Origin of the sequence: Nesterenkonia sp. AN1 (assembly GCF_000582475.1) — a bacterium.
Taxonomy (GTDB): Bacteria; Actinomycetota; Actinomycetes; order Actinomycetales; family Micrococcaceae; genus Nesterenkonia; species Nesterenkonia aurantiaca.
Genome location: NZ_JEMO01000005.1, coordinates 1 through 56,462, shown reverse-complemented (window position 1 = coordinate 56,462; position 56,462 = coordinate 1). Strand labels below are relative to the sequence as shown.

The 56,462-nt window shown below is 68.8% G+C and carries 51 protein-coding genes and 7 pseudogenes (1 of these 58 running past the window's edge); 34 read left to right on the top strand and 24 right to left on the bottom strand.

The features are described 5' to 3' along the window. The 4 genes in view from BG28_RS03570 to BG28_RS03555 are tightly spaced (at most 9 nt apart) and all read left to right on the top strand, a layout consistent with a single transcriptional unit that may run on beyond the window. A protein-coding gene (locus BG28_RS03570) for an ABC transporter substrate-binding protein (RefSeq protein ID WP_036474321.1) crosses the window boundary here: on the top strand, nt 1-139 show its end. The gene continues 929 nt to the left of window position 1, outside the view; the window shows 139 of its 1,068 coding nt (coding positions 930-1,068); the start codon falls outside the window, past its left edge; it ends in the stop codon at nt 137-139. Nucleotides 140-148: 9 nt separating this feature from the next. Then, nucleotides 149-1,027: an ABC transporter ATP-binding protein gene (locus BG28_RS03565; RefSeq protein WP_235180949.1), complete on the top strand. Its 879-nt coding sequence runs from the start codon at nt 149-151 to the stop codon at nt 1,025-1,027. After that, complete coding sequence (locus BG28_RS03560) at nt 1,024-1,809, top strand: ABC transporter permease (RefSeq protein ID WP_036474317.1); 786 nt, start codon at nt 1,024-1,026, stop codon at nt 1,807-1,809. Before BG28_RS03565 ends, BG28_RS03560 begins: the two co-directional genes overlap by 4 nt. Next, a complete protein-coding gene (locus BG28_RS03555; protein ID WP_235180948.1) occupies nt 1,809-2,645 on the top strand; it encodes an ABC transporter permease in 837 nt (278 codons plus the stop codon). The genes BG28_RS03560 and BG28_RS03555 overlap by 1 nt, the downstream gene beginning before the upstream one ends. A gap of 55 nt (nt 2,646-2,700) precedes the next feature. On the opposite strand, the gene BG28_RS03550 is transcribed toward BG28_RS03555, so the two are convergent. Next, complete coding sequence (locus BG28_RS03550) at nt 2,701-3,591, bottom strand: SGNH/GDSL hydrolase family protein (RefSeq protein ID WP_036474394.1); 891 nt, start codon at nt 3,589-3,591, stop codon at nt 2,701-2,703. Nucleotides 3,592-3,686: 95 nt separating this feature from the next. Between BG28_RS03550 and BG28_RS03545 the strand changes: the two genes are divergently transcribed. Further along, on the top strand, nt 3,687-4,346 hold the full coding sequence (locus BG28_RS03545) for an alpha/beta hydrolase (RefSeq protein WP_036474315.1): 660 nt from the start codon (nt 3,687-3,689) through the stop codon (nt 4,344-4,346). Here BG28_RS03545 and BG28_RS03540 read toward each other — a convergent pair. The 5 genes from BG28_RS03540 to BG28_RS03520 form a co-directional block, all read right to left on the bottom strand. Then, nucleotides 4,333-5,472, bottom strand: coding sequence for a glycosyltransferase family 4 protein (locus BG28_RS03540; RefSeq protein ID WP_036474314.1), 1,140 nt, complete (start codon nt 5,470-5,472; stop codon nt 4,333-4,335). The genes BG28_RS03545 and BG28_RS03540 overlap by 14 nt on opposite strands. Continuing rightward, nucleotides 5,469-6,356, bottom strand: coding sequence for a glycosyltransferase family 2 protein (locus BG28_RS03535; protein ID WP_036474393.1), 888 nt, complete (start codon nt 6,354-6,356; stop codon nt 5,469-5,471). Before BG28_RS03535 ends, BG28_RS03540 begins: the two co-directional genes overlap by 4 nt. 104 nt (nt 6,357-6,460) lie before the next feature. After that, on the bottom strand, nt 6,461-7,513 hold the full coding sequence (locus BG28_RS03530; protein ID WP_036474312.1) for a hypothetical protein: 1,053 nt from the start codon (nt 7,511-7,513) through the stop codon (nt 6,461-6,463). Further along, complete coding sequence (locus BG28_RS03525) at nt 7,510-8,595, bottom strand: glycosyltransferase (protein WP_036474311.1); 1,086 nt, start codon at nt 8,593-8,595, stop codon at nt 7,510-7,512. Before BG28_RS03525 ends, BG28_RS03530 begins: the two co-directional genes overlap by 4 nt. Before the next feature lie 156 nt (nt 8,596-8,751). Beyond that, nucleotides 8,752-8,997, bottom strand: coding sequence for an RNA-binding S4 domain-containing protein (locus BG28_RS03520; RefSeq protein WP_036474309.1), 246 nt, complete (start codon nt 8,995-8,997; stop codon nt 8,752-8,754). 63 nt (nt 8,998-9,060) lie between these two features. Between BG28_RS03520 and BG28_RS03515 the strand changes: the two genes are divergently transcribed. From BG28_RS03515 to BG28_RS03495, 5 genes and pseudogenes are all read left to right on the top strand, one after another. Beyond that, nucleotides 9,061-10,062 carry a DMT family transporter gene (locus BG28_RS03515; RefSeq protein WP_036474307.1) on the top strand — a complete coding sequence of 334 codons (1,002 nt, stop codon included), beginning with the start codon at nt 9,061-9,063 and terminating at the stop codon, nt 10,060-10,062. Between the two features lie 184 nt (nt 10,063-10,246). Further along, the gene (locus BG28_RS03510; protein WP_036474305.1) at nt 10,247-11,629 is read left to right on the top strand and encodes a glycine--tRNA ligase; all 1,383 of its coding nucleotides are present in this window, start codon (nt 10,247-10,249) and stop codon (nt 11,627-11,629) included. Between the two features lie 102 nt (nt 11,630-11,731). After that, on the top strand, nt 11,732-12,697 hold the full coding sequence (locus BG28_RS03505) for a GNAT family N-acetyltransferase (RefSeq protein ID WP_051500930.1): 966 nt from the start codon (nt 11,732-11,734) through the stop codon (nt 12,695-12,697). An 11-nt stretch (nt 12,698-12,708) separates the two neighbouring features. Continuing rightward, nucleotides 12,709-13,933 (top strand): annotated as a pseudogene (gene dusB, locus BG28_RS03500) (tRNA dihydrouridine synthase DusB). A gap of 10 nt (nt 13,934-13,943) precedes the next feature. Beyond that, nucleotides 13,944-15,266, top strand: coding sequence for a deoxyguanosinetriphosphate triphosphohydrolase (locus BG28_RS03495; protein ID WP_036474303.1), 1,323 nt, complete (start codon nt 13,944-13,946; stop codon nt 15,264-15,266). A gap of 141 nt (nt 15,267-15,407) precedes the next feature. Here the strand turns inward: BG28_RS03495 and BG28_RS03490 are convergent, their stop codons facing one another. After that, nucleotides 15,408-15,905, bottom strand: a complete 498-nt coding sequence (locus BG28_RS03490; protein WP_036474301.1) for an aminoacyl-tRNA deacylase — start codon at nt 15,903-15,905, stop codon at nt 15,408-15,410. Between the two features lie 146 nt (nt 15,906-16,051). Between BG28_RS03490 and dnaG the strand changes: the two genes are divergently transcribed. The 5 genes from dnaG to BG28_RS03465 all read left to right on the top strand — a co-directional run bounded on the left by dnaG (nt 16,052) and on the right by BG28_RS03465 (nt 25,073). Further along, nucleotides 16,052-18,001 (top strand): DNA primase, encoded by a 1,950-nt coding sequence (gene dnaG, locus BG28_RS03485; RefSeq protein WP_036474300.1) that lies wholly within the window; start codon nt 16,052-16,054, stop codon nt 17,999-18,001. 208 nt (nt 18,002-18,209) lie between these two features. After that, the gene (locus tag BG28_RS03480; RefSeq protein WP_036474298.1) at nt 18,210-20,915 is read left to right on the top strand and encodes a phosphoenolpyruvate carboxylase; all 2,706 of its coding nucleotides are present in this window, start codon (nt 18,210-18,212) and stop codon (nt 20,913-20,915) included. A 45-nt stretch (nt 20,916-20,960) separates the two neighbouring features. After that, nucleotides 20,961-23,135: a prolyl oligopeptidase family protein gene (locus tag BG28_RS03475; RefSeq protein ID WP_051500929.1), complete on the top strand. Its 2,175-nt coding sequence runs from the start codon at nt 20,961-20,963 to the stop codon at nt 23,133-23,135. 122 nt (nt 23,136-23,257) lie between these two features. Further along, entirely contained in the window at nt 23,258-24,247 is a 990-nt protein-coding gene (locus BG28_RS03470) for a daunorubicin resistance protein DrrA family ABC transporter ATP-binding protein (protein ID WP_036474296.1), read from the top strand. Beyond that, nucleotides 24,207-25,073 (top strand): ABC transporter permease, encoded by an 867-nt coding sequence (locus BG28_RS03465; RefSeq protein WP_152539191.1) that lies wholly within the window; start codon nt 24,207-24,209, stop codon nt 25,071-25,073. The genes BG28_RS03470 and BG28_RS03465 overlap by 41 nt, the downstream gene beginning before the upstream one ends. Before the next feature lie 34 nt (nt 25,074-25,107). On the opposite strand, the gene BG28_RS14800 is transcribed toward BG28_RS03465, so the two are convergent. After that, nucleotides 25,108-25,650, bottom strand: coding sequence for a DUF4870 domain-containing protein (locus tag BG28_RS14800; RefSeq protein ID WP_084479397.1), 543 nt, complete (start codon nt 25,648-25,650; stop codon nt 25,108-25,110). Between the two features lie 116 nt (nt 25,651-25,766). Here BG28_RS14800 and BG28_RS03455 point away from each other — a divergent pair, with 116 nt between their 5' ends. From BG28_RS03455 to BG28_RS14795, 4 genes are all read left to right on the top strand, one after another. Continuing rightward, entirely contained in the window at nt 25,767-26,609 is an 843-nt protein-coding gene (locus BG28_RS03455; RefSeq protein WP_036474386.1) for an NAD-dependent protein deacylase, read from the top strand. Further along, complete coding sequence (locus BG28_RS03450) at nt 26,606-27,532, top strand: undecaprenyl-diphosphate phosphatase (RefSeq protein WP_084479396.1); 927 nt, start codon at nt 26,606-26,608, stop codon at nt 27,530-27,532. Before BG28_RS03455 ends, BG28_RS03450 begins: the two co-directional genes overlap by 4 nt. A gap of 41 nt (nt 27,533-27,573) precedes the next feature. Further along, complete coding sequence (locus BG28_RS14190; protein WP_051500927.1) at nt 27,574-28,005, top strand: DivIVA domain-containing protein; 432 nt, start codon at nt 27,574-27,576, stop codon at nt 28,003-28,005. Between the two features lie 118 nt (nt 28,006-28,123). Next, complete coding sequence (locus BG28_RS14795) at nt 28,124-28,294, top strand: DUF3117 domain-containing protein (protein ID WP_084479395.1); 171 nt, start codon at nt 28,124-28,126, stop codon at nt 28,292-28,294. A 75-nt stretch (nt 28,295-28,369) separates the two neighbouring features. Here BG28_RS14795 and BG28_RS03440 read toward each other — a convergent pair whose 3' ends face one another. Next, on the bottom strand, nt 28,370-29,020 hold the full coding sequence (locus tag BG28_RS03440; RefSeq protein WP_036474293.1) for an O-methyltransferase: 651 nt from the start codon (nt 29,018-29,020) through the stop codon (nt 28,370-28,372). Between the two features lie 157 nt (nt 29,021-29,177). On the opposite strand from BG28_RS03440, the gene BG28_RS03435 reads away from it, so the two are divergent. Both BG28_RS03435 and BG28_RS03430 read left to right on the top strand, forming a co-directional pair. Beyond that, nucleotides 29,178-30,068, top strand: a complete 891-nt coding sequence (locus tag BG28_RS03435) for a hypothetical protein (RefSeq protein WP_036474291.1) — start codon at nt 29,178-29,180, stop codon at nt 30,066-30,068. A gap of 26 nt (nt 30,069-30,094) precedes the next feature. After that, nucleotides 30,095-30,655, top strand: coding sequence for a twin-arginine translocase TatA/TatE family subunit (locus BG28_RS03430; protein WP_036474289.1), 561 nt, complete (start codon nt 30,095-30,097; stop codon nt 30,653-30,655). Between the two features lie 47 nt (nt 30,656-30,702). Here the strand turns inward: BG28_RS03430 and BG28_RS03425 are convergent, their stop codons facing one another. The 4 genes from BG28_RS03425 to BG28_RS03410 all read right to left on the bottom strand — a co-directional run bounded on the left by BG28_RS03425 (nt 30,703) and on the right by BG28_RS03410 (nt 35,528). Next, complete coding sequence (locus BG28_RS03425; RefSeq protein ID WP_036474286.1) at nt 30,703-32,685, bottom strand: TRAP transporter permease; 1,983 nt, start codon at nt 32,683-32,685, stop codon at nt 30,703-30,705. Next, nucleotides 32,682-33,218 carry a DUF1850 domain-containing protein gene (locus BG28_RS14185; RefSeq protein ID WP_051500926.1) on the bottom strand — a complete coding sequence of 179 codons (537 nt, stop codon included), beginning with the start codon at nt 33,216-33,218 and terminating at the stop codon, nt 32,682-32,684. The genes BG28_RS03425 and BG28_RS14185 overlap by 4 nt, the downstream gene beginning before the upstream one ends. After that, nucleotides 33,202-34,230, bottom strand: coding sequence for a TAXI family TRAP transporter solute-binding subunit (locus tag BG28_RS03415; RefSeq protein ID WP_036474284.1), 1,029 nt, complete (start codon nt 34,228-34,230; stop codon nt 33,202-33,204). Before BG28_RS03415 ends, BG28_RS14185 begins: the two co-directional genes overlap by 17 nt. A 167-nt stretch (nt 34,231-34,397) precedes the next feature. Continuing rightward, nucleotides 34,398-35,528 carry an Mrp/NBP35 family ATP-binding protein gene (locus BG28_RS03410; protein WP_084479394.1) on the bottom strand — a complete coding sequence of 377 codons (1,131 nt, stop codon included), beginning with the start codon at nt 35,526-35,528 and terminating at the stop codon, nt 34,398-34,400. 86 nt (nt 35,529-35,614) lie between these two features. Here BG28_RS03410 and BG28_RS03405 point away from each other — a divergent pair, with 86 nt between their 5' ends. After that, nucleotides 35,615-36,595: a general stress protein gene (locus BG28_RS03405; RefSeq protein WP_161634790.1), complete on the top strand. Its 981-nt coding sequence runs from the start codon at nt 35,615-35,617 to the stop codon at nt 36,593-36,595. Nucleotides 36,596-36,770: 175 nt separating this feature from the next. On the opposite strand, the gene BG28_RS03400 is transcribed toward BG28_RS03405, so the two are convergent. Continuing rightward, nucleotides 36,771-37,046 (bottom strand): GlsB/YeaQ/YmgE family stress response membrane protein, encoded by a 276-nt coding sequence (locus BG28_RS03400; RefSeq protein ID WP_036474282.1) that lies wholly within the window; start codon nt 37,044-37,046, stop codon nt 36,771-36,773. A gap of 160 nt (nt 37,047-37,206) precedes the next feature. Further along, nucleotides 37,207-38,799: an aminopeptidase P family protein gene (locus BG28_RS03395; RefSeq protein WP_084479393.1), complete on the bottom strand. Its 1,593-nt coding sequence runs from the start codon at nt 38,797-38,799 to the stop codon at nt 37,207-37,209. Nucleotides 38,800-38,882: 83 nt separating this feature from the next. On the opposite strand from BG28_RS03395, the gene BG28_RS03390 reads away from it, so the two are divergent. After that, a complete protein-coding gene (locus BG28_RS03390; RefSeq protein ID WP_036474280.1) occupies nt 38,883-39,740 on the top strand; it encodes a PHP domain-containing protein in 858 nt (285 codons plus the stop codon). Nucleotides 39,741-39,744: 4 nt separating this feature from the next. Here the strand turns inward: BG28_RS03390 and BG28_RS15775 are convergent, their stop codons facing one another. Continuing rightward, nucleotides 39,745-40,263 carry an amylo-alpha-1,6-glucosidase gene (locus BG28_RS15775; RefSeq protein ID WP_369797179.1) on the bottom strand — a complete coding sequence of 173 codons (519 nt, stop codon included), beginning with the start codon at nt 40,261-40,263 and terminating at the stop codon, nt 39,745-39,747. Nucleotides 40,264-41,066: 803 nt separating this feature from the next. Beyond that, nucleotides 41,067-41,642, bottom strand: a pseudogene (locus BG28_RS16675) (glycogen debranching N-terminal domain-containing protein); the annotation flags it as partial. A gap of 137 nt (nt 41,643-41,779) precedes the next feature. Here BG28_RS16675 and BG28_RS03380 point away from each other — a divergent pair. The 7 genes and pseudogenes from BG28_RS03380 to BG28_RS16065 all read left to right on the top strand — a co-directional run. Next, nucleotides 41,780-42,820 (top strand): LacI family DNA-binding transcriptional regulator, encoded by a 1,041-nt coding sequence (locus BG28_RS03380; RefSeq protein ID WP_036474278.1) that lies wholly within the window; start codon nt 41,780-41,782, stop codon nt 42,818-42,820. Continuing rightward, entirely contained in the window at nt 42,817-44,076 is a 1,260-nt protein-coding gene (locus BG28_RS03375) for an extracellular solute-binding protein (protein ID WP_051500922.1), read from the top strand. Before BG28_RS03380 ends, BG28_RS03375 begins: the two co-directional genes overlap by 4 nt. Beyond that, nucleotides 44,073-45,158 (top strand): carbohydrate ABC transporter permease, encoded by a 1,086-nt coding sequence (locus BG28_RS03370; RefSeq protein WP_036474276.1) that lies wholly within the window; start codon nt 44,073-44,075, stop codon nt 45,156-45,158. Before BG28_RS03375 ends, BG28_RS03370 begins: the two co-directional genes overlap by 4 nt. Nucleotides 45,159-45,192: 34 nt before the next feature. Next, complete coding sequence (locus BG28_RS03365; protein ID WP_036474274.1) at nt 45,193-46,086, top strand: carbohydrate ABC transporter permease; 894 nt, start codon at nt 45,193-45,195, stop codon at nt 46,084-46,086. A gap of 72 nt (nt 46,087-46,158) precedes the next feature. Next, on the top strand, nt 46,159-46,809 hold the full coding sequence (locus BG28_RS03360; RefSeq protein WP_051500921.1) for a TetR/AcrR family transcriptional regulator: 651 nt from the start codon (nt 46,159-46,161) through the stop codon (nt 46,807-46,809). A gap of 107 nt (nt 46,810-46,916) precedes the next feature. Next, nucleotides 46,917-47,150, top strand: coding sequence for a DUF3107 domain-containing protein (locus BG28_RS03355; protein WP_036474272.1), 234 nt, complete (start codon nt 46,917-46,919; stop codon nt 47,148-47,150). Next, nucleotides 47,150-48,244: pseudogene (locus tag BG28_RS16065) on the top strand (DEAD/DEAH box helicase); the annotation flags it as partial. The gene BG28_RS03355 and the pseudogene BG28_RS16065, both read left to right, overlap by 1 nt. Before the next feature lie 303 nt (nt 48,245-48,547). Here BG28_RS16065 and hemE read toward each other — a convergent pair. Further along, nucleotides 48,548-49,633: pseudogene (gene hemE / locus BG28_RS16060) on the bottom strand (uroporphyrinogen decarboxylase); the annotation flags it as partial. An 83-nt stretch (nt 49,634-49,716) separates the two neighbouring features. Between hemE and BG28_RS03345 the strand changes: the two are divergent. From BG28_RS03345 to BG28_RS16050, 4 genes and pseudogenes are all read left to right on the top strand, one after another. Next, the gene (locus BG28_RS03345) at nt 49,717-51,180 is read left to right on the top strand and encodes a glutamyl-tRNA reductase (protein WP_036474270.1); all 1,464 of its coding nucleotides are present in this window, start codon (nt 49,717-49,719) and stop codon (nt 51,178-51,180) included. 39 nt (nt 51,181-51,219) lie between these two features. Further along, a pseudogene (locus BG28_RS16670) lies at nt 51,220-51,435 on the top strand (hypothetical protein); the annotation flags it as partial. Next, nucleotides 51,342-51,542: pseudogene (locus BG28_RS16665) on the top strand (hypothetical protein); the annotation flags it as partial. The pseudogenes BG28_RS16670 and BG28_RS16665, both read left to right, overlap by 94 nt. A gap of 6 nt (nt 51,543-51,548) precedes the next feature. After that, nucleotides 51,549-51,905 carry a zinc-binding dehydrogenase gene (locus tag BG28_RS16050; protein ID WP_051500920.1) on the top strand — a complete coding sequence of 119 codons (357 nt, stop codon included), beginning with the start codon at nt 51,549-51,551 and terminating at the stop codon, nt 51,903-51,905. Between the two features lie 117 nt (nt 51,906-52,022). Here the strand turns inward: BG28_RS16050 and BG28_RS03335 are convergent, their stop codons facing one another. The 6 genes and pseudogenes from BG28_RS03335 to BG28_RS15770 form a co-directional block, all read right to left on the bottom strand. Next, complete coding sequence (locus BG28_RS03335) at nt 52,023-52,928, bottom strand: ABC transporter substrate-binding protein (protein WP_036474269.1); 906 nt, start codon at nt 52,926-52,928, stop codon at nt 52,023-52,025. A gap of 94 nt (nt 52,929-53,022) precedes the next feature. Then, entirely contained in the window at nt 53,023-53,751 is a 729-nt protein-coding gene (locus tag BG28_RS03330; protein WP_084479390.1) for an ABC transporter permease, read from the bottom strand. Beyond that, a complete protein-coding gene (locus tag BG28_RS03325) occupies nt 53,748-54,350 on the bottom strand; it encodes an ABC transporter permease (protein WP_369797178.1) in 603 nt (200 codons plus the stop codon). The genes BG28_RS03330 and BG28_RS03325 overlap by 4 nt, the downstream gene beginning before the upstream one ends. Before the next feature lie 70 nt (nt 54,351-54,420). Continuing rightward, nucleotides 54,421-55,320: an ABC transporter ATP-binding protein gene (locus BG28_RS03320; protein WP_036474268.1), complete on the bottom strand. Its 900-nt coding sequence runs from the start codon at nt 55,318-55,320 to the stop codon at nt 54,421-54,423. Then, on the bottom strand, nt 55,317-56,222 hold the full coding sequence (locus tag BG28_RS03315; RefSeq protein WP_051500919.1) for a site-specific DNA-methyltransferase: 906 nt from the start codon (nt 56,220-56,222) through the stop codon (nt 55,317-55,319). Before BG28_RS03315 ends, BG28_RS03320 begins: the two co-directional genes overlap by 4 nt. Before the next feature lie 11 nt (nt 56,223-56,233). Beyond that, nucleotides 56,234-56,462, bottom strand: a pseudogene (locus tag BG28_RS15770) (ATP-dependent helicase); the annotation flags it as partial.

The window sequence follows — 56,462 nt, the reverse complement described above, 5'->3', positions numbered from 1 at the left end:
GGATCTGCAGGGCGAAAGCGTGGACAGCTTGGAGCGTGCCGGCGTCGAGGTCACCGCCGAGGAGCTCTTCGACCTCTCGCTGCTCGAGGAGCTGCTCGAGGAGAAGCCCGAGCTCGGCGAGATCCCCGACGGAGCGTGAGCTGAGGCCATGATGACCGCATCGCAGCGGCAGGAATCCTTGGCCGGTGGCGCCAGGAGCGCCGAACAGCCCGGTGCCGGACCGGGGAGCTCCCCGTCCGGCACCGGGCTCCGGATCGAGGGACTGACCAAATCATTCAAGCTCGGCGGCGGCGAGACGCTCACCGCGCTTCAGGACGTGTCCCTGCACACCGACCGGGGCAGCTTCCTCTCACTGCTGGGACCCTCGGGCTGCGGGAAGTCCACCGTGCTCCGGGTCCTGGCCGGGCTGGAGGACCCGACCTCGGGGACCGCGCTGGTCGACGGCAAGACCCCGGCCCAGCTGCGCAGCGACAGCGAACTGGGCATCGCCTTCCAGGATGCGGCGCTGCTGCCCTGGCGCAGCGTGGCGTCGAACATCCGGCTGCCCTTCGAGGTCTCCGGGCAGAAGCCCGACGACGCGCTGGTCTCCGAGCTGATCAACCTGGTCGGGCTCAACGGCTTTGAGAAGGCCAAGCCGGGCCAGCTCTCCGGGGGCATGAGGCAGCGTGTCTCCATCGCCCGGGCCCTGGTGGTCCAGCCCTCGGTGCTGCTGCTCGACGAGCCCTTCGGCGCGCTGGATGACATGACCCGGCAGCGGCTGAACGACGAGCTGCTGCGGATCTGGACCGAGAAGCCGGCCACCACCCTGATGGTCACCCACGGCATCGCCGAGGCGATCTATCTCTCCGACAAGGTGGCCGTGATGAGCGCCCGCCCCGGTCGGATCGCCGAGGTGATCGACGTGGACCTGCCGCGACCGCGCACCCCCTCGATGATGCGCACGCCTGAGTTCCACGCCCTGCATGACCAGGCCTCTGAGCTGCTCTTCGGATCTGCGGAGAACTCGGGCGGAGGCCGGTCAGGATGAACACCGAGATCGACCGACGCCGGGCCGCGCTCTACAGCCTCGCCGGACTGGGCGCGGTGATCCTGCTGTGGTGGGCCGCGGCGCTGACCGTGCTCTCCGAGGCCCGGGTCCCGTCCCCGGCGGGGGTGATCCAGGCGCTGATCCGCGACGGATTCGGGTTCTACTGGGGACACTTCTCGGTGACCATCCAGGAGGCCGCCATCGGCTTCTTCTGGGGCAACCTGATCGCGATCCTGCTCGCCTCGGTGGTGCTGGTGCTGCCCTGGACCGAACGGCTGATCACCCAGATCGCGGTGATCAGCTACTGCATCCCGATCGTCGCGGTCGCCCCGGTGCTCTACATCGTGATCGGCGCCCCGGCCACCGGGGAGCCCTCCGGCACCGCGGTGGCGCTGGCGGTGCTCGCGGTCTTCTTCACCACCGTGGTGGGCACGCTGCTGGGGCTGAAGTCTGCAGACCCGGCCAGCCTCGACGTGGTCACCGTCTACGGCGGGTCCCGGCTCACCCAACTGCGCAAGGTACGGCTCATCGCGGCGCTTCCGGCGATCCTGAACGCGCTGCAGATCGCAGCCCCGGCCGCGCTGCTCGGCGCGATCCTGGGCGAATACGTCGGCGGCGTCCGGCAGGGCGTCGGTCTGGCGCTGATCATCGCCCAGCAGAACCTGGACGTGGAACGCGCCTGGGCCATCGGCCTGCTCTGCGCGGCGGTGGCGGGCGGCGCCTACGCGCTCTTCGGTCTGATCGGAAAGGTGGCAGCACCATGGTCGAAGGGAACAGTGTGATGAGCGCAGCCCCAGTGGTGGAGGCCTCCCGCGGGGTCCGCGCAGGATCCCTCACCCGCACCGCGCTGAGCACGCTCGGCAACACCGCGATCATGCTCACCGTGATCCTGGTGCTCTGGGTCGGTCTGCTCCGGGTCTTCGAGGTCTCCGACTTCGTCGGCAAGGGTCCGCTGGACGTCTACGAGCACCTGTTCCTCGAGGACGACGCCGCCGCGATCCGCGCCGAGATGTGGGGCCTCGCCGCGGTCACCGTGCGCGACGCCGCCATCGGCTTCACCGCCGGGATGATCGCCGCCGTGGTGATCGCGGTGGGGATCGTGATGAGCCGGGTGGTGGAATCGGCGGTGATGCCGTTGGCGATGATCGTGCGCTCGGTGCCGCTGGTCGCACTGGCGCCGCTGATCATCCTGGCGCTGGGCCGCGGCACCGCCGTGGTCGCCGCCATGGGCGGGATCGTGGTGCTCTTCCCGGCGCTGGTCACCATCGTGTTCGGGCTGCGCTCGGTCACACCCCAGATCCGCGACGTGGTCACCGTCTACGGCGGGTCCACCTGGGACATCCTGCTCAGGGTCGCGGCACCCTCGGCGCTGCCGGCGTTCTTCTCCGCGGTGCGGATCTCGGTGCCCGGGGCCTTCACCGGGGCGCTGTTGGCCCAATGGCTGGCCACCGGCGAGGGGATCGGGTATGCCGTGGTCTCCGCGGTCAGCCGCTCGCAGAACACCCGGGTGTGGGCGCTGGTCGTGGTGATCACGCTGGTTTCCCTGGTGCTCTACATGGTGGCGCAGCTGGTGGAGAACCTGGTGCTGCAGCACTACGACATGGCCAAGGACGCCTGAGCTGTGCTGCGCGCCCGCCAAGGGCGCGGCCCGCGGCCCGCGGCCCGAGCCCGGCTCAGGCGTCTGCGGCGCCGCCGCCCGGGGGCATGGAGCCTCCGAAGAGCGGCTCGAAGGTCGGTCGCTTCGCGTGGATCCCATCTCCGGAGGACCGTCCGCGCAGCCGCCGGACCGCCCAGGGGAAGAGGTGGTGTCGCGCCCAGACGGCGTCGCCCACCCGCGCGGCACGCCAGCTCTGCACCGGGACAGGTCGCGGCTCAGAGGGCTCGAGATCGTGCTCGACGTTCATCGTGTCCAGCACCATGCGGGCGATGGTGTGGTGGCCCAGCGCGGAGAAGTGCAGCCGGTCCTCATCCCACATCTCGGGGCGGGTCAGCTCGCGCAGGGACCACATGTCGGCGACCAGGGCATCGTGGCGGGCCGCGATGGTGCGCACGTTCTCGTTGAAGATCGCCACCTTCCCGCGGATCGAGCCGACCACCGGGGTCTCGCGCACATCGGGGCCGTTGAACAGCACGATGGTCGCCCCGGTGGTGCTCAGGATCTGCACCATGGTGTCCAGGATCCGGGCGGTCTCGTCCGGGTCACCTCCCGGGCGGATCACGTCATTGCCGCCGGCGCACAGGGTGATCAGATCTGGTCGCAGCTCCAGCGCGGGGGCGAGCTGCTCATCGCGGATCTGGCCGATCAGCTTTCCGCGCACCGCCAGATTGGCGTAGGAGAATTTAGGCGATCCCTCCACAGCGGCGGCGCCGAGGGCGAGCTCCTCGGCCACTCGGTCTGCCCAGCCGCGGTGGTAGCCCGGTCGGGTCTGATCCGGATCCCCGATCCCCTCGGTGAAGGAGTCACCCAGGGCCACATAGCGGGTCCAGGGGTGCCGCGGAGTCGCTGGAATCCCGGCGTCGGCGGGCAGGTCAGGTGTTTCGAGGGTCTCATCGGTTTCGCTCACAGGTGCATTCTCTCCGATGACCCCCGCCCGACGCATCCACCCGTGGGCTGATTAGAGTAGGTCTGTCATTCTTCTCGTCCCGCAAAGGTCTCTTCATGTCTGAATCCCCGCACGTCGCCTGGTCCCGCGAACCCGAAGACCGTGCCGACACCCCGCTGGTGGTGCTGCTGCACGGCTACGGCTCCCATGAACAGGACCTGATGGGCCTGGTTCCCGGCCTGCCCGCCGGCTTCACCTACGCCTCGGTGCGCGCGCCGGTGAAGATGGAGGTCGGCGGTTACACCTGGTTCGAGCTGGACGTGGAGCGGCTGGTCTACTCGTCCTCGGCGGCCCGGGAGGCGGTGGAGGACCTCTGGGAGTGGATCGCCTCGGTCAAGGACCAGCACAGCTCGGTGACCCTGCTCGGATTCTCCATGGGGATGGCGGTGGCCACCTCGTTGCTGCGAAGCCGCCCGGAGGAGTTCGCCGCCGTCGTCGGGCTCTCCGGCTTCGCCGTGGACCCCACCCGGGGAGAGGGGATCGAGGACTATTTCGACGACGAGGCGCTGGCCGCCGCGAAGGTCCCGTTCTTCTGGGGCCGCGACCAGGAGGACCCGATCATTCCGGCGGAGCATGTGGAGTACACGCACGGCTGGGCCACCAAGACGGTGAAGCTGACCAAGGTGCTCTACGCCGGGGCCGGGCATGGCGTGGTGCCCCAGGAGATCAGCCACGTGGGGGAGTTCCTGACCCACACGGTGCTCACCTCCCGCTGAGCGCCCTGGCGTAGACCTCGGCGTGGGCGGCGGCGATGGCTCGCCGCTGCTCGCGCCGCCAGTGCAGCCGCGCCGCCGGAGCCAGCCAGGGCTTGGCAGTCTCGGAGTCTGCGGTGCTGGACTCCGCTGCGGCGTGCACCGCCCGGTGCAGACTCGGCGCGTCGAGGCCGCCGCTCTGCCAGCGGTAGAGGAAGTCGGCTCCCTGGCTGTGGTAGCAGCCGACGTCCGGGGCGATCACCGTGGTGCCCAGATCGTGGGCGGCTTCCATCCATCCGGAATGCGTGCCGAACCTGTAGGGCAGCAGCGAGGCGTGCAGCCCGGAGAGGTAGTCGAAGAGCTCGGCGTCGGTGTAGAAGTCATGGACCTTCATCTCCACCAGCTCCGGGTCCTGACGCTGCAGCCAGCCGACCAGCTCGGCGTCGTGCCGCGCTCCCGACGCCTCGAAGACATCCCGGTGCAGATCCACCTGGAGCACCGCGCGCGGAATCTCGCGCAGCGCCTGGATCGCCGCCGCGAGCACCTCCACGCCGACCATGTTGGCCCGCAGGCTCTTCAGGTGGATGCCGAGTCGGAACTCATCGGTCCGCCGCCGTGGCTTCTCTGTATAACCGCTGATCAGGTCCAGGTCGACCACATGTGGGTGCGGGATCACCTGCGCCTTCACGCCCCAGCGTCGCCAGATCTCCGCGGCGGCCTGCTCACTGAGCGTGATCACCTCCCGGGCGCGGGCGAAGAGCACCTCGAGCTGGGAATCATGCAGCGTCGGATCCTCCTGGTGCGGGTTCCACAGATCATGCGCCGTATAGACCAGCGGCCTGCCCCGGGCGTCGAGCGCATCGAAGACCTCATGCAGCTGTTCCGGGGTCTGCGCGTCGAAGCCGAAGTGGATGTGCATCAGATCGAACTCGTGCGCCTTGATCCAGGCTGCGTCCAGCATCGCCGGGGGCCACCATGGAGCACCCGTGGGCGGGTCGTCCCTCGGCGAAGGCGGGTCCGGCAGCCGGTGCACCGGGGCTGGCGGCGCGTGTGCAGCCCCGAGGGCGGCCTCGAGCTCTGGTTCCGGCGGGTGTCCCAGGTGACGGATGTAGACGTGGGATGCCGGCACCGAGGCCACCCGGATGCTCACGTCGGGCTTCCAGCCGCGTTCTGCGCTGATCGCCGGGCATCTCCGGTCGCGACCCAGTCCGCACCCTCACGCCGGACCAGGCCCAGGCGTTCGAACTCCTGCAGCCAGCCCTCCATCGGCCAGTGCCCCCAACGGTCCGCGAAGAGCGCACCGTTGCGCAGAATGTCGTTGAGGTGCTCCACCGGCGGTCGTGAGACCGGGTGGTGCTGATGGAAGGCGCGGGCGCCGCCCACCCAGGTCAGCTCGATCCCGTGGGACCTGGCGCGCCAAGAGAAGTCGGTGTCCTCGGCCCCGTAGCCGGTATAGGCCTCATCGAAGCCGCCGATCTTCTCCCACACCTCCCGACGCACCGCGAAGGACAGCGACCAGAACAGCGCGTGCTCGCCGTGGGTGCGGATCTCCCCGGGCTCCGGCGCCGGCCGGGCCGGGTGCGGGGCAGCCCATTCGGCGAGCTCCTGCGCCGAGGCCGCGTCGAGCGTCTCCCCAGGAAGCTCGGGCAGATACGCCACCGGCCCGCAGAGCAGATCCTCCGGCCTCAGACGCGAGGCGTCGAGATAGGCGCTGATCAACCCGGGGTCCGGGATGCAGTCCACGTCCAGGAAGATCAGCAGGTCCTCGGGGCCGGCGAGACTCTCCAGGGCGCGGGAGGCACCGGCGTTGCGGGCTGCGGCCAGTGGCAGCCGCCCGGCGCTTCGTGGGATCTCCAGCACCTCGATGGGCAGCGCAGCATCGGTGCTCATGGGCTGGTCCGGCGCCAGCCGCCGGAGAATCTCGGGGTCTGCCATGGCCACCACCACATGCGTGATCGGGGCCTGATCGCTGAGTGCGAGCGCGGCGCGCTGACGACGCAGATGGACGCCACGCTCGTGCACAGCTGTGATCACGACGGCGCGCGGACCGGTCTGGCCTGGCGGGCTGGTCTGCTCGGACGGGCTGGTCTGGCTTGTCTGGCGGGAGGGGTGGGAAGAGGTGGACGTGCTTGATCGGATCATCGGGTCGCCCCGGTGAGGCGGGTCGGGTCCGGCGTCTGCAGGGTCGGCATGGAGGCCAGCAGCTCGGCGAACCGCTCCGCCGCCGCGCCGTCGCACCAGCTGGCCCAGTCCGCGCCGTCGAGGCTCAAGGCCCGCGCCACGGCCTGGTCCCAGCCGGCGTCGTCGGGGGTGCGCAGCGCCGGCCACGGGCCCCGTTCAAGAGCGGCGAGCATATGGGTCTGTTCCTGGTGCGGGCGGTCCAGCGCGGTGACCAGCGCGGGGGTCCGGCTGGCGGCGACCTCGGCGATGGAGTTCTGGCCGGCGGCGGCGAGCACCAGGTCGGCGCGGGTCAACAGCGGCCAGGGGTCCTCCCTCCAGGAGGACTCGCCGCCCAGGATGCTCAGCCGCGCCTGCGGCAGGGTCCGGCGCAGCTGCCCGATGGCAGCCTCGCTGACGGCACCGCCTCCGCCTCCGCTGAGCACCAGGATCTCGAGCTGCCGATCCGCAGGCTCGCTCTCGGCTGTGCCGGGCTGGTTCGATCTCGGGGGTTCCGGGGAGAAGCGGGAGAGCCCGCCCAGCGCACGGACCTCCGGTGCCCCGGCGAAGATCTCGGCGGCCTGCGCGGGCCACATCCCCACCACTGCGGCGGAGATCTCGTAGCCGAGCCGGTGCGTGGGGTCCGTGCGGTCTCCGGGCAGCGCCACGGTGATCACCGGGATCCCATGGAGCCGGGCCAGCAGCGCGATCTCCACCGAGACATCCGCCACGAGCAGCTTGGGGACAGCCCGATCGATCCAGCTTGAGAGTTCTGCGCTGCGCCGGCGCAGCCCGGGGTGGTGCACCGGCGCCCAGTGCAGCGCGTCGGACGCGGTGGGGTCGCGGAACCCGCCGCGCTCGGCGGTGTCATCGCGTTCCAGCTGGACCCAGCCGGCTCCGGCCGGCCAGTCCGCGGGTTGGGGCAGCGAGGAGAGCCCGGTGATCTGCACCCCCCGCAGTGCGGCGGCCTGGGCCACCGCAGTGGCCCGGTGCAGGTGTCCGCGGCCCTGGTGGTGGATGTACCAGCCGATCATCGGGCGGGGCCGGTGGACTGGGTGGCGGGTTCCATGGCCATCTGGGCGTAGAGCCGCTCGTAGTCGTCGACCATGCGTTCCAGCGAGAGATCGCCCTCGGCGCGCTGGCGCACCGGGGTGCGATCACAGCGAGCGGCCCGAGCGATCGCCTCGGCGAGGGCGGCTACGGAGCCGTCTGCGGCGAGAGCGCCGGAGGATTCGGTGACGATCTCGACCAGTCCGCCGCGCGGGAATGCCGCCACAGGTGTCCCGCAGGACATCGCCTCGGCGGCGACAAGGCCATAGGGCTCGTCCCACTGGGAGCTCACCACGGCCACCGCGGAGGAGCCGACGAGCTCGACCAGTTCGGTGTGGCGCAGATGCCCCACGTATACCGCGTCATCGCCGAGCCGGGGCTGTACCTGCTCCTCGAAGTAGCTGCGGTCCAGGATGGGTCCCGCGAGGGCGATGCTGCGACCTGCGGCGCGCGCGGCGTCGATGGCCAGGTGCGGGGCCTTCTCGGGCACCATGCGTCCGGTCCAGACACAGTCGTTGCCGCCGGGCCCCGGATGCCATACGTCGGTATCGACCCCGTTGGGGATCACGCTGGCCGTGACGGAGCCCGCCCAGGCCTTGGCAGTGGCCGAGCTCACCGCGGTGAACACCGAGGAGGGTGCGGCGTAGCTCATCGCCGATTCCAGCCAGGGGGTCGGGGGAGTATGCAGGGTGGTGAGCACCGGCGTCGGCACCAGCGCCGAGAGGGCCACCGGGAGGTGGTGCAGCGAATTGTTGTGGATCACGTCGAAGTCCCTGGACTCGGCCAGGCGCAGCATCAGACCCAGGTAGGCGTGATGCTGCTGCATCCAGGCCACCGGCATCGCGCCGACGTCAGAGCGGGCGGCGGCGGTGAGCTCCAGACGCTCGGGCAGGAGCATCTGAGCGCCCAGTTCCGGGTCGCTGCCGCCTGCGGCGAACAGGGTCACCGAATGACCCCTGCTGATGAGCTTCTTGGCCACCGTGTGGGTAAAAGCCTCGAGCCCCCCGGCGAAGGGTTCCCGGATGGGAAACTGGCTCGAAGCGATGATGCAAATGCGCAACCGCACCCCTAGTTCACAGGGCGAGACGCAGCCCCCCGGCGCCGGTCATCGAGACCGGCAGGCACCTCGCAGAAGAAAGTCTTGAGAGGCCCGGCGCACCCGCGTGGGCCAGGCTCCTAGAGGCACTGTACACGCGGTGTCAGGGAGACGGATTCAGGTCCGTCAGTCCCCCACGGGCATGAGGCGTGCACCCGGCAGGCCGAAGGGCTCGCCGTTGAACTCCACGAGCTGTCCACGCTTGATCTGGGCACCGCGGCGGGTCTCCACCTCGCCGTCGACCCGGACGCCGGAGGAGTCGATCACCTCGCGGGCGATCGCTCCGTTCTCGACCACGCCGGCGAGCTTCAACAGCTGACCCAGACGGATGGACTCATCGCGGATCGGGACCTCAGACACTTCATGGCTCATGGGCTGATTCTGTCATGCCGCTCCGGTCAAACGTGGGGCAAGGCTCTGGCTAAAGTGAGGCCCATGAGTTCTGCCTACACCGCAGCGGCCCCCCGCTCCCCGCTGGTCTGGGTCTTTCTGCTGCTGCTGATGCTCGCCTCGGGTGCGGCGATCCCCGCCCAGGGCCGGGTCAATGCTGCGCTGACCACAGAGATCGGCGACCCGGTCCTCGCCGCGACCATCAGCTTCAGTGTGGGCAGCGTCATCTTGCTGCTGGTGACCTTCGGCACCGGCCGCGGAAGGCGGGCACTCGGTCGGGTCGCCCCGGCGGTGCGCGAGGGGCGGATCCGCTGGTGGTACTTCCTGGCCGGCTGCGTGGGCGCCTATTTCGTGCTCACCCAGACGCTGAGCATCGGGCTCATCGGGGTCGCGGTGTTCACCGTGGCGGTGGTCACCGGGCAGACCCTGGGCGGGCTGCTCTGGGACCGGATCGGGCTGGGACCCGCCGGACGGATGCGGCTGAACCCGTTCCGGGTCGGCGGTGCTGCGCTGACCGTGCTGGCGGTGCTCTGGGCGGTCTCCCCACAGCTGGTGGCCTCCGGGCAGGGACCCGCCTGGCTCGCCCTGGTGCTGCTGCCGCTCTCCGGTGGCTTCCTGCAGGCGGCACAGCAGGCGATCAACGGCCGGCATTCGGCGGCCTACCAGTCCCCGGCCCCGGGGACGCTGTTCAACTTCCTCGCGGGCACGCTGTTCCTGCTGCTGGTCTGGGCGGGCAAGGCGGTGGTCAGCGGGGTGGATCCGGCGCTGTCGCTGACCTGGTGGCACTACCTGGGCGGACCGCTGGGGATCATCTTCATCGCCCTGGGTGCGCTGCTGGTCACCCGGGTCGGGGTGCTGATCGCGGCGATGGGCATGATCGCCGGGCAGCTGCTGGGCTCGCTGCTGCTCGACGTGCTGCTGCCCACCCCCGGCTCGCTGGTCACCACCGCGACCGTGCTGGGGACCGGGCTGACCCTGCTCGCGGTGGTCCTGGCCTCGCTGCCGGACATCCTGCGCGGCCGCCCCGGGCCGAAGTCCCGAGCCTGAGGTCCTGAGGCTGAGCCTGAGGTCGAGGCTGAGGCTGAGGCTGAGGCTGAGCCTGGGGCTGGGGCCGAGGCTGAGGCCGGGGTCTGCGGTCCGGCGACCGAGCCGTATTCGAGCCCGGTGCGTGCGCGCGATAAGCTGACGCAATCTGTGTTCATCCCCGTTCTACCTGAGGTGTATCTGCCACATGGCCAAAGAGACCGCACTCGACAAAGTCATCTCCCTGGCGAAGCGCCGCGGCTTCGTGTTCCAGTCGGGAGAGATCTACGGCGGCACCCGCTCTGCCTGGGACTACGGACCCCTCGGGACGGAGCTCAAGGAGAACATCAAGGCCGAATGGTGGCAGACCTTCATCCGCGGCCGCGGCGACATGGTCGGTCTGGACTCCGCGATCATCCTGCCGCAGGCCGTGTGGCATGCCTCGGGCCACGTCAAGACGTTCTCCGACCCGCTGGTCGAGTCGCTGCACACCCACCGCCGCTACCGCGCCGATCACCTGATCGAGGCCTATGAGGCCAAGCACGGGCACCCGCCGGAGAACGGCCTCGCCGATATCCGCGACCCCGAGACCGGCCAGCCCGGCAAGTGGACCGAGCCGCAGCAGTTCTCCGGCCTGATGAAGACCTTCCTGGGCCCGGTGGATGACCAGGAGGGGCTGCACTACATGCGCCCCGAGACCGCCCAGGGCATCTTCGTGAACTTCAACAACGTGGTGACCTCGGCCCGAAAGAAGCCGCCCTTCGGCATCGGGCAGATCGGCAAGGCCTTCCGCAACGAGATCACCCCCGGCAACTTCATCTTCCGCACCCGCGAGTTCGAGCAGATGGAGATCGAGTACTTCACCCACCCGGATGAGGCCGACGAGTGGTTCAAGCACTGGGTCGACGCCTGCTACAACTGGTTCACCGATCTGGGTCTGAACCCGGAGAACCTGCGCAAGTTCGACGTGCCCGAGGACGACCGCGCGCACTACTCCGCCGGCACCATCGACCTGGAATACCGCTTCGACTTCGCCGGCTCCGCATGGGGCGAGCTGATGGGCGTGGCCAACCGCACCGACTATGACCTGAACTCCCACACCGAGGCCTCCGGCGCGAAGCTGCAGTACTTCGACCAGGCCAGCGGCACCCGCTACACCCCCTACGTGATCGAGCCCTCCTTCGGCCTGACCCGCGCCATGATGGCGTTCCTGGTCGACGCCTACACCGAGGACGAGGCGCCGAACACCAAGGGCGGGGTGGACACCCGCACCGTGCTCAAGCTGCACCCGAAGCTGGCCCCGGTGAAGGCCGCGGTGCTGCCGCTGTCGAAGAAGCCCGAGCTGGCCGGGGTCTCTCAGGACCTGGCCCAGCAGCTGCGCCAGCACTGGAACATCGACTTCGACGATTCCGGAGCCATCGGGCGCCGCTACCGTCGCCAGGACGAGATCGGCACCCCGTTCTGCATCACCGTGGACTTCGACACCCTCGAGGACCAGGCGGTCACCATCCGGGACCGCGATGAGATGACCCAGGAACGGGTCTCGCTGGACAAGGTCCAGTCCTACCTCGCGGTGAAGCTGCTGGGCTGAGCCGGCGGCAGGGCGGCGCGCGCTTTGTCCGGGCGCGGGTGCGGGACTACCATTACTTGTTTGGTCTGAACGACATCTACTGCTCTCGTCTAAGGAAATGTGATGAGTACTGAGCGCGACGTCGCGGCTCACCCCGTGAACCCGGCCCGGCTGACCCTGGACTCCGGCCTCACCGTGCGGCCCTGGGCCGACGGCGACGACCTGAAGCTGCTCCAGGTCTGGGGAGACCCGGAGAGCTCGATGCACCACCAGGACCGCAGCCTGCTGCGGCCCTCCTCCAACGAGCCCTGGTCCCGCTGCATCGTGGCCGAGGACGCGGGTCTGCCCGTGGCCGCGGCGACGATCTTCCGCTCCTCGCTGCACCCGGACCGGCTCTCCTTCTACGCCGAGGTCGCGCCGGACCATCGCCGTCGCGGCGTCGGCGCGCAGATGCTGCAGATCCTGGAGGCGGAGGTCCCCAACTGTGCGGTCCAGTCGCTGAAGGCCCGGGTGGCCAAGCGCTCCGCCGCCCAGTGCTTCCTGAAGGACAACGGCTTCACCAAGATCCAGGCCTCCCGCCAGGTGGTCGTCCAGCCGGGCGCGATCTCGCTGCCGGATCTGGACAGCGCGGGACTCGATCTCGAAGACCTCGCCACCGGATCGGTGGAGCTCACCAAGCTGGTCGCGGACTTCTACAACACCGTGCACTCCTGGGACCGCGCCGAGATGACCATCGGCAAGGCGCAGCAGATGCTGCTGGGCCCGGAGACCGGCGCCTCGGGGGCCGTGGTGCTGCGCGACACCTCCGAGGGCGGAGGCAACGGGATCCTGGCCTTCGCGATCAGCTACACCTCCGAGCGCACCGACGAGCCCGCCGACGTGCTGCTGGGCTGGAACACCGCACTTCAGGACCCCGACGCCGAGACCGCCTGCCGGGCGATGCTCGCGCTGCTCTCGGCGCACTTCCCGGTCAAGGTCGAGGTCGACGACGCCATGGTGCCGCTGAAGACCGTCACCGATGAGCTCATCGCAGCCGGTGAGGCCGAGTACGACTTCGAGGCGCTCATCTACGCCAAAGACGCAGCCTGAGCGGGGAGCCGATGACCGTCGAGGCCACCGAGGCCACCGAGACCGCCGCGCCCGGTGCCGCCGCCGCGCCGGGCTCCCCGTCGAGCACCGCGCTGCTGCCCCCGCTGAACCTGGGACCGATCACGGTGCAGACCCCGGTGGTGTTGGCACCGATGGCCGGGATCACCAACACCGCCTTCCGGCGGCTCTGCCGCGACTACGGCGGCGGACTCTTCGTCAATGAGATGGTCACCGCGCGCGCTGGTGGAGCGTCGGCCCGAATCGCTGCGGATCATCAAGCATGAACCCGACGAGGTCCCACGCTCGGTGCAGCTCTACTCGGTGGACCCGGTCACCACCGGCCACGCGGTGCGGATGCTGGTCGAGGAGGGCCGGGCCGATCACATCGACATGAACTTCGGCTGCCCGGTGCCCAAGGTCACCCGCAAGGGCGGCGGCTCCGCGCTGCCCTGGAAGATCCGGCTCTTCGAGTCCATCGTCGCCACCGCGGTGCGCGAAGCCGCCAAGGCGAACATCCCGGTGACCGTGAAGATGCGCAAGGGCATCGACGAGGACCACCTGACCTTCATCGAGGCCGGCAAGGTCGCCCGAGACTCCGGCGTGGCCGCGGTGGCATTGCATGGGCGCACTGCCCGGCAGCACTACTCCGGGCAGGCCGACTGGTCCGCGATCGCCGCGCTGCGCGAGTCTCTGCCTGACATCCCGGTGCTGGGCAACGGGGACATCTGGTCCGCTGAGGATGCCCTCGCGATGGTGGAGCAGACCGGGGTGGACGGCGTCGTCGTCGGCCGCGGCTGCCAGGGCCGACCCTGGCTCTTCGGTGATCTCCAGGCCGCCTTCGAGGGCCGCGCGGAGCGGCACCGTCCGGATCTGCCGATGGTCTCGGCCACCCTGTTGCGCCACGCGCAGATGCTGGTCCCGTACTTCGACGGCGACGAGCGCAAGGCCATGCAGGACATCCGCAAGCATGTGGCCTGGTACTTCAAGGGCTACGCGGTGGGCTCGCAGCTGCGCACCCAGCTGGTGGCCGTGGAGTCCATGGCCCAGCTTGAAGACCTGCTCGGCCAGCTGGACCAGTCCCTGAGCTACCCCGGGGCCGACGCCGAGGGCCCGCGCGGCCGCGCCGGATCACCCAAGAAGGTGCACCTGCCGCAGGACTGGCTCGAGTCCCAGGAGCTCAACGAGGTGCAGCGCGAGATGATCCAGGCCGCAGAGGTCGACATCTCCGGCGGATAAGGTTGGGTCCATGACTGCGCAGAACGTGGAGCGAGTAGAGGGCGGCTACGCGGCCCTGCGTCCGGGATACACCGAGGCCGACGAGGCCCGCTGGGTGCCCGAACACGGCAAGTCGGTGTACCGCTCCAGCTTCGAGCGGGACCGGGCCCGGCTGCTGCACTCCTCTGCGCTGCGCCGGCTCGGCGCGAAGACCCAGGTGGTCTCGCCCGACGTCGATGACTTCTCCCGCACCCGGCTGACCCACTCGCTGGAGGTCGCCCAGGTGGGCCGGGACCTTGGCCGGCTGCTGGGCTGTGACCCCGACGTCGTCGACGCCGCCTGCCTCTCCCACGACCTGGGCCATCCGCCCTTCGGGCACAACGGGGAGACGGTGCTCAACGCGCTGGCCGCGCCGCACGGCGGGTTCGAGGGAAACGCCCAGACGCTGCGGCTGCTGACCCGGCTGGAGACCAAGCGCTTCCACCCCGACGGCCGCTCCGCCGGGCTGAACCTGACCCGCGCCTCGCTGGACGCCGCGGTGAAATACCCTTGGCGCGCCGATGAAGCCCCGACCCTGCCCGATGGCAGCCGCAGTGCGAAGTTCGGCGCCTACGAGGACGACGTCGAGGTCTTCACCTGGATCCGGGAGGGGGTCGAGGGTCGGCGCAAGTCCATGGAGGCCCAGGTGATGGACGCCGCGGACGATATCGCGTATTCGGTGCACGACATCGAGGACGGCGTGGTCAACGGCCGGTTCCAGCTGAAGTTCCTCGCCGACCCGCTGCAGCGCCGTCGCGTGGTCCAGACCACCCGGGACTGGTACCTGCCCGAGACCGACCCGGCCCGGATCGAGGCCGCGCTGGATCGGCTCTCCACGGCAGATTCCTGGGTGGGGGAGTCTGACGGCTCGCGCCGGGCGCTGGCCGCGCTGAAGAACATGACCAGCGAGCTGATCGGGCGGTTCTCCCACGCCATCTTCTCCGCCACCCGCGAGCTCTACGGCGACCGCCCGCTGGTCCGTCACGAGGCTGACCTGGTGGTCCCGGAGGAGACGATGGAGGAGGTCTCGCTGATGAAGGGCATCGCGGCGACCTACATCATGGCCTCCCGCGAGCAGAAACCGGTCTACGCCCGGCAGCGCGAGGTCATCGAGGGTCTGCACGGGCTGCTCAGCGAGACCGGCGACCAGTTCCTGGAACCGCCCTTCCAGGCCGACTTCCATGCGGCCTCCGATGAGGCGGCACGGCAGCGCGCGATCATCGACCAGATCGCCTCGCTCACCGACGGCGCGGCGCTGGAATGGTACGCCACCCTGGTCCACGGCCGCCCGGTCTTCAACCGCCTCTTCGCCTGACTCTCCCGGTGGAGGTGCGGCCTTCTTCTCGTTGAGGGGCGGACCTCTCCCCGTTGAGGGGCGGATTTTCCGGGCATCTCATGCGGCTGGACCCCTGAACTACTCGGAGAATCAGCCCCTCAACGAAATCGGGGAGCGGCGCTACTTGCCGATGTCGCCGAGGACGACGTCGAAGGCTGCGAACAGCTCCTCGGCCTCCACGAAGAGGTTCAGATCCGGTTCACCGGCTCCCATCGCGATCCGCCCGGAGATCGATTCATCGGCGTAGACCGGCCACATCTTCCCCTCGGGGGTGTGGGCGCCGAACGGCGTGATCGTGCCGGGGTGATACCCGGTGGCCGCCACAGCCTCCTCCGGCGCGGTCATCGACATCTTCTTCATCCCCGCCAGTCGGCGCAGCTTCGCCCAGTCCACCTGCTTGTCCCCGGGGATCAGCGCCACCACGTAGCTGTGCTCGGTGGAGGACTGGGTCAGTTTGGCCTTCGCGACCAGGGTCTTCACGATCTCCCGCGGCGAGACCCCGAGGTTCTCGGCGGCCTCCTCCAGGGAGGAGGCGGGTCCGCGCTGGACGAATTCAAGGGTCACCGCGCGGGAATCGGCGTCGGCCTGCACCCGCTCACGTCCGGAAAGCTCAGTCATGCTCCCCAGCCTAACGAGGTGCCGCCCGATCCTCCGCGTCGAGCCGATCATCCGGGTCGCTGCACAGCGCCGCACCCCTGGCCGGCCGCATTCCACAGGGCCGAAGACCGCCGCCGCCATTTGGCCCCGCCGAGTAGATTAGAGCCATGGCCGGACTGATCAAACGTGAAGACATCGATGCCGTCCGTGAGCGCGCAGACCTTCGCGAGGTCGTCGAGCAGTATGTGACGCTCAAGGGTGCCGGCATCGGATCCTGGAAGGGCCTGTGCCCCTTCCACGACGAACGCTCCCCGAGCTTCCACATCCGCCCAGGGGTCGGGACCTTCCACTGCTTCGGCTGCGGGGAATCCGGAGATGTGATCGCGTTCCTGATGGGCATGGACCACACCAGCTTTCAGGAGACCGTGGAGAAGCTCGCCGGCCGGCTGGGCATCGAGCTGCGCTACGAGGACGGCGGCAAGGGCCCCGACAAGGCAGAGATCGGGCGCCGCCAGCGGCTGCTGGACGCGCACAAGATCGCCGATGAGTTCTTCCAGGCCGCGCTGCAGAGTCCCGAGGCGCAGACCGCCCGCGAGATGCTCACCGGCCGCGGCTTCACCCGCGAACACGCCGCCCAGTTCTCCGTAGGCTACGCCCCCAAGGGCTGGGACAACCTGCTCAAACACCTGCGCGCCAAGGGCTTCACCGACGAGGAGCTCACCGAGACCGGGATGTTCTCCTCCGGCGGGCGCGGCATCTACGACCGTTTCCGCGGCCGGCTGATGTGGCCGATCCGGAACATGACCGGCAACACCGTGGGCTTCGGTGGCCGCCACCTCTACGAGGACGACAAGGGCCCGAAATACCTGAACTCGCCCGAGACCGCGATCTATAAGAAGTCGCAGGTGCTCTACGGGATCGAGCACGCCAAGCGCCACGTCGCCAAGCAGCGCCAGCTCGTCGTGGTGGAGGGATACACCGACGTCATGGCCTGCCACGTGGCCGGGGTCGAGACCGCGGTCGCGACCTGCGGCACCGCGTTCGGCGAAGGCCACATCCGGATCGCGCGCCGGCTGATCTCCGATGAGGGCGGCGCCGGTGAGGTGATCTTCACCTTCGACGGCGATGCAGCCGGCCAGCAGGCGGCGCTGAAGGCGTTCAAGGAGGACCACATGTTCCTCGCCAAGACCTTCATCGCGGTGGGCCCCGAGGGCATGGACCCCTGCGACATCCGTCAGCACCGCGGCGATGACGCGGTGCGTGAGCTGATCAACTCCAAGACCCCGCTCTTCGAGTTCGCCATCCGGGCCAAGCTGCGCGAATTCGACCTCAACACCATCGAGGGCCGGGTCGGCGCGCTGCGAGCCACCGCCCCGATCGTCGGTGCGATCAAGGACCCGGCCATGCGCCCGGCGTACACCCGTGAGCTGGCCGGCTGGCTCGGCGCCGAGATGGACGACGTCGCCCGCGCGGTCGCCTATGCGCAGAAGCACCAGCCCTCGCCCCACCTGGAGGCGGAGAAGGCCGCCGCGAACAACCAGGGCCAGCCGAATCAGCGTCAGGGAGACCAGCGCAGCGGCAGCCCGAGCCACGGCGAGCAGGCCGGGGAGCAGCTGCGCCGCAGCGCCCCGGGCTACCCGCGCCCGGACACCCGCGACCCTGCCGTGCTCATGGAACGCCAGGCGCTGGAGGTGATCCTGCAGCACCCCACCCACCTCACGGCAGAGCAGTGGGAGGAGATCTTCACGGTCCGCTTCACCGCACCGGTGCACCAGGCCATCCACGACGGCGTGCGGATCGCCGCCGCCTCCGCCTCGGACCCGCGGAACTGGGTCCAGGCGGTGCGTGACGAGGTTCCGGAGCCGATCAAGTCCTTCGTCTCCGAGCTCGCCGTGACCTCGCTGCCCACCAACAGCGACGAACATCTGGAGAAGTACTGCCAGTCCATCCTCAACCGGCTGGTCGAGCTCAAGATCACCCACCAGAAGGCCAACCTGCTGGGCCGGCTGCAGCGCATGGACGCCTCGCGCAATCCCGAGGAGCACCAGGCGCTGAACCGCGAGCTGATGGAGCTGGAGCACCGCCGTCGGGCGCTGCGAGAAGCGGAATGGGGCTGACCCGCGGCACCTTTCCGTCCAGCCGGATGACGGCCGACTTCGAGGCAGCCACCAGGCTTGATAACGTGTTGCCTCGGACACAGTGAGCGCAGCCAGGTCGGGGCGCCGCCGCTGTCCCGGACGTCCAGACGTCATTGCAGCTCAGAAGCAGGACAAGTTCATCAGCGTGACGATGGGGTCACGTGAAGCATCCGAGAAGGAGATTCACATGCCCCAGGAAACACCCGCCCCTGCGCAGGCGAGCTCGCCGGCCACCGGCAGCATCACCCGTGTCCAGGCCACCCATGAGGTGCCCGAGGCGATGCGCCGCGACGTCAGCCTGCTCGGCGGTCTGCTCGGCCAGGTGCTCCAGGAGTACGGCTCCGAGGGTCTGCTCGCCGACGTCGAGGCGCTGCGGGAGCTGACCATCGCCGCGCTCGAGGACACCAGCGGCGAGACGCTGGAACGCGCCGAGGAGCTCGTCTCCTCCTTCTCCGCAGAACGGGCCAAAGAGGTCGCCCGCGCCTTCACCTCTTACTTCCTGCTCGCGAACCTCGCCGAGGAGCAGCACCGCGTGCGCACCCTGCGCACTCGCGACGGGGAGCTCCCGCTCGCGCAGCAGCAGCCCAGCGACTCGGTGGCCGCGGCCTTCACCCACCTCGCTGCCGAGGTCGGGGAGCGCGAGGCCGAGCGCCGGCTCAAGGAGCTGCGCTTCCACCCGGTGCTCACCGCCCACCCCACCGAGGCCCGACGCAACGCGATCACCGCCTCGGTCCGTCGCATCGGCGCGCTTCTGGACGTGCGCGATGATCCACGGGTCGGACCCACCGAGCTCGCCAAGAACCGCCGCGAGCTTCTCGAAGAGATCGACAACATGTGGCGCACCGCGCAGCTGCGCGTCTCCAGCCCCTCGCCGCTGGACGAGGTCCGCACCGCGCTGGGAATCTTCGACTCATCCTTTTCCTCGGTGTTCACCCAGGCCTACCGCCGGATGGACGACTGGCTCCAGGGCGAGGCCTCCGGCGCGCAGGCGCCCAAGGCCCCGGCCTTCATCCGACTCGGGTCCTGGATCGCCGGAGACCGGGACGGCAACCCCAACGTCACCGCCACGATCACCCGCAAGGCCGTGGCCCAGGCCGCCGACCGGGTGCTGGCAGACCACGAGGAACGTGCGCGCCGCACCGGCATGTCGCTGACCCTCGATGACCGCTACACCCGGCCGAGCCGCAAGCTCGAGGCGCTGTGGAACCGGCAGCGCCAGCTCTCCGAGGAGCTCGCCGAGCAGGCATCCCAGCACTCCCCGGGGGAGCCGCACCGCCAGGTGCTGCTCGCGATCACCGGCCGGATCCAGGCCACCCGGGAACGCAACGCCGACCTGGCCTACGCGGTGCCCGAGGAGCTGATCAATGACCTGCGCGTGGTCCAGGACTCGCTGGTGGAAGCCGGCGCGAACCGGGCCGCCTATGGCGACCTGCAGGAGCTGATCTGGCAGGTCCAGACCTTCGGCTTCCACCTCGCCGAGCTCGAGGTCCGTCAGCATTCCAAGGTGCACGCCCAGACCCTGACCTGGCTGCAGGATCCCAAGTCGGTGGAGAAGATGGCGGTGCCGGGGGAAGAGGTGCTCGAGACCTTCCGCGCGATCGCCTCGGTGCAGCAGCGCTACGGCGTGGACGCGGCCCGACGCTACATCGTGTCCTTCACCCAGTCCGCGCAGAACCTCGCCGATGTCTACACGCTCGCCGAGAAGGCCCTCGGCGGCCCCGAGAACGCCCCGGTGCTCGACGTCATCCCGCTGTTCGAGACCTACGAGGACCTGCGCAACGCCCCGCAGATCCTCGAGGAGATGCTGACCAACCCGGCCGTGCAGGCCCGGCTGGAGCAGACCGGCCGGCGCATGGAGGTCATGCTGGGCTACTCGGACTCCGCCAAGGACGTCGGCCCGGTCTCCGCGACCCTCGCCCTGTATGAGGCGCAGGAGAAGATCTCCGCCTGGGGGATCAAGCACGACATCACGCTCACCCAGTTCCACGGTCGCGGCGGCGCGCTGGGCCGCGGCGGCGGACCTGCGAACCGGGCGATCCTCGCGCAGCCCCCGCACTCGGTGGACCTGCGCTTCAAGGTCACCGAGCAGGGAGAGGTGATCTCCGCGCGCTACGGCAACCCGGAGATCGCGCTGCGCCACATCGAGCAGGTCGCCGCCGCCACGCTGATGGCCTCTGCGCCCTCGACCGAGCGGCGCAACGCCGAGGCGGCCCAGCGCTACGCCGGGCTCGCCGAGAAGATGGACGCCGTCTCCCGGGAACGCTTCCATGGACTGGTCAACGCCGAGGGCTTCGCACCCTGGTTCGCCGAGGTCACCCCGCAGGACGAGGTCGGGCTGCTCGCCATCGGCTCCCGTCCGGCCAAGCGCGGACTCTCGGTGGAGTCCCTCGAGGACCTGCGTGCGATCCCGTGGAACTTCGCCTGGGGCCAGGCGCGGATCAACCTCACCGGCTGGTACGGCCTGGGCAGCGCCCTGGAATCGGTGCAGGACCTTGCGCAGCTGCGTCAGGCCTACGCTGAATGGCCGCTGTTCCGGGCCCTGATCGACAACATCGAGATGTCCCTGGCCAAGACCGACCGGCGCATCGCCGAGCGGTACCTGGCGCTGGGGGACCGCGAGGACCTCACCGCCGTGGTGCTCGAGGAGTTCGACCTGACCTCCAAATGGGTGCTGGCGATCACCGATCAGTCCCGGCTGCTGGAGAAGCATCAGGTCCTGGGCCGCGCGGTGCAGCTGCGCAACCCCTACGTGGACGCGCTCTCGCTGATCCAGCTGCGCGCCCTGCGGGTGCTGCGCTCGGGCAAGCTCGCCGACGAGGAGATCGATGATCCGCGCAACCTGCTGCTGATCACGCTCAAGGGCGTGGCCGCCGGTCTGCAGAACACCGGCTGAGCCGGCCTCGGGTTGCGGCAGGACCCAGGTGGCTAGGATTGGGGGATGACAGTCTCCTCGGCGAACCCCCTGATCAATCCGGACCTCGACCCCGCGCAGGCCGATCCGCATCTCTGGCTTGAAGAGGTCACCGGGGACCGCGCGCTGGACTGGGTGCGCGAGCGCAACGCCCGGGCCGAGGAGCGGATCCAGGACGAGTCGTTCGACCCGCTGCGCACGCAGCTGCGCGAGATCCTCGACGCCTCCGACCGGATCCCGGGGGTGACCAAGCGCGGCGAGCACCTCTACAACTTCTGGACCGACGCGGAGCACCCGCAGGGACTCTGGCGACGCACCACCGAGGACTCCTACCGCAGCGAGACCCCCGAGTGGGAGACCCTGCTGGACCTGGACGCGCTCAGCGCGGAGGAGGGCGTGACCTGGGTCTGGCACGGCGCGGAGGTGCTGCGCCCGCACAGCGGCAGCGAGTCCGAGACCGCTGTGTGGCGCCACACGCTGATCTCGCTGTCCCCGGGCGGCTCCGATGCCGACGTCACCCGTGAGTTCGATCTGGTGACCCTGCGCTTCGTCGAGGAGTCGGAGGGTGGGTTCCACCGTCCGCAGGGCAAGGGCGGACTGAGCTGGATCGACGCAGACACCGTCTATCTGACCCACGACGACGGCGCTGAGGCTGTCACCAGCTCCGGCTACCCGAGGGTGGCCCGGCGCTGGCACCGCGGCACCCCGCTCACCGAGGCCAAGGCGGTGCTCAGCGTCGAGGCGGACCATATGACCGCCGTGGTCGGATACGACAGCACCCCCGGGTTCGAGCGGCACTTCGGGCTGCGGCTGCTGGGCTTCTACGACCGGGAGACCTATCTGATCGACGCTGACGCGCAGGACGCGATGACCCGGATCGAGGTGCCCACCGACGTCTCCGTGGGCTTCCACCGGGACCTGATCCTGCTGCGCCCGCGCACCGACTTCACCCACCACGGGGTGGACTACCGCGGAGGCAGCCTGATCGTCGGCGACGCCGCGCGGTTCCTCGCCGGTGAGCCCGAGCTGCGTGTGCTCTTCGAACCCACCGAGGCGGCCGCGCTGCTGGGCGTGACGCTCACCCGCGACTCCGTCCTGGTGACCATCCTGGAAGACGTGATCCACCGGGTCGAGGCCCACTGGCGCGACGCCGGCCAGTGGCGGGTCGGCGCCGCCTTCGGCGAGCTGCACGGCTCGCTGAGCGTGGCCGCGGTGGACGAAGAAGAGTCCGAGGAGGTCTGGGTCACCAGCAACGACTGGATCACCCCCACCAGCCTCTACCGCGGCAGCCTCGAGGGTCTGCGCCGGGGGCAGCCGGTGTCCCTGGAGCTGATCAAGCAGGCGCCGGAACGCTTTGAGGCCGATGGTCTCGCCTCGGTGCAGAGCTTCGCCACCAGCGAGGACGGCACCCGCGTCCCATACTTCCTGATCGGCCGGGCCGACGCGGTCCAGGCCGTGGAGACCCCCGACCCCGCCACGGTGCCCGGGGCCGCCCAGATCGCAGGGCCCGAGCCGCACCCCACCATCCTCTACGGCTATGGCGGATTCCAGATCTCGCAGACCCCGAGCTATCTCGGGCTCGCGGGCAAGGCGTGGCTGGAGGCCGGGGGAGTCTTCGCCGTGGCGAACATCCGCGGCGGCGGAGAATACGGACCCGGCTGGCACCACGCGGCGCTGAAGGAGAACCGGCACCGCGCCTATGAGGACTTCGCCGCCGTCGCGCGGGACCTGGTGAGCACCGGGGTGACCACCGTGGAGAAGCTCGCCTGCCGCGGCGGCTCCAACGGCGGACTGCTCACCGGCAACATGCTCGCCCAATACCCCGAGCTCTTCGGCGCCGTGGTGATCCAGGTGCCGCTGCTGGATATGCGCCGCTTCGCCCAGCTCCTCGCCGGGGCCTCCTGGCGCGCGGAGTACGGCGACCCGGAGACCGCCGACTGGGAGTTCATGCAGAGCTTCTCGCCGTATCACCTGGTGGCCCAGGGCGTGGACTACCCGCCGGTGCTGCTGACCACCTCCACCCGGGACGATCGGGTGCACCCCGGGCACGCCCGGAAGATGACCGCCGCGCTGGAGCAGCTCGGCGCCGATGTCACCTACTGGGAGAACACCGAGGGCGGCCATGGCGGCGCGGCGAACCCGGAGCAGCAGGCGAGGATGAACGCGCTGATCTACCGCTGGCTCTGGCAGCAGCTGGGCTGAGAGGGGGTTCCCTTCCGCCGTTGGAAGACTAAACTGGAGCCGTCCAAACCGGCGTCGCCGTCTCGTGCGGCGGGCGCCGCAGCAGAACGGATCAGCACCAATTCCAGGGAGGATCGCCGCGCATGAGTGTGCCAGCCATTGAGACGCGCGGGCTGGTCAAACGGTTCGGCAGCACCGCCGCGGTGGACGGGATCGACCTGAACATCGCGCAGGGCGGCATCTACGGCGTGCTGGGCCCCAACGGGGCCGGCAAGACGACGGCGATCCGCATGCTGGCCACGCTGCTGCGCCCCGACGCGGGGGAGGCCCGGGTCCTGGGCCACGATGTCTTCACCGAGCCCAAGACCATCCGCGAGAAGATCGCCCTCACCGGGCAGTTCGCCTCACTGGACGAGGATCTCACCGGGATCGAGAACCTGATGCTGCTGGGTCGGCTGCTCGGCTATACCTCCCGCCAGGCCAAGGTGCGCGGGATGACCCTGCTGGAGGCCTTCGGCCTCACCGAGGCCGCCGGCCGCCAGGTCAAGAAGTACTCCGGGGGCATGCGCCGACGCCTCGACATCGCGGGCTCGCTGATCGTGACCCCGCAGCTGATGTTCCTGGATGAACCCACCACCGGGATCGACCCGCGCAGCCGCAATCAGGTGTGGGACATCATCCGCACTCTCGTGGCGGGCGGCACCACGATCCTGCTGACCACCCAGCATCTGGAGGAAGCCGACCAGCTCGCTGACCGGATCGCGGTCATCGACACCGGCAAGGTGATCGCCGAGGGGACCCCCGGGCAGCTCAAGGCTCAGGTCGGCACCGGCGCGCTGAAGGTGCGGGTGGCGGACCCGACCCGCCGTGAAGAGGCCGCCGAGATCCTCGGACGCACCCTGATGACCGAGGTCATCCGCGAATCAGACCCCTCGGCGCTGACCGTCCGGCTCGAAGATGAATCCCGCGCGGCCTCGGCGCTGCTCGCGCTGCAGGACTCCGACCTGGGGGTGGAGACCTTCGCGCTGGGCCAGCCCAGCCTGGACGAGGTGTTCCTCGCCCTGACCGGCCACAAGACAGCTCACGAGGCGACTGACGGGGAGACCGCAGACGCACAGGAGGAGGCGGCGTGACCACCACGGCGCGGGACCAGAGCCAGCGGATCAGGAGCGTACTGGTCCCGGCAGATCACGCCCGGCCCCGGCGGGCGCGATCAGCGCCTCGCTGACCTATGGCTGGCGTGCGCTGCTGAAGATCAAGCACATCCCCGAGCAGCTCTTCGACGTCACCGTCTTCCCGATCATGATGACCGTGATGTTCACCTACATCTGCGGCGGAGCCATCGCGGGCTCGGTGGACGGCTACGTCCAGTTCCTGATCCCCGGGATCTTCGTGCAGACGATGATCATGATCACCATGTACACCGGCCTGACGCTGAACCGCGACATCTCCAAGGGCGTCTTCGACCGGTTCCGCTCGCTGCCCACCTGGCGCCCGGCGCAGCTGGTGGGCGCGCTGCTCGGGGATCAGATCCGCTACATCCTCGCCGGCACCATCATCCTCGGCGTGGGCTTCGTGATGGGCTTCCGGCCCGAGGGCGGCATGACCGGGGTGATCACCGCGTTCGTGCTGCTGCTGGTGTTCAGCTTCAGCCTCTCCTGGGTCTGGACGGTGATCTCGCTGCTGGTGCGCACCGAACAGGCCGCCATGGGCATCTCGATGTTCATCATGATGCCGCTGACCTTCGCCTCGAACATCTTCGTGGACCCCGAGACCATGCCGAGCTGGCTGCAGGGCGCCGTGGAGGTCAACCCGGTCTCGGTGGTGGTGACCGCCATCCGCGAGCTCATGGCCGGCGTCGGACAGTTCTCCAGCGTCACCCTGGTGCTGGTCTACTGCGTGGTGCTCATCGGGGTCTTCGGCCCGCTCTCGATGTACTTCTACAACCGCAAAAGCTGAGCCTTCGCACCCGGTCGGACTGACCGGAGGCGACTCACTTGATGAAGCGGATGGTCAGCGGGTAGCGATACGGGCGCCGGTTGTAGGCTGCGACCGCAGCCAGGATGCTGAACACCACGGAGAGCACCCAGGCGAGGAACAGGATCAGGAAGCCGATCAGGATGATCGTCGTCGCCGCCCCCACCAGGTAGGCGATGAACAAGGTGATCTGGAAGTTCAGCGCCTCCTTGCCATGATCGTCGAGCATGCGGCTGCGCTGGCGGAACACCAGCCAGAGCACCAGCGGCACCAGCCAGGACAGGAAGACCCCGCCCAGGTGCATCGCCACGCCCCAACCCTGCTCCTCGCCTGCGCTCACCGGCACGCCCGGCGCACCGCTGGGCCGACCGGAGGACTGGCCAGGCCGCTGATCCGGCTGAGCCGCCCGCTGATCCGGCTGACCAGGTGCTGGCCCGGCAGGAGGCGCCTCCGGGCTGCCTGGCGCCGCGACCGGCTTCCTGGCCACCTTGTGCCACTGACCATCGGGACCCTGCTGCCATTCACCATCGGCACCTGAGGGGTGGGTGGGCTGACTCATGATTCCTCCAGGGTCTGGGGCAGGTCTGGGGCAGGTCTCGGGTCCTGGGGCCGCCGTGGGCGGGCCTGTGGAGTTCAGCGTAGTCTCCGCGCGCCATGATCGATACGGTGGAGGACATGTCTGCTCAGTCCGAGGCCCCGCCGATTCCCGAAGAAGTCCTCGCCCTCGCCCGGGCCGCCCGTCGAGTCGCGGTCTTCAGCGGCGCTGGGATCTCCGCGGAGTCAGGCGTGCCGACCTTCCGCGAGGTCCAGACCGGCCTGTGGGAGCGGTTCTCCGCCCAGGATCTGGCCACCCCGGAGGCCTTCGAGAGCGATCCCGCCCTGGTGCACACCTGGTACCGCTGGCGCGCCGGGCTGATCCAGCAGGTCGCCCCGAACCCCGGCCATCGGGCCCTCGCGCAGTGGCAGCAGACGCTGCGCGAAGCCGGAGGCAGTCTCAGCATCGCCACCCAGAACGTCGACGATCTGCACGAACGTGCCGGGGCCGAGGTCCTCGCCCACCTGCATGGAAGCATCACGGCCTACCGCTGCGCCGACTGCGAGGCCCCGGTGGAGCTGCCGGGCTCACGCTACGACGGCGCCACCGCCCCCAGCGAGCCCGAGGACCCCCCGCTGTGCCAGATCTGCGAGGAGGGGCTGATCCGGCCCGGTGTGGTCTGGTTCGGCGAAGCCCTGCCGATGGCGGCCTTCGACGCCGCGGCAGATGCGATGCGCGCCGCGGACCTGATCCTGGTGGTGGGCACCTCCGGACTGGTCCAGCCGGCCGCCTCGCTGCCGCTGCTCGGGATGGAACGTGGAACTGTGCTGATCGAGGTCAACCCCGAGCCCACCGAGCTCAGCGATGCCATGCACCATCGGCTGCGCGGCCCGGCGGGGGAGCTGCTGCCGGTCCTGGTCGAGGCGATCACCGGCAAGGAGTCGGGGCCGACCGAGGTGACGACGGGGGACGCCGCTCGATGAGCCTGTGGGAATCGGTGCTCCTGGGAGTGATCCAGGGGCTGTTCATGTTCATCCCGGTGAGCTCCTCCAGCCATCTGGTGCTGGTCCAGCAATGGCTGGCGGCCGAAGGCTCACCCCTGCCGTCTCCGGACACCCCCGAGATGATCCTCTACAACCTGGTGGTGCACCTGGGCACGATGGTCTCGGTCACGGTGGTGATGTGGCGACCGCTCAAGCGACTGGTCCAGGGCATCTGGCGCGAACTCGGGCTGTGGCGCCGACGTCGGACGCTGCGGCACCTGATCCACCTGCGGCTCGCGCTGCTGGGCCTGATCACCACCGCGATCACCGGCGTGCTGGGTCTGTTCATCCGGGCCTACGGCACCGATGTCTTCACCACCCCCTGGGCGGTGGCGCTGATGCTCCTGGTCACCGGTGCGGTGCTGTGGTGGTCAGACTCGGTGAAGACCACCTGGCGCGGCGCCGCGCAGATGACGGTGATGGTCGCCGTCGTGATCGGACTGGCCCAGGCGGCGGCGCTCTTCCCCGGGCTGAGCCGCTCCGGGCTGACCATCGCGGCAGCGCTCGCGCTGGGCATGCACCGGCGTCTGGCCGCGCAGTTCAGCTTCTTCGTGGCGATCCCCACGATCGTCGCCGCGACCGGACTGCAGTCGTTGAGCCTGCTAGACCCTGCCAGCTTCGAGGGCGGACTGTTCCTGGGCTGGGAGGACTACGCGCTGGGCTTCCTGGTGTCCGCCGTCGTCGGGGCAGGGGCGCTGTGGATGGTGCTGCGCCTGCTCTACCGCGGGCATTTCAAGGTCTTCGCGGTCTACGTGGTGGGACTGGCGCTGTTCGTGCTGATCACCCAGCCAGACCTCAGCGACGCCCCGCCGGTGGACGAGCTGCCCCTGGATGAGGAGCAGCTGAACCTGCAGCAGCAGTGAGCACCAGAGCCCGCACGCCGGAGGCGGGATAGGCTGATCCTATGCTGTGGCTCTATCTGCTCGCCGTGGTCCTGTTCGCGATGGTGGTGGCCGCGCTCCTGGGCCGCTGGGAGGGTGCGGCGGTGCCCGAGGAGGCCACCGATCTCGGCGAGTCCGATGTGGATGCGCTGCTGCGGCGCGGGCCGGCGCGGCCGATCACTGCGGATGACCTCCAGGAGGTCCGTCTCGACTCAGCCGTGCGCGGCTACCGGATGGATCAGGTGGATCGTCTGCTCGACGCGCTGGGGGAGCAGCTGCGGGAGCTGCAAGAGCCCCGGTCGGAACCGGCCTCGGGTGCCCCAGGGGTCATGCCGGAGCCTCCACTCGCCAGGCCCGAGGGCACTGCAGGACCTGAGCGGGGTCTCGCGGATCCCGCTCATGCCGGGCCTGACAAGGATCTAAGCTCACCCTCGTCGCCCGATCCGAGGGTCTGATTTGTCCGGGTGAAGTGACATTCCTCGCAGATGCGAGATAATGGATTCAGTTCAAGCGCTGGATCTTTGCATCGGGCATGGACATGCACGCTCAAGAACTTCGGAAGGGATGCACTCGATGGCTGCAATGAAACCGCGCACTGGCGACGGTCCGATGGAGGTCACTCAGGAGGGCCGCAGCCTCATCATGCGGGTGCCTATCGACGGAGGGGGCCGTCTGGTGCTGGAGATCAACAACGAAGAGGCTCAGGCACTCAAGCAGTGCCTGATCAAGGCCGTCGGAGAATGACCTTCTGTTCAGGCCGGTCGCGCACAGCGCGACCGGCCTGAACCGTATCCTGGCCCGTCCCGCTGCCGGCGCCGTTCAGCGCCGTGCAGCCACCAGGAGTCCTGTTCCGGCTCCCAGCATCGCCGTCCGCAGTCGATCCTCCTCGAGCACCAGCCGCTCCAGCTCCCGCATCCGCTGTGTAGTCTCCTCGCGCACGGCAGGGCGGGGGAGCCGGTCATGGTCCAGCGCGTCGTTGACGATCAACAGTCCCGAGGGGCGCAGAAGCCGGATTCCTTGTACGGCGTACTCCACGGCATGGGTTGCCTCGGCGTCGACGAACACCAGGTCATAGCCCCCGGTGGTCAGCCGCGCCAACACCTGTTCCGCACGGCCGGTGATCAGCCGGGTCCTCGCCGAGGGCAGCCGAGCGTCCCTGAAGGTCTCCCTGGCCGCCTGGATATGATCGGCTTCATAGTCGATGCTGGTCAGTACGGCATCTGGGGTCGCGCCCCGGAGCAGCGCCAGCGAAGAGACGCCGACGCCAGTGCCGACCTCGACCAGGGCCTGGGCCCTGGCGCTCGCGGCAAGCACGGTCAGCAGCGAGGCCACCCCCTGGCTCACCGGCTGCACACCGAGATTCTCCGCGCGACGTCGGGCCTGGAGGAGCGCGGGCTCCTCTTCGGTGTGCTGTTCCGCGTAGGCCCAGCTTGAATGTTTGGCCGAGTGCGGGGGGTGCTGAGCTTTCATGGGACCTTATCTGCGTGCGGGTGGGTGAACCGGGCGGCACGAGGCTTGAGCATCCGGAGGATCGTCGCCCCTCGGAGCCGTTCTTCGGCATCCGAGCCCGATCGATCTCCAGAAGAATTTCAGCTTCTGCACAGTTCTAGCCTTCATGATAGTCAGGATGACCAGGCACGATCGAAGCACTCCGGCCGTCCCCGGGGCCAGCAGCTCAGAGTCACACCGCAGCTGGCATCGCGGAACGGTCGCCAACGAAGCCACTCGGCCGCGCGCCGGGTGGCTTGTTGTGCTGACCCTGCTGGTGCTTGCGCTGCTGGGAGTCCTGATCTTCGTCGCCGCTTGGGTGGTCGGCGGTCGTGCGCTCCCGCAGATCAATTCGGTGCAGTCGCTGCTGCCCCAGGGGGCGCAGTCCAGCCAGCAGGAGGTTGAGGAATCCACCGACGGCGCTGCAGGCGTCCCGCTGACCAGTACCGATCTGAACTTGATCCCGGTGGACGCCTCGGATGCCACGCTTCCAGGAGCCCCGGAGAGCACCGAGATCCAGCAGATCCCACTGGAGAGCCTGAACGCGCTCAAGAGCCTGGGCTGGTCGGTGCCGCACCTCTCGGGGTTCGGTCTGACCGCCGAATACGCAGAGACCGGAGTGGTCGAGGACATCCGCACGGTGCAGCTGCGGCTCACCGACGGTGAGCATCGGCTGGACATCTCAGAGACCCGGCCCGAGGAGTCCGACGTCGAGCTCGCAGCCTTGGAATCGAAGCTCGAGGGTTTGGTGGACACCTCGGCATCCGTCCGAGAGACCCTGACCCTGCGCACCGGTGATGAGTGTGAGCTCTTCATCTCCGAGGGGGCTCAGGAGTGGACCGCCGCCATGGGGAGCGGGCGGGTCCAGTACGTGGTCACCTCCGATCTGCCGGCCGAGACCGCAGAGCAGATATCCAACTGGGTGATGGCCACCGACCGCTCCCGGGTGCAGGTGCTGCCGATCGTCCCCACCGGCTCCGAGCGGCTTGAACGCGGCTTCGAAGAGCTGCTCGCCTGGCTCACCGACTGAACCGGCGCTGACGGTAGGGTTGGGCTGTGCCTGGAATCAACGCCTACGAGTTCGTGATCCTGATCGTTCTCGCGCTCGTCATCCTCGGACCCGAACGGCTCCCGCAGTATGCCCGGAACCTGGCCCGTTGGGCGCGCCAGGCCCGGGATATGGCCGAGGATGCCAAGGGTCGGTTCAAGGACGAGACCGGCACCGACTTCGACGACGTCGACTGGAAGCGCTACGACCCCCGGCAATATGATCCGCGCCGGATCATCCGCGACGCGTTGAGCAACGAGTATGGCGAGGACCTCCGTGAAGCCCGATCGGCAGTGACCGGGACCCTGGACTCGGCTCGCGCAGCGGCTGATCCCCGCGAGGTCTTCCGCGCCAAGAAGGACGCCGGCACCACGTCCTCGGTGCCCGGCGGAGGCGTTCCTCCCGCTGCGGCGAACCGGTCCTCAGGTGCCATGGCCGCCGGCATGGCCGGGGCTGGCGCGGCGACCAGCTCAGCCGCGCCGACCGTCGCCCCCACTTCCGCGGTGCAGGAAGAGAACTCGGCAGGCCCCTCAAGTGCCGCGGCGCCCTTCGACGCCGAAGCCACCTGAGGCGTCCGCCTCCCGCGCTTCCGGCCGAGCAGGTCCTGCCGTAGAGCTCAGATGGCGCGCAGGCCGAGGTTGCCCACGGCCCGGGCTCGGACCATCTGCACCGCCAGCACGATCCCGACCAGTCCCAGACCCAGCAGTGAGTACGTGGTGTGCTGGGTCAGGATCATGATGGCTCCCGCCGCCATGGTGATGCGCAGGTACCAGGACATGTCCACCATGAAGTGCCCCTCAAGGGCGGTGGCCAGCAGCAGGATTCCTGCGATCGCGGTGCCGACCACGACGATCCCGGTGAGCAGGTCGACTCCCCGGAGCAGCAGGTCGGGGTTGTAGACGAAGAGGAACGGGATCACGTAGCCCGCGGCGGCCAACCGCATCGACGCCACCCCGGTGCGCATCGGATTGCCTCCGCTGATGCCCGAGGCGGCGAAAGCCGCAAGTGCCACCGGAGGGGTGATGTTCGCGAAGAGGCCGAAGTAGAACACGAACAGGTGAGCCACCAGCGGCTCCACCCCCAGCTCGGTCAGTGCCGGAGCGGCCATCGTCGCGGTGACGATGTAGGCGGGGATGGACGGGAGCCCCATGCCGAGCACCAGGCAGGCCACTGCGGTCATGACCAGGGTCCAGAACAGCACCCCGCCGCTGAGCGAGACGATCGCGCTGGCGAGGACGACGCCGAAGCCGGACATGGTGACCACACCCACGATGACGCCCACCGAGGCGCAGGCCACGGCCACACCCAGTGCGGACTTGGTGCCGTCCTCGAGAGCCTCCAGGATCTGCCGGAAGCTCATCCGTGTGGTCGAGCGCAGCATGGCCACCGCGATGGTGACCAAGATGGTGAGAAACGCCGAGTACAAGATCGTGCGACCGGAGAAGAACAGCATGTACATCAGGAAGATCAGCGGCAGCAGCAGGTGTCCGCGCTCTCGGAGCACATCCAGGACGGCTGGCAGGTTCTCCTTCGCGATCCCCTGCAGGCCCATCCGTGTGGCGCGCAGATGGATCTGCGCGATCAGGCTGACGTAGTAGAGCAGAGCCGGCACGATCGCGGCGAGCGCCACCGTGGTGTACGGGACGCCCAGCGTCTCGGCCATGATGAAGGCCGCAGCACCCATGATGGGCGGGAGTATCTGTCCACCCACTGACGCGGTGGACTCCACGGCGCCGGCGAAGGTGCGGGTGTAGCCGACCTTGCGCATCAGTGGAATCGTGAAGGCACCGGTGGAGACCACATTGGCGATGGCCGCACCGTTGATGGATCCCATGAACCCGGAGGCGATGGTGGCGACCTTCGCCGGTCCGCCGCGGCCCTGACCCGCGATCGCCATAGCAAGGTCATTGAACATCTGGCTCATCCCGGACTTGGCCAGGAACGCCCCGAAGAGGATGAACAGGAAGATGTAGGTCGAGGAGACCCCGATGGCGGTGGAGAAGATGCCCTCGGTGGTGGCGTAGAAGTTGTACGCCAGGGTGTCCCAGTCATAGCCGCGGTGACGGAACAGCCCCGGGAGTTCGCGTCCATAGAGTCCGAAGGCGATGAACAGCATCGCCAGGATCGGCAGCGCCCATCCGGTCACGCGACGGGCGGCTTCGAGGACCAGCACGGTCAGCAGCGTGCCCACCAGAACATCGGTGGTGGTGAATCGTCCGGCCTGCAGGACCACCTGGTCGTAGTTCAGCCACAGGTAGACCGTGGGCACCAGAGCGGCGAGCGCGAGGATCGCGTCCGGGATGCGCCACCACGCCGCAGTGGCCTTCTTGGTGGGGGGATAGAGCATGAAGACCAGGAACAGGATGAGGCTCACGTGCAGCGAGCGATGCAGCAGCGTAGCGGGCGTCCCGAAGTACGCCGTGTAGAGGTGGTAGAGCGCAGTGAAGATCGCGACCGAGCTCAGCAACACCGCCAGCGGTTTCCAGTGCGTCTCGCGCACGCGGGACTCGACGTCGTACTTCTTCGCCGCCTCTGCCGCCGCCTGCTGAGCCTGGGGCTCCACTCGGGTGGTGACATCCGTGGTTCTTGCGGTGTTCATCGGGGCCTCAGTTCAATCGGCTGACGGTGGGGGAGCTCGGTGGGGTCCACGAGGTCCTCCTGACCATCGATGCCGATGCGGTAGTCAACACGGTGGGAATGGATCCAGCGGATGGCGTCGAATTCTCGATCGATGTTCTCGATGATGATCTGACCGTCCTCGATCCGGAGGTCGCCTTCATCCATCGGCATCCCCGCGCCGTACTCCGAGAAGCGTGTGGCGACCAGGACCAAGGAGCCCCCGGAAAGCCGGTAGACGTCGGTCCAGCGGGAGAGTTCGATGGAGTGGATCCAGCTATGGGTGATCTCGGAATCCTCAGAGATGTCCAGCTCGGCGTAGACCTCACCGGAGCGCTGATGCTGGAGCACCAGCTTGCGGGTTGCTGCGCAGGAGGTCAGCATCGCGGTGGCGAGGGAGAGTGACGCCGCGGCGGCGACCGTGCCCGTGCGGGTCAGCAGTCGTCGCCGCGACATCCTGTCCAGCGGAGTCGACCCGGAGAGTCGCTCCTGATCCCGGTCAGTCCAGCTCGACACCCTGCTCCTCGAAGTACCGCTGCGCACCGGGGTGCAGCGGCACGACGAGTCCTTCGGTCACGCTCTCCAGAGTGATCTGTTCCGCGGCGCTGTGTGACCCCTGCAGTCGCTCGAGGTTGTCGAACAGCGCCGCGGTGATGTCATAGCCGGCGTCCTCGGAGAGATCTGCGCTGATCATAAGGTGGTTGGTCACACCCACCGTGGTGACGTCCTCGTCGGCGAGGTAGGTCCCGCCGGGGATGACGTCCTCGGCGAAGTAGTCGTAGTCGCCCAGAAGATTCTCGGCGCCTTCACCTTCGATGGGCAGCACGATGAAGTCCGTGTTGGTGCCCAGTTCGGTCAGGGTCGGGTTCGGCAGCCCAGAGGTCACGAAGGCGGCATCGATGTGGCCGTTGGCCATCTGGTCGGTAGCCTCCGCGTAGGAGAGGAAATCCTCGTTGAGATCCTCATAGCTGAGCCCATGGGCGTCGAGCACGGTGCGGGCGTTGAGCTCCACGCCGGAGCCGACGTCTCCGACCGCGACGCTGCGGCCGGCGAGGTCCTCGATGGATTCGATGCCGGAGGCCTCGGTGGCCACCACCTGCACAGTGTTCGGGTACAGGGCTGCGAGGGCCATGAGGTTATCGCGGGGCTCGTCTTCGAAGGGCCCGCTGCCTTCGCCGGCCTGGACCACAGCGTCGCCCATGGCGAAGATCATCTCGGCGTCGCCGTCGGTCATCATGTTGATGTTCTCGGCCGAGGCGCCCGTGGCCTGTACCGAGGTGTCGGCGTCGAGTTCACCGGCAAGCATGTCGGACATGGTCGCGCCGATCTGGTAGTAGACGCCTGAGGATCCACCGGTGCCGATCGTGATGAATTCGGCGTCCATCGAGCCGACGTCGCCCTCTGCGGACGCGTCCCCGCCGCCTTCGGCGTCATCGCCGCAAGCGGTGAGAAGCAGGGCCGCGGCGGCGGCGGAGGCGCCGAGTGTGAGGCTCCATCGCCTCGGAGCTGCAGTGATTTCAGTAGACATAGGTGTACTCCCTCATATGCTGTAGGACTCATCAAGTGCTGGACTCATGTGCGGCGACAGCCGACGCTCCAAAGGGATGTGTCGGGAATCACGTGCCCCACAGCATAGGGGGAGGGGGTTCCTGGGCGCGATTCGTCCTGGTCAGAGGGCCGTCGTCGTGCGAGGCGCTAGGCGGGGCTGAACGGGAGCTTGCGCCCGCTCATTCCGCGCGGCTGGACCGCCAGCCGGGCGGCGATCCCGCGCAGCGCGGCTCCGGCCGGGGAGTCGGGAGCCGAGAGCACCACCGGCTCTCCGTCGTCGCCGGCCTCGCGCAGGTTCATGTCCAGCGGCACGGAGCCCAGCAGCGGGACCTCGCTCTGAAGCGCTGCGCTGAGCCTCTCGGCCACCAGCTGACCTCCGCCGGAGCCGAAGAGCTCGAAGCTGGACCCGTCGGGCAGGGTCATCGGACCCATGTTCTCGATCACCCCGGCCACCCGCTGCTTGGTCTGGGAACTCAGCGCGCCAGCGCGTTCTGCCACACTCGAGGCTGCGGCCTGCGGAGTGGTGACCACCAGCAGCTCCGAGCCAGGCAGCAGCTGCGCCACCGAGATCGCGATATCGCCGGTGCCCGGGGGCAGATCCAGCAGCAGCACGTCGAGATCGCCGAAGTGGACATCGGTGAGGAACTGCTCCACCGCGCGGTGCAGCATCGGACCACGCCAGGCCACCGCCTGGTTGCCCTCCACGAACATCCCGATCGAGATGGTCTTCACGCCGTAGGCCACCGGCGGCAGGATCATCTCATCCAACCGAGTGGGCCTATCGGTGATGCCCATCAGGTCCGGGACGCTGAATCCATGGATGTCTGCATCGACGATGCCGACCTTCAGGCCCTGCGCCGCCATGGCGCAGGCCAGGTTCACAGTGACCGAGGACTTGCCCACCCCGCCCTTGCCTGAGGCCACGGCGTAGATCCGGGTCAGGTTCTCCGGCTGGGCGAAGCGATTGACCTTCCCGGTCTCGCCGCCGCGCAGGTGCTCCTTCAGTGCGGCGCGCTCTGCGGGGGTCATCACGCCCAGCTGGACCGAAGCCGTGGAGACTCCCTCGGCGCGCACGGCAGCGGCGGTGACGTCTTCGACGATCCGGCTGCGCATCGGGCAGGCCTCGATGGTCAGCTTGACCCCCACCTGCGCGGCACCGGCGTCATCGACGCTGATCTCGCCCACCATGCCCAGCTGGGTGATGGGCAGGCGCAGCTCCGGATCGATGACCTCGTTCAGGCGCTGGCGGATGCGTTCGGTGATGGCGGGATCAGACACCGCACCAGTCTACGAGCCGGGAGCGTATCGGGGGCGTCGGTGCCCGGAGGGCTCCGTCACAGGGGCCGACCTGAGATGATGGGGAGATGTCGATGAATGCTGGAACCACTGCAGGCGCAATGAACACCGGGGGACTGCCTCGCGGCGAGCTGCTGGGCCGCTACCGCTCCTATGAGGATGCGCAGAAGTTGGTGGACCATCTCACCGCCGCCGAAGACTTCGATGTGAAGGCGCTGACGATCGTGGGCAATGACCTGCGTTCGGTGGAGCACATCCGCACCCGGCTGACCTATCCGCGCGTCGCGCTGGGTGGGGCCGCGCAGGGCGCGATGTTCGGTGCCTTCATCGGACTGTTGATCTACCTGTTCAGCCCGGAGGCCAGCATCTACAACCTGGCGCTCTCGGTGGTGCTGGGCATGGCGATCTGGATGATCATCGGAGTGATCGGCTTCGCCATGCGCAAGGGCAAGCGCGAGTATGCCTCCTCGTCCCAACTCGTGGCGACCACCTTTGACGTGGTCTGCGAGTTCTCCGCCGCTCAGCGTGCCCGCCAGCTGGTCCCTGGAGCCGCAGTGATGAGTCTCAACGCCTCCAACGATCCGACCTCTCAGCCCTCCGCTCGGCTCACCTCCTCCCCGCCAGCCTCGGCACCCGCCCAGCCGGGTTCGGCGCAGCCCGCACCCGCCCAGCAGGCAGCGGGCCACGAGGCCCAGCACCAGCAGGCCTCGAGCCGGCCAGGGTTCGATCGGCAGGGGGCCGGAGAGCAGGGTGCCGATCAGCAGGGTGCTGGGGAGCAGCGAGTAGGGGAGCCGGAGTCCGATCAGGCGACGGCGCCCGCACCAGCGCCCCAGGCGCCGGTCGCCGGGTACAACGACCTTCCCGATGGCCGCCCGCGCTATGGCGTGCGCATGCCCGCCGCCGAAGCACCGGCAGTGCACAGGCCTGAGCCTGACCAGCCGGGGGAGCGCCCCCGGCCAGACCAGCCCACCCAGCCGGGGCAGCCCACCCGGCCAGACCAGCCCACCCAGCCAGAGCAGAGCGGACCGGAGGACTCCCCGCGCAGCTGATGCCTTCACCTGGCGAGTCGCAGGAACCCTCCGGCACACGCAGAAGCGCCCGCACATCCGATGCTCCTGTGGAGCTCGGACGTGCGGGGCGCTTCTGAAGCTGCTGCCAGCTCGGTGCGGTGGCGGCTCTGTCAGGAACCGGACTTCGCGCCGAAGCGGCTCAGACTGAAGTGGTTCAGACGGTCTTGCGACCGCGGCGACCGGTGACGGCCTGCCAGATGAAGGCCACGATCACGCCGCCACCGATGGCGAAGAGCCATGTGGGCAGATCGAAGAACGAGTCGTTGACGTTCACGCCGAAGACGGCGGAGGCGATGAAGCCGCCCACCAGGGCGCCGAGCACACCGGTGATCAGTGAAGCGATCCAGCCGCCGGGCTGGCTGCCGGGCAGGATGGCCCGAGCGATGGCGCCGGCGATGAGGCCCAGTACGAGCCAAGCAATAATTCCCATGGTTTTCCTCCTATGAATTCTGAACCTGACAGGTTCGTCTTAATCCAGAGTATCGCCTGTTGAGAAGTAGTCAGGAACGCCACGCGCCTGACAAAGATTGCCTTCATCACAGTCATGTGGCCGCTGTAGCATACTTCTCAGGCGTTGGGGAACACCGTCGTCAGGAACTCCAGATTCCCTGCATCCACTGCTCGATCTCCTCCGCGGTGCGCGGCAGGGTGGCGGAGAGGTTCTCCGCGCCGTCCTCGGTGACCAACACGTCGTCTTCAATGCGGATACCGATGCCGCGGAACTCCGCCGGCACCGCGAGATCCTCGTTCTTGAAGTAGAGGCCGGGTTCGATGGTGAAGACCATTCCGGGTTCCACCACCCCATCGAGGTAGAGCTCACGTTTTGCCTGGGCACAGTCGTGGACATCCAGGCCAAGGTGGTGGCTGGTGCCATGTGGCATCCACCTGCGGTGATGCTGGCCGGTCTCCTCCAGTGCCTCCTCGAGGCTGACCGGGAGCAGGCCCCAGTCATCGAGATGCTCCGCCAGCACCCGCACCGCAGCGGTGTGGATGTCGCGGAACCTGATCCCGGGCCGGACCACGGCGAACGCGGCATCCGCCGCGGCCAGGACCGCTTCATAGATCTTGCGCTGGGTGGGGGAGAACTCCCCGGTCACCGGAAGCGTGCGGGTGATGTCGGCGGTGTAGAGCGAGTCAGCCTCGACTCCTGCGTCGAGCAGCAGCAGGTCCCCGCGGCGCACGGCACCGTGGTTGCGGATCCAGTGCAGCACGGTGGCGTTGTTCCCGGAGGCGGCGATCGTGTCGTAGCCGAGGTCGTTGCCCTCCAGGCGCGCGCGGGCGAAGAAGGCTCCTTCAACGATCCGTTCGCCCCGCGCGTGCTCTGCCGCGCGTGGCAGGACGGCGACGACGTCGTGGAAGCCGGCGATGGTGGCCGCCACCGAGACCCGCATCTGGGCGATCTCCCAGGCGTCCTTGACCAGGCGCAGCTCGGAGAGAGCCTCAGCCAGCTCGCCGTCGTACGCGTCGGAGGTCTCCAGATCCACGGTGGTGTTGATCCGAGAGGTGTCCACCAGGGCGTCCACGTCCAGGTCGACCTCGCGCAGCAGCCTGATCCGGGTGCCGCCGAACTCCACCGGCCCGGCGTTCTTGGTCACCGCCACCTCCAGGGCGCCGGAGTCCTCGGTGCGCAGCCCGAGCCGCTGGGAGAACTCCTGGAGCCCGGGCCGGGGTCCGATCCAGAACTCTCCGCTGCGTGCGTCGGCGTAGAACTCCTGGGTGTCCCGACCTGCCATCGGTTTGAAGTAGAGCGTGGCCTCATGGCCGGAGCCGTGATCTCCGCTGCCGTCCTCCACCGGTTCAAAGACCAGCACCGCGCCGGGTTCGTGGTCCACGCCGAGTCCGGAGAGGTGGGCGAAGGCGGAGTGTGGCCGGAACCGGTAGTCGGTGTCATTGGAGCGGACCTTGTGCGGCCCCGCCGGGATCACCAGCCGCTCGTTGGGGAACTGCGCAGAGACCGCGCTGCGGCGTGCGGCTGCATGCTCGGCGACCTCATCGCGCTCATGCTGGACCGGCTCCGCCGGGGCCCAGCTGGAGGCCATGAACTCCTTGAACGCCTCGGAGGTGGGTCGCTGCGAGCGATTGTTCACCCGGTCCCCGAGCTCCTGCGCCTCAGCGGGGGTGAAGCCGGCTGCGGAGGCGCCGGCGACGACGTCGAACTCTTCGTGCTTGTCTGAACTGGTCATGGAATCCAGTCTAGGTGGGCCCGCCCGCCGGGGCGGGTGCGCGGCGCCGGTCCTGCCGGGGGCTGGCCGGTAGGCTTGAGCCCATGAGCGTGGACCTGCACACCCATTCACACGTCTCCGACGGCACCGAGTCTCCCGCGGCGGTGATCGCCGCCGCGGCGGCCGCCGGACTGCAGGGGCTCGCGCTGACCGATCACGACACCACCTCGGGCTGGGACGCGGCGATCGCGGCCGCCCGGGAGCACCGGATCACTCTGCTGCCCGGTATGGAGATCACCACGCTGACCGAGAACGGGATCAGCGTCCACCTGCTGAGCTACCTCCATGACCCGCAGCACCCGGGACTCGCCTCAGCGGTCGCGCAGGCCCGTGACGGTCGGCTGCACCGCGCTCGACGCATCGCGGATCGACTCTCGGTGGACTTCCCGCTGACCTGGGAGACCGTGGAACAGCATGTCAGCGCGGGAGCCACGGTCGGGCGCCCGCACCTGGCAGACGCCCTGGTCGGGATCGGCGCGGTGGCGGACCGGCAGGAGGCCTTCGATCACCTGCTGCATGCGGCCTCGCCCTACTACGTCGGTCAGGACAACATGCATCCGGTGACGGCGATCCGGCTGGTGCGCGCGGCCGGGGGAGTGCCGGTGCTGGCCCACGGCATGGCCTCGGCGCGCGGTCGCACGGTCAGCGCCGAGCAGCTCGAGGAGATGGTCGCCGCCGGTCTGGCCGGTGTGGAGGTCTACCACCGGGACAACCCCGAGTCCGGCCGCGAGGTGCTTCGCGAGCTCGCGGCCCGCCACGACCTGCTCATCACCGGCTCCTCGGACTACCACGGGACCGGCAAGGACAATCTCATCGGGGAGAACACCACCCCCTGGGAGACGGTGGAGGCGCTGTGTGCGCTGGCCACCGGGAGCGAGCCGATCCGCCCCACGCGCCGCTAGCCCGCTAGCCTCCGAGGTCCTGGCGGGTGTGGTGCCGCTGGGTGTGCTGCAGCAGCACCGCGGCGCTGGCGGCAGACCACGCCTGCGGTCGGCAGGCCGCCGGATAGGGCACCGGGTCCTGCCCCACGGGATCCCCGGCGATCAGCTCCGGGAAGCGGTGCTGGCTGCGCGCGCTCAGCCGGACCAGCGCGTCGAACACCTGGTCAGCCTCGCGGGAGTAGCCGCCCTGCGCCATGCCGCGCAGGATGATGGCGGTGTCGTGGACCCATACGGAGCCGGTGTGATACCCGGTGGGGTTATAGGCGGGGTTCTCCGCCGAGAGCGTCCCGATGCCGAAGCGCCGCAGCATGTCCGGGCGGGTGAGCCGCTCGACCACCAGCTTCTCCTCCTGATCGCTCAGCAATCCGGTGCCCAGCGCGTGGCCCATGTTGCTTCCCACTCCGTCGATGGGATCTCCGACGGCGTCGAGACCCATCGCGAGGTAGCGCTCGCCGTCGCGCTCGACCCAGAAGCGCTCGCGCACCCGCTGGGCCAGCGACCGCCCCCAGGCCCTCCAGTCCTGCGTCCCAGCCTCGCCCAGGGCGTCGAGCAGCTCGCTGCGCCATGGGCGGCCTGGACCGCATAGGCCTGGGCCTCCAGCAGGGCGATGGGCGCCGGGGCGATGGAGCCGTCGGCCCGGCGCATCGAGTCGCCGGAGTCCTTCCAGCCCTGGTTGCTCAGTCCCTTGCCGCTGTGATCCACATAGCGCAGGAACCCGTCGCTGGAGGCGTCCACCGCCTCGGCCTGCCAGTCCAGGGCCGCGTGCAGGGTCGGCAGCAGCTCGCGGACCTCGCCGAGGTCGAGCCCGGATTCCCAGGCCTCGTGCAGCAGCACGATCCACAGCGGCGTCGCGTCGACCGTGCCGTAATAGACCGTGGGGAGCTCCATCTCTCCGTGGGCGTAGATCTCCCGCCGCACCTCATGGAGCATCTTGCCTGGCTCGGCGGCCGTGGCCGGGTCGGCCGAGCGTGCTTGGCGTCGCGCCAGCGTCCGCAGCGTGCCGCGGGCGAGTCCCGGGCTGTAGGGCAGCATCATGCGGGCCGCCCAGATCGAGTCGCGCCCGAAGAGGGTCAGGTACCAGGGGGTGCCGGCGGCGGCGTAGACGTCCTCCGGGGCCTCTGGATCCTTCTGCAGCAGGTGCTTCAGGTCGGTGAGGTTGGTCTGGACCAGATCCCGCCAGGCGTCGTCGCCGGTCACCTCGAGACCGTCCCAGTCACAGGCCGCGGCTCCGGAGTCGGCGTCGTGGGCGCTGGCGCGGGTCCGGATCGCCTCGAAGCGCAGGCTCACGGTGGTGCTCTGCCCAGGGTTCAGCCGCAGCGGCCAGGTCTGCCGGAGGCGGCTCGGATCCAGCTGCTCCACCGCCTGCGGTGCGGGGCTCGGGTGCACGGTGGTGCGGTGGCGTGCATCCTGCCAGAAGACCTGCTCCTCCAGCCGGATCGAGGGTGCGGTGCCGGTGATCTGACCGCCCTTGACCTCGGAGAGGTCGATGCCGTCGGCGCCCACGGTCACCAGCAGGTCGGTGACGACCGGCTCCGAGGCGCGGGAGCTGACCGTGATCTCCACGAGCAGCTCATGCAGCCCGACGTGGGTCTTCTGGTGCACATCCACGGTCGGGTCGGCTCCGGGATCTCCCAGGTGCCGAGCCGCGCCCCAGAAGTGTGAGGTGGGCCCGGAGCTCGAGGCCGCGACCGGCACCGTGTCCTGATCCGAGAGGCTGGCATGGAGGCTGCGCAGGATCCGCCGGTCATCGACGATCCATCCGGTGGCTCCGTCGCCCATCTGGCCTGATCTGGTGCTCAGTGCCGTCGCCGGGCCGTTCACGGCGATCTCCAGATCGTGCAGCCAGGGTTGCTGTTCGGACATGAGAGCTCCAGATCTTTGCTTCGTCTTGACAGGCGATCGCCGCCGGTCCATTATGACTTGGGACACATTATGAACGTTCAAATGAACGATCTAATGCTACCCACATCGACCTGAAGATCAAGAATCAAGGTGAGCTGATGTTGAACATGCCCCACCCGGCACGCGCCACGATCGTCGATGTCGCGCGAGCCGCGGGAGTCTCGCGCCAGACCGTGAGCAATGCGATCAACAGCCCCGAACGGGTCAGTCCCGATACTCTCTCGAGGGTGCTCCAGGTCGTCGAGGAGCTGAACTACCGTCCCTCCAGCGCCGCCCGCACACTGCGGCACCAGCGGGCGGGCGCGGTGGGCACCGAGCTCAACGCGGTCACGGGCACCCCGAGCGAAGTGGCCCTGCCCTTCCTCACCGCGCTGACCCTCGCCGCCCCGGGCCACGCCTGCCATATGGTGCCCTTCGCCTCGCGAGAGGCGTTCCCGATGCTCAGCGGCTACCAGGACATGGTCCGGCGACGCCTGGTCGACGCCTTCGTGCTCACCGACACCCATCCGGCCGATCCGCGCCCCGACTGGTTGGAACAGGCCGGGATCCCCTATGCCTCCTTCGGGCGCATCTATGACGACTCCTCTCGAGTGTGGTGGGCCGACGTCGACGGTTCCGCCGGCACCAGCGCCGCCGTCGCGCACCTGGCCGAGACCGGGTTCCGCACCGTGGGCTTCCTGGGCTGGCCCGCCGGCTCCGCGGTCGGTGACGACCGCCGGCTCGGCTGGCTCGCAGGGGTCGAGCAGCACGGCCTGGCCCTGGGTCCGGAGGCGGCTGCCCCGCAGTCGCTGAGCCAGGCGATCAGCGCCGCAGAGCGGCTGCTGGATGGCCTTGCGGTCGGGGACGCCGTGGTCTGCGCCTCTGACGTGCTTGCCCTTGGGGTCCAGCAGGCAGCCCTGGCGCGAGGCTGGCGGCCTGGACGCGATATCGGCATCACCGGGTTCGACGGCTCGGCCACGGCCCAGCTGCACGACATCTCGACCCTGGTCCAGCCGCTGGATGAGATCGCCGAACACCTGCTGACAGTCGTGCACGACCAGCTTGCCGGCGCCCCCGCTCCGACCCAGGGCGCACTGTTCCTCCCGACCCTCACTGTTGGTGCCAGTACCGTCACCACATCAATGAAAGGCACGCCATGAAGAACCAGAAGAACCGCCTCGCCGCCCCCTTCGCGGTGGGACTCGCCAGCATCCTCGCGCTCACCGCATGCGGCGGTGACGGCTTCGAGGATCAGGACGCCGGCGGCGACGCCGAGGAGGCCACCTCCGCCGAGGGCGAAGCCAGCCTGGTGATGCTGATCGCCTCCTCCGGTGAGGCGGAGACCGCCGCGGTGGAAGAGGCGGCGGCAGAGTGGGCCGAGGCCTCGGGCAACGAGGTGGAGGTCCGAGTGGCCGCCGACATGAACCAGGAGCTGGCCCAGGGCTTCGCCGGCGGCAACCCGCCGGACATCTTCTACCTCGACGCGGCCCAGGTCGCGCAGCAGGCCTCGGACGGCAACCTCCACGCCTACGAGGCGCAGGACAACGAGGACTACTTCCCCGCCCTGCAGGAGGCGTTCACCTATGAGGACACCCAGTGGTGTGCGCCCAAGGACTTCTCCACCCTCGGGCTGCAGATCAACACCGAGAAGTGGGAGGCCGCGGGTCTGACCGACGAGGACATCCCCACCACCTACGAGGAGCTCGCCGAGGTCGCCGAGACCCTCACCGAGGGCGACACCACCGGTCTGGTCTTCTCTCCCGGCGTGGATCGGGTCGGCGCCTTCGTGGTCGGCAACGGCGGCTGGTGGCTCAACGAAGACGCCACCGAGCCCACCGGCACCAGCGAGGAGGTCCTGGCAGGTCTGGAATACGCCAAGGAGAACATCGCCGAGGGCAGCTTCGCCTATGCCGGGGACGTCGACGCCGGCTGGGGCGGGGAGGCTTTCGGCACCGAGCGCGCCGCCATGACCATCGAGGGCAACTGGATCCGCGGCGCCATGAGCAATGACTACCCGGACGTCGACTACACCGTCGCCGAGCTCCCCGAGGGCTCGGCAGGACCGGGCACCCTGCTGTTCAGCCAGTGCTGGGGCATCGCCGCCGACTCCGAGGCGCAGACCCAGGCCGTCGACCTGGTGAACCACCTCTCCACTCCTGAGCAGCAGCTTGAGTTCGCGGAGGCCTTCGGCGTGATGCCCTCGCGCCAGGCCGCGACCGAGGACTATTCCTCGGCCTTCCCCGAGGACGCACCGTTCATCGCCGGCGGCGACTACGGCCGCGGCCCCGTCAACGCCCCGGACATGACCCAGGTGGTGGCGGATCTGAACTCGCAGCTCGAGGGCATCGCCACCGCAGACCTGCAGCAGATGATGGAGAGCTTCGACTCCAACGCCTCGGCGGTGCTGGAGCAGTGAAGTCTCGAGACCCACAGCGCCAACAGGGCGCGGGGTGGCTCTTCGTCAGCCCGGCGATCCTGGTGCTGGGCGTGTTCCTCGTCGCGCCGATCGGCATGGCGCTGTGGGTCTCGCTCAGCGACTGGAGCGGCAGCGGCAGCCCCATCTCGCGTGATGTGAACTTCATCGGCACGGAGAACTACAACGCGCTGCTGGCGGATCCCGGGCTCGCCCGCCAGGACCTGATGATCTCCTTCCGCAACACCTTCTACTACGTCCTGGGCGTCGTGCCGCTGCAGACCATCCTGGCGCTGAGCCTCGCGGTGCTGCTGAACAACCGGTTCCTGAAGGGCCGCACGTTCTTCCGCACCGCCTTCTACTTCCCCTCGGTGGTCTCCTCGGTCGCCATCTCGCTGCTGTTCCTGTTCCTCTTCGCCGGCAGCGGGGCGATCAACAACGTGCTGGGCTGGTTCGGGGTCAACGGCCCCAACTGGTTCCAGGACTCTCGCGGCCTGATCCACATCTTCGGCGACGCCGTCGGGTTGTGGAGCCTGGCCAGCCCGCCCTCCTGGATGACCGAGCCCTCCGTCATGGGGCTCTCCTTCTGGGAGTGGTTCTCCGGGCCATCGGTGGCGCTGAGCGCGATCATGATGCAGGTCATCTGGACCACCGCCGGGACCTTCATGCTGCTCTTCCTCGCGGGTCTGCAGGACCTGCCGGTGGAGGTCGAGGAGGCGGCGATGGTCGACGGCGCCAATAAGTGGCAGCGCTTCATGAACGTCACGGTCCCGCACCTGCGCCCGACCATCCTGCTGGTGGTGACCCTGGGCTTCATCGGGACCTGGCAGGTCTTCGATCAGATGTATGTCATGACTCAGGGCGGGCCCGCCAAGACCACCCTGACCCCGGCGTATCTGTCCTACCAGGCGGCCTTCACCAATGGTGACTGGGGCCAGGGCGCGGCCATCGCGTTCATCCTCTTCGCGATCATCTTCATCCTGACCACGACCCAGCGCTGGCTGATGCGCGATAAGGACGCCTCAGCCCAGAAGCGCGCCGATCGCGGCGTGAGACGGCGGCAGCGCAGCGCCCGACCCCAGTGATCGTAGAAGAGACCCAGCGAAAGGCGCAGAGCTCATGAGTGCACCCAGCAAAGACGACCGCGCCCCGATCAGGCCAGTGGTGGCCGCGGTGGGGGAGGGCAGGCCCTCGCGGGTGAAGAAGTTCTGGTTCTACGGGATGCTGATCTTCTTCGCGCTGCTCTACATCTATCCCTTCGTCATCCAGCTGGTCACGTCGTTCAAGACCGACCCGGATGCGACCGGCAACGCGCTCTCGCTGACCCCCGACCCCTTCACCACCGGGGCGTGGGAGACGCTGTTCAGCTCCAACTATCCGACCTGGTTCACCAACAGTGTGATCGTCACGCTCTGCGTCACCGTCGGGCGGGTGTTCTTCTGCTCCCTCGCCGGCTACGCGCTGGCCCGGCTGAAGTTCACCGGACGGATCGCGCTGTTCACCGGTCTGCTCGCGGTCATGGCAGTCCCCGGGATCGTGCTGCTGATCCCGAAGTTCCTGATCCTGAACTACATCGGGATCTACAACACCTACCCGGCGCTGATCGTGCCGCTGATGATCGACGCCGCGGGCATCTTCATCATGAAGCAGTTCTTCGAGACCATCCCGGAATCGGTGGAGGAGGCGGCCCGGATCGACGGGGCCAGCACCTTCAGGACCTTCTGGTCGGTGGTGCTGCCGATGGCCAAGCCGGCGCTGATCACCCTGACCATCCTGTCCTTCCAGGGGTCCTGGAACGAGCTGGGACACTTCATCGTGGCCACCAACGACCCGGCCCTCTACACGCTGACCCGCGGCGTCGCCGGGTTCACCACCGGAGGGCTGGGCTCGGGGAATCAATATCCGGTGGCCATGGCGGCGGCGCTGCTGATGACCATCCCGACGGCGCTGGTGTTCATCGTGTTCCAGCGCTATTTCACCCAGGGGGCGAACGCCGGAGCGGAGAAGGGCTGAGCGCTGTCCCGGTAGCCTCGGCGCCGGCCCTGTCCCGGTGGCCTCGGCGCCGGCGCTGAATAGACTGTCCCCATGAGTCAGAGCACCAGAGACCCCGCCGGCATCGTGCGCGCCAAGCGGCTGCCCCGGGAACAGCGCCGGACCCAGCTGCTGGAGTGCGCGCTGCAGGTCTTCGTGGCCCGGGGATATCACGGCGCATCGATGGATGACATCGCCGAGATGGCCCAGGTCTCCAAACCGGTGCTCTACCAGCACTTCCCCGGCAAGCACGAGCTGTTCCTGGGGCTGCTGGACACCCATCTGGGTGCCTTGGAGCATGAGCTCACCCAGGCGCTCTCGACCTGTGAGAACAACAAGGACCGGGTGCAGGCCACCATGGGAGCCTTCTATGAGTTCATCTCCCGCAAGGACGAGGCCTACCGGCTGGTCTTCACCTCGGGCATGGACAACGACGAAGAGGTCGAAGACCGGCTCGAGCGATTCCACGACGACATGGCCGGTGCGATCGCGGAGGTCATCGCCGATGACACCGGACAGCCGATGGCCGAGGCCACGATGCTGGGTCACGGCCTCATCGGCATGGCGCTCTCCGCAGCCCGGCACTGGAGCCGGCTCTCCGAGCGCCCGGACCGTGAGGTCTCCGCCCAGCTGACCGCGCGTTTGGCTTGGCGCGGAATCTCGGGCTTCCCGAAAGAGTCTGAAAGCACAGACAGCGCAAGGTAGGTAGACTCGAACGCAGGTAAACCCGCCCACTTCTCTGCACGCGCCCGCATCCGGGCGGCTGCGGAACTCTTCGAAGTGGGCGCAGCCCATAGATTCAAGGAGTTGGCATGGAAGTACGTATCGGCATTCAGCACGTCTCTCGCGAGATCGTCATCGAGACCGACGCCAAGCCCGAAGAGATCGAGCAGGCCGTGGCCACCGCCATCGAAGGCGCCCAGCCGCTGCTCAGCCTGGAAGACCGCCGCGGCAAGAAGATCGTCGTGCCCGTCGCGTCCATCGGCTATGTGGAGATCGGCTCCGACACCAAACAGACCGTGGGCTTCGCAGCCGCGGTCGCCTAATGAAAGTACCTATGACTGAACAGACCACCGAGTCCTCAGCCGCCGAGATTGACGACAGCATCTCCGCCGTTGACCCCGAGCTCGTGGAGGCCGTCGAAGCCTCCAGCCTCACCTTCGCAGACTTCAACGTGCGCCCCGAGATCGTCGAGGCCCTGGCCGCCAAGGGAATCACCACCCCCTTCCCGATCCAGGCGGAGACCCTTCCGATCGCGCTGGGCGGCTACGACATCATCGGCCAGGCCAAGACCGGCACCGGCAAGACCCTGGGCTTCGGCATCCCCGCCATCCAGCGCGTGACCAGCCCCGATGACCCCGGTTATGACGACCTCCCGGCACCCGGAGCGCCCCAGGCGCTGATCGTGGCCCCCACGCGCGAGCTCGCCGTGCAGGTGGCCTCCGACATCAAGGTCGCCGCGGCACGCCGCGGCATCCGGGTGGCCACCATCTACGGCGGCCGCGCCTACGAGCCGCAGATCGAAGAGCTGGACCGCGGCGTCGAGATCGTCGTGGGCACCCCGGGCCGGCTGATCGACCTGCACCGGCAGCGCCACCTGAAGCTGAAGAACGTCAACATCGTGGTCCTGGACGAGGCCGATGAGATGCTCGACCTCGGCTTCCTGCCTGACGTGGAGACCCTGCTCTCCGCCGTCCCGGAGGTCGGTCGCCAGACCATGCTGTTCTCCGCGACCATGCCCGGCCCGGTGGTCGCCATGGCGCGCCGCTACATGTCCAAGCCGACGCACATCTCTGCTGCGGATCCGCTGGATGAGGGCATCACCAAGAAGGACATCCGGCAGCTGGTCTACCGCGCGCACCACCTGGACAAGGACGAGGTCATCGCCCGTCTGCTCCAGGCCGAGGGCCGAGGCCGCACGATCGTGTTCACCCGGACCAAGCGCCAGGCCGACAGGCTCTCCGCAGAGCTGCAGTCCCGCGGCTTCGCCGCCGGCGCCATCCACGGCGACCTGGGCCAGGCGCCCGCGAACAGGCGCTGCGCGCCTTCCGCAACGAGAAGATCGACGTGCTGGTCGCCACCGACGTCGCCGCCCGCCCGCGGCATCGACGTCACCGACATCACCCACGTCATCAACCTCACCGCCCCCGATGATGAGAAGGCCTATCTGCACCGGGTGGGCCGCACCGGCCGCGCGGGCAAGACCGGCATCGCGGTGACCTTCGTGGACTGGGAGGACATGCCCAAGTGGAAGCTCATCGACAAGGCGCTCGGCCTGGGCATCCCGGAGCCCATCGAGACCTACTCCTCCTCGCCGCACCTCTACGAGGACCTCGACATCCCCAAGGGCACCAAGGGGCGCCTGCCACGGCATAAGCGCTCCAAGGCCGGTCTGGACGCCGAGGAGCTCGAGGACCTGGGCGGACCTGAGAAGCGCAGGTCCAGCGGCGGCCGCGATGATCTCGCGGACATGCTTCTCCAGCGTGGGCCAGTCCGCTGGCAGCAGCGCCGGGTCGATGTTGCCCTGCAGCGGGGTCTCGGCCCCGACCCGGCGGGTGGCCTCTGCCAGGTTCAGCCGGTAGTCCACCCCGACGACGTCGGCGCCTGCAGCGCGCAGCAGGTCCAGGATCTCCCCGGTGCCGGTGCCGAAGTGGATCAGCGGGGCGGTGACCCGGTGGCCCTCGGGCGTGGTGCCGCCGAGGTCCTTGACGTGGGTGAAGGCTTCGGCGGAGTGGCGCAGCACGTGCCGGGCGTAGTCCTCGCGGCTCAGCGAGCCGGCCCAGGAGTCGAAGAGCTGCGCGGCGGAGGCGCCGGCCATCAGCTGGGCGCGCATGAACCGGCCGGAGACCTCGGCCGCCCAGGAAGCCAGCGCGTGCCAGGTCTCGGGATCCGCGTGCATCATGGTGCGCGGGCCGAGGTGGTCCCGGGAGGGCCTGCCCTCCACCATGTAGGCGGCCAGGGTGAACGGAGCGCCGGCGAAGCCGACCAGCGGGGTGGAGCCCAGCTCGGCCACGGTGCGCTTGACGGCTTCGGTGATCGGCGCGAAGGCGGCGTCGTCGAGCGTGGGCAGTGCCTCGACGTCGGCGCGGGTGCGCACCGGGGAGCCCAGCACCGGTCCGACCCCGGGCTGGATCTCGACGTCGATCCCGGCCAGGCGCAGCGGGATGACGATGTCGGAGAAGAAGATCGCCGCGTCCACGTCGTGCCGGCGTACCGGCTGCAGTGTGATCTCGGAGGCCAGCGCCGGATCCAGGCAGCTGTCCAGCATTGTGGTGCCCTCACGCAGCGCCCGGTACTCCGGCAGTGAACGGCCCGCCTGGCGCATGAACCACACCGGGCGGCGGTGCGGGCGTGTGATCTCTCCCGCACTGTTACGTCCGCCGCGATACTGGTTCAGCAGCGCGGAGTCGGCGGTGAGCCCGGTGAGCAGCGGGTGGTCCTGCGGCAGCTGCGCCGTGGAACCCTGGGAACGTACGGCTGCCCGCGGGATGGCGGTGACGGAGCCGGTGGCCGGAGAGGACGCGGCCATGCCGGCGAAAGATCCAGAAGTCATATGCCACATTCTCCACTTTTCCGCGGCACAGTTCGACCCGCTGTAGAATCAATGACGTCGTGGTACTTATTTCTCTCGTTGCCACCCACTCGGAGCTGGACCTCGAGACGGTGGGCACTCTCAGCGCAGGAGCGGCCGAGCTGGCCGGGTCCGTGCACATGCCTGCCGTGACGCTGGCCACCTGCAACCGGATGGAGATCTACGCCGAGTCCACCGGGGGATCCCATGATGATGTCCAGAGCACCCGGGAGCAGCTGCTCGACGTCGTGGCCGAGACCTCCGGGCTGGACCGTGAGCTGGTCGGGCGCTCCTTCCGCACTCTGGTGGAGGACGACGCCGTCTCGCACCTCTTCGAGGTCGGCGCCGGTCTGGACTCCGCGGTCATCGGTGAGCGCGAGATCGCGGGCCAGGTGCGCAAATCCCTGGCCGACGCCCAGCACGCCGGGACCATCTCCGGAAGCCTGACCAAGCTCTTCGAGACCGCCTCGCGGACCGCCAAGGATGTCGGCACCCGCACCGCGCTGGGCTCCCGCGGACGCTCCATCGTCTCGGTGGCTCTGGACATCGCCGGGGACATGCGTGGCGACGGCTCCGCCTTCTACCCCGGCGCCAAGGTCGTGCTGATCGGCACCGGCGCCTATTCCGGGACCTCGCTGGCCCAGCTGGTCGAGCGTGGGGTCACCGATATCGGGGTCTTCTCCGGCTCCGGGCGCGCCGAGGACTTCGTGGCCGAACGTGCTGGCGGCGCCCGGGCGCTGCAGATGCAGGAGCTGCCCACCGCCTTCCGTGAGGCCGATGTGATCATCGGCTGCTCCGGCGGCAACCGCCGGATCACCGCCAAAGAGGTCGAGAACCTGGCCGGACTCACCGGGGACGCACCCCGGCGGAAGCCGTTGACCGTCATCGACCTGGCCCTCTCCCACGACTTCGATCCCGACGTCGCAGAACTCGAACGCGTAGACCTGATCACCCTGGAATCGGTGAAGATGGCTGCTCCCGGAGAGACCGAGGACTCCGTGCAGGAGGCGCGCGACGTCGTGCGCTCCGCGGTGGAGACGTACCTCACCGAGCGTCGCGAGCGCACCGCCGATGACGCCATCGTCGCACTGCGCCGGCACACCCAGTCGCTGCTGGATGAGGAGATGGACAAGATCCGCAGGCAGCACGGCTGCACCGGAGCCACCGAGGAGGTGGAGTTCGCGGTGCGCCGGATCGTGCGCAAGATGCTGCACACACCCACGGTGCGGGCCCGCGAGATGGCCGCCGCAGGGCGCACCGAAGACTACGTGCGGGCGCTTCAGGACCTGCACGGCATCGAGGTCACGGTGCGCGAAGAGACCACCCGCACCGCCCCGGCGAAGCGTCGGCGCGCCGAAGAGTTCTCCGCCGCGGAGCTCGCTCAGATGGCCAGCTACCTCACCAAGGTCCCCTTCGGCGGGTTCTGCCAGCATCACCGCCCGGGCGAGTTCGCGATCGAGCGCATCGACGCCGTGCGCGACTTGGACATCCGCCGCGCCAGCTGATCCGGCCCCTCCCCCGGGCCGTTCGCCTCGACTGGAGGAATGACTTCAGGCGGAGGGTGGTCGGAGCAGGGCTGCGTCGTGCCTCGGCCAATTGGGCCGATGGGCGTGCGCGGTCACTGGGCCGAAAGGCATCACCTCATGAAGGCAGCCGTCGTCAACACATTCGGATCCCCACTCGAGATCGTCGAGCTCGACAAGCCGCACCCGCAGGCCGGCCAGGTGCTGGTGCGTCTGGAGACCTGCGGCCTCTGTCACACCGACATCCATGCCGCCCAGGGAGACTGGCCGGTGAGGCCTGTGGTCAGTGCCGATACTGCATCGATGGCCGCGAGACGCTCTGCGAGTCCCAGCGCAACAGCGGCTGCTCCGTGCACGGGGCCTTCGCGGAGTACGCCGCGGCCAGCTCCAAGTACGTCGTCGCGGTGCCCGACGGGATCAGCCCCATCGAGGCGGCCCCGCTCAGCTGCGCAGGAGTGACCACCTATAAGGCGCTCAAGGTCGCCAAGGTGACTCCTACCGAGCGCGTCGGGATCTTCGGCATCGGTGGCCTGGGCCACCTCGCGGTGCAGTACGCGCGCATCATGGGCGGCACGGTCGTCGCCGTGGGCATCGAGCAGGCCAAGCTCGACCTCGCCGCGGAGCTGGGGGCGGAGCAGCTGGTCAACGAAGCCATGGCCGAGGTGCTCTCCGGCAAGGTCGCGGCACGTCTGGTCTTCCAGTTCTAGGAGCCCCGTGACAACGAAAAATCGTAGACCTGTGGGTTTCTCGGAGAGCTCAAGCTCTGCGATTCATCCCAGGTCTACGATTTTTCGCGCCCCGGAGGGGATTCCCTACGGGTCGGGTCAGTCCAGGCCTTGTTCGCTGAGCCAGTCGCCGGCGACGTCGGAGGCGTCAGCTTGCTCATCGACGCTCTGGCTGTTCAGTGAGATCAGTTCTTCGCTGGTCAGCGCGGCGTTGACCTCGTCGAGCACCGCGGCTGCGGCGTCATCGACCCGCTCGGAGACCACGGGGAGCACGTTCTGTGGCAGCACCAGCTCCTCGGGATCCTCGAGCACCACGAGGTTCTCGGCTTCGATGATCGGATCGGCGCTGTAGATGTCGGCGACCTCCACGTCCCCGCTCACCAGCGCGTCCACGGTGAGCGGACCGCCGGAGTCCTGCACCGTGACCACGCTGATCTCCACGCCATAGACGTCCTGGAGCCCTTCGGGGCCATAGGGGCGGGTCTCGAACTCGGAGTTCGCCGCGATCCGCAGATCCTCGATCCCTGCCAAGTCGGAGATCTCGGTGAGGTCGTTCTCCTCGGCGAACTCGGCGGTGACCACGAAGCTGTCCTGGTCGGTGGCCTCGGCGGGTTCCAGCACGCGCAGACCCTCGGGCAGCGTCTCCCCCAGCGCGGCGGTGATCTCCTCCAGGCTCGCCGCCTCGGCGTCCTCGTCGTAGTACTGCAGGAAGTTGCCCGCGTACTCGGGGAAGATGTCGATGGCCCCGGATTCGATCTCCGAGACATAGACCTCGCGCTGGCCGATGTCGAACTCGCGTTCGACCTCGATGTCTTCGGCCTCCAGCGCCTGGGCGTAGAGCTCCGCGATGATCGTGTTGGAGTAGTACTGCTGGGATCCGATCACCAGGGCCTCACCCTGCTCAGCCTCTGAGTCATCGCCTTCGGCGAGCGGGTCTCCGCCGCCGCAGCCGGTCAGTGCCAGAGCGGCGATCGTTCCTGTGACCATAAGTCCGGTGGTCTTCATAGTCGTCCTCTTTCTCTCGGCAGCTCCGACTTCGGCGGCAACTTGTCCTAGGGAGAAATCTTCGCAGAAACTTCAGCTCTCTGACGGAGTGTGATCAATTCGCAGTCATATTCGCCCGGACCCTGCGCGAACGGGTGCCTGTGCCAGGAGCCGTTCCCGGCCCGGCAAGTCCCGGGACCCGGCGCAGCAGCCGCTGGGTGAGGCCGAAGGCAGCGTCCACCAGGATCGCCAGCAGGATCACCACCAGTGAGGCGCCGAGCATCACCGAGTAGTCATAGGTCTGCAGCCCTAGGAACAGCTGCCGTCCAAGCCCACCGGCACCGACATAGGCAGCGAGCGTCGCGGTGGCGATGATCTGCAGCGCGGCGAGCCGCAGACCGCTCAGGATCAGCGGCAGCCCCAGCGGGATCTCCACCCGGGTCAGGACCTGCCAGCCGCTCATCCCCTGCGCGCGTGCGGCATCCACGGTGGCCTGGTTCACCGATTCCACACCGGCATAGGCGCCGGCCAGCACCGAGGGTGCGGCCAGGACCACCAGGGCCACCATCGGGGCGGTGAGCCCGATCCCGGTGAACAGCGCCACCAGGGTGAGCAGGCCCAGGGTGGGCAGCGCCCGAGCGGCTCCGGTCGCGACGATCGCGATGCCGCGACCCTTGCGGGTGTGCCCGATCGCCAGGCCCAGCGGCAGCGCGATCACCGCTGAGATGCCCAGCGCGATCAGCGTGTAGCCGAGGTGTTCCAGGGATCGCACCCAGAGCCCTCCGGGTCCGGACCAGGCGTCGGCGGTGAGCAGCCACTCCAGCGCCTCGAGGATGTTGGTCATGCCGCGACCTCCCGCGCCCGGGCCAGCAGCGGACGACGACGGCGGCTGTGCTGCCAGGGCATCAGCATCCGCCCGGCCAGGACCAGCAGCAGGTCACAGATCAGGGCCAGCACCACGGTCATCAGGATCCCGGCCACGATGGAGCCGATGATGTTGCGAGCGAAGCCGTCGGTGAACAGCGAGCCCAGCGAACTGACCCCGAGCACCGCGCTGACCGAGACCAGGCTGATCGAGCTCACGCAGACCACGCGCACCCCGGCGAGCAGGGCGGGACCGGCCAGCGGCAGCTCCACGGTGAAGAAGCGGCCAACCCCGGAGAAGCCGATCGCGGTGGCGGAGGTGCGCACGTCATCGGTGACCGCGTCCAGCGCCTCCGCGGCGGAGCGGACCATCAGCGCCAGGCCGAAGATCGAGAGCGCGATGACCACATTGAGCGGGTCGCGCACCGAGGTGCCGATCAGCGCGGGCAGCAGGATGAACAGGGGCAGCGAAGGCACCGCGTAGAGCAGCCCGGTACCGGTGAGCACCGGTTCGCGCAGCGCCCGCACCCGGTTCGCGCCCCAGGCCAGCGGGATCGAGAGCACGAAGGCGATGATCACCGCGGGCAGCTCAGCGCCAGGTGCGCCAGCGTCAGCTCCCCGATCCGCGGGAGGTTGTCCAGGATCCAGTTCATGGCCGCTGGACGCGGTCGGCCTGCGAAAGGTCGGCCTGCGCAGGGCCGGGCTGCGCAAGGTCGGGCTGCGCCGGGCCGGGCTGGGAGTCCACCACGCCCAGCGGCCGGCCCTGGGCGTCGGAGATCAGCCAGCCGCCGTCGTCGGCCGTGGCGGCGGTCAGTGAGCGCCGGCCCGAGTCCAGGCCCAGGAAGCGTGAGACGAACTCGTCCTGCTGGTTCTGCACCAGCTCGGCCGGGGTGCCCGCCGCCGCGACCTCGCCACCGGCCTTGAGCACCACGATCTGGTCCCCCAGGGTCAGTGCCTCGTCGATGTCGTGGGTGACGAAGATGATGGTCTTCTTCAGCTCCGCCTGGACCCGGGAGAGCTCGCGCTGCAGCTCCACGCGCACCAGCGGGTCCACCGCGCCGAAGGGTTCGTCCATGAGCAGGATGTTCGGATCTGCGGCGAGTCCGCGGGCCACGCCGACGCGCTGCTGCTGGCCTCCGGAGAGCTGGCCGGGGTAGCGGGTGCCCAGCGCGGCGTCGAGACCCACGATCTCCATGAGCTCGTAGCCGCGGGCCCGGGCGTCGGCCCGGGAGGCCCCGTTGAGCCGGGGCACGGTGGCGATGTTGTCGATGACCCGGCGGTGCGGCAGCAGCCCGGAGTGCTGCATCACATAGCCGATGCGGCGGCGCAGCGCGACCGGTTCGGCCGCGGCCACGTCCTGCTCATCGATGAGCACCGCGCCGGTGCTGGGCTGAACCATCCGGTTGACCATGCGCAGCAGCGTGGTCTTCCCACAGCCTGAGGAGCCCAGGAGCACCGTGGTCGTGTGCGAAGGCACGGTCAGGCTGAAGTCTTGGACCGCGGTGGTCCCGTCCGGGTAGGTCTTGGTGACCTGCCGAAATTCAATCATGACGCCTCCATCAATGCCTGTCGGTGGACCTGCGCATGCTCGCCCAGACGATTCTCCATCACATCCATGGCCTGCGGGGAGGAGTCGATGCAGATGAAGCGGCGTCCGGTCTCCACGGCCACGGCGCCCAGGGTCCCGGAGCCGGCAAAGAAGTCGAGCACCCAGTCCCCCGGGTTCGAGGAGGCCTGGACCATGCGACGCACCAGCCCCACCGGCTTCTGCGTGGGGTAACCGGTCTTCTCCCGGCCGGTGGGCGAGACGATGGTGTGCCACCAGACATCGGTGGGCAGCTTGCCCAGCGCGACCTTCTCGGCGGTGACCAGGCCCGGCGCCATATACGGCTCGCGATCCACGGCCTCGGCGTTGAAGATGTAGCCCGCGGGGTTCTTCACATAGACCAGGATGGTGTCGTGCTTGGTGGGCCAGCGCTTCTTGGTGCGCCCGCCGTAGTCATACGCCCAGATGATCTCGTTGAGGAAGCACTCCCGCCCGAAGATCGCGTCACACAGGACCTTGGCGTAGTGCACCTCGCGGTAGTCCAGGTGCAGGTAGAGGGTGCCCTCATCGGCGAGCAGCCGCCAGGCCTGGAGCAGCCGGGGCTCGAGGAACTCCCAGTAGTCGGTGAAGGAGTCGTCGTATTCGGCCAGCGCACGGCGGACCGTGTCATAGCTGCGTCCGGCGAAGCCCACCCGGTTGCCCTCACCGTCGGGGCGCCGGGTGTTGGTGGTCTTGGTGGCCCGCTGGGCCCGCCCGGTGTTGAAGGGCGGGTCCAGGTAGATCACGGTGAAGGCGCCGTCGGGCAGGTCCGGCAGGAGCTCGAGGTTCTCCCCCTCGAGCACCTGCGAACCACCGGTGGGGTCGAAGCTGCGGCTGCGCGCCGCAGCACTCTCCCCGGCACTCACATCGTTGCCGTTCAGCTCTCGCTGGAGGCGTTCTCGCCGCCGGAACCGGAGCCGCCGCGACGACGACGCCGCCGCCTGGGCTGGGTGGCGGACTCTGAGCCTTCGGACGGCGCAGCGGAGGCGGCAGGCTGACCCTGCTGCGCGGCGGAGCCGGCGTCCTCGCCGCCGCGGTGCGGCGGCGGTTGCGGCTGCGCGGAGCGGATGCGCCCTCGGCTGCAGGTGCGGAGTCCTGAGCAGTGG

Bases quoted from the DNA above. Each gene is read 5' to 3' on its own strand.
- BG28_RS03475 (WP_051500929.1), top strand. From the start codon at position 20,961: ATGACAGTCTCCTCGGCGAACCCCCTGATCAATCCGGACCTCGACCCC.
- BG28_RS03400 (WP_036474282.1), bottom strand. From the start codon at position 37,046: ATGGGAATTATTGCTTGGCTCGTACTGGGCCTCATCGCCGGCGCCATC.
- BG28_RS03425 (WP_036474286.1), bottom strand. From the start codon at position 32,685: ATGAACACCGCAAGAACCACGGATGTCACCACCCGAGTGGAGCCCCAG.
- BG28_RS03560 (WP_036474317.1), top strand. From the start codon at position 1,024: ATGAACACCGAGATCGACCGACGCCGGGCCGCGCTCTACAGCCTCGCC.
- BG28_RS03395 (WP_084479393.1), bottom strand. From the start codon at position 38,799: ATGACCAGTTCAGACAAGCACGAAGAGTTCGACGTCGTCGCCGGCGCC.
- BG28_RS03515 (WP_036474307.1), top strand. From the start codon at position 9,061: ATGAGTTCTGCCTACACCGCAGCGGCCCCCCGCTCCCCGCTGGTCTGG.
- BG28_RS14800 (WP_084479397.1), bottom strand. From the start codon at position 25,650: ATGAGTCAGCCCACCCACCCCTCAGGTGCCGATGGTGAATGGCAGCAG.
- BG28_RS03545 (WP_036474315.1), top strand. From the start codon at position 3,687: ATGTCTGAATCCCCGCACGTCGCCTGGTCCCGCGAACCCGAAGACCGT.
- BG28_RS03470 (WP_036474296.1), top strand. From the start codon at position 23,258: ATGAGTGTGCCAGCCATTGAGACGCGCGGGCTGGTCAAACGGTTCGGC.
- BG28_RS03520 (WP_036474309.1), bottom strand. From the start codon at position 8,997: ATGAGCCATGAAGTGTCTGAGGTCCCGATCCGCGATGAGTCCATCCGT.
- BG28_RS03565 (WP_235180949.1), top strand. From the start codon at position 149: ATGATGACCGCATCGCAGCGGCAGGAATCCTTGGCCGGTGGCGCCAGG.
- BG28_RS03390 (WP_036474280.1), top strand. From the start codon at position 38,883: ATGAGCGTGGACCTGCACACCCATTCACACGTCTCCGACGGCACCGAG.
- BG28_RS03505 (WP_051500930.1), top strand. From the start codon at position 11,732: ATGAGTACTGAGCGCGACGTCGCGGCTCACCCCGTGAACCCGGCCCGG.
- BG28_RS03335 (WP_036474269.1), bottom strand. From the start codon at position 52,928: ATGAAGACCACCGGACTTATGGTCACAGGAACGATCGCCGCTCTGGCA.
- BG28_RS03375 (WP_051500922.1), top strand. From the start codon at position 42,817: ATGAAGAACCAGAAGAACCGCCTCGCCGCCCCCTTCGCGGTGGGACTC.
- BG28_RS03510 (WP_036474305.1), top strand. From the start codon at position 10,247: ATGGCCAAAGAGACCGCACTCGACAAAGTCATCTCCCTGGCGAAGCGC.
- BG28_RS03450 (WP_084479396.1), top strand. From the start codon at position 26,606: ATGAGCCTGTGGGAATCGGTGCTCCTGGGAGTGATCCAGGGGCTGTTC.
- BG28_RS03455 (WP_036474386.1), top strand. From the start codon at position 25,767: ATGTCTGCTCAGTCCGAGGCCCCGCCGATTCCCGAAGAAGTCCTCGCC.
- BG28_RS03555 (WP_235180948.1), top strand. From the start codon at position 1,809: ATGAGCGCAGCCCCAGTGGTGGAGGCCTCCCGCGGGGTCCGCGCAGGA.
- BG28_RS03405 (WP_161634790.1), top strand. From the start codon at position 35,615: ATGTCGATGAATGCTGGAACCACTGCAGGCGCAATGAACACCGGGGGA.
- BG28_RS14190 (WP_051500927.1), top strand. From the start codon at position 27,574: ATGCTGTGGCTCTATCTGCTCGCCGTGGTCCTGTTCGCGATGGTGGTG.
- BG28_RS03530 (WP_036474312.1), bottom strand. From the start codon at position 7,513: ATGATCGGCTGGTACATCCACCACCAGGGCCGCGGACACCTGCACCGG.
- BG28_RS03320 (WP_036474268.1), bottom strand. From the start codon at position 55,320: ATGATTGAATTTCGGCAGGTCACCAAGACCTACCCGGACGGGACCACC.
- BG28_RS03355 (WP_036474272.1), top strand. From the start codon at position 46,917: ATGGAAGTACGTATCGGCATTCAGCACGTCTCTCGCGAGATCGTCATC.
- BG28_RS14795 (WP_084479395.1), top strand. From the start codon at position 28,124: ATGGCTGCAATGAAACCGCGCACTGGCGACGGTCCGATGGAGGTCACT.
- BG28_RS03360 (WP_051500921.1), top strand. From the start codon at position 46,159: ATGAGTCAGAGCACCAGAGACCCCGCCGGCATCGTGCGCGCCAAGCGG.
- BG28_RS03435 (WP_036474291.1), top strand. From the start codon at position 29,178: ATGACCAGGCACGATCGAAGCACTCCGGCCGTCCCCGGGGCCAGCAGC.
- BG28_RS03365 (WP_036474274.1), top strand. From the start codon at position 45,193: ATGAGTGCACCCAGCAAAGACGACCGCGCCCCGATCAGGCCAGTGGTG.
- BG28_RS03415 (WP_036474284.1), bottom strand. From the start codon at position 34,230: ATGTCTACTGAAATCACTGCAGCTCCGAGGCGATGGAGCCTCACACTC.
- BG28_RS03490 (WP_036474301.1), bottom strand. From the start codon at position 15,905: ATGACTGAGCTTTCCGGACGTGAGCGGGTGCAGGCCGACGCCGATTCC.
- BG28_RS03495 (WP_036474303.1), top strand. From the start codon at position 13,944: ATGACTGCGCAGAACGTGGAGCGAGTAGAGGGCGGCTACGCGGCCCTG.
- BG28_RS03330 (WP_084479390.1), bottom strand. From the start codon at position 53,751: ATGACCAACATCCTCGAGGCGCTGGAGTGGCTGCTCACCGCCGACGCC.
- BG28_RS03440 (WP_036474293.1), bottom strand. From the start codon at position 29,020: ATGAAAGCTCAGCACCCCCCGCACTCGGCCAAACATTCAAGCTGGGCC.
- BG28_RS03480 (WP_036474298.1), top strand. From the start codon at position 18,210: ATGCCCCAGGAAACACCCGCCCCTGCGCAGGCGAGCTCGCCGGCCACC.
- BG28_RS03380 (WP_036474278.1), top strand. From the start codon at position 41,780: ATGTTGAACATGCCCCACCCGGCACGCGCCACGATCGTCGATGTCGCG.
- dnaG (WP_036474300.1), top strand. From the start codon at position 16,052: ATGGCCGGACTGATCAAACGTGAAGACATCGATGCCGTCCGTGAGCGC.